Here is a 56,154-nt window from a genome sequence, read left to right on the forward strand (position 1 = left end):
GGAGCGTGCCGGACCGTTGACGACCATGAAGCTGCTGGACCTGATCCTCACCGGCCTGGCCCATCGTCCTCCGTGACCGTCCGTCGTCGCCTACTTCGGACTGGCCTACGACACCGGGCTGTTCACCGTGCTGCCGGAGTCGATCACCGGGTTCTTCCTGCGCAACGACGCCCTCCGGTGGGTGGCGGTGGTCGTGCTCGTCGCGGGGCTGGTGGGCAAGCTCCTGGTCGGGCGCATCCTGAAGCGCCGCCGCCTGGAGCCGACGCGGGCGTGACGGACATCAGCACGGGGAGCCCCATGACCGACACGAGCCCGCCGAGTCCGAGACCGGGACCGGGACCGGCCCGACGGTGTCGACCCGGCCGCGACCGTCCGGGGGGTCGGCGCCGTACGGACGCGGGTACCGCGGCCGCCCGGGTGCGGCGGGCCGCGATGTTCACCGCGCTCGCCGCGATCGCTCCGCTGTGCGTCGTCGGTGTCGCGCTCACGGCCAGCACCCGGTTGGAAGGTCTCATCGTCGCCGTCGGGCTGGTCCTGGCCCTCGGCGTGCTCCGGGAGTGGAGCCTCGACGGCTACACACGCACCGCCGTGTTCACCCTGGCCTTCACGGGTGTGAACTGGCTCGTCGCCGCCCTGACCGCCGCCAGCCCGATCACCTTCGTACCCTTCGCCCTCATCGGGTCACTGCTGGCGTCCGGCCGCCGGCGACACCGGAAGCTGTGGGTCGGGGCGCTCGCCGTGGTCGTCGCGGCATCGGGTGCTACGGCGCTCCTTCCCCGGCCGCCCACGGTGCTCCTCGTCGGCCAGTACGTGCTCCTGCCCCTGCTCGGCACGCTGTTCGTCGCCGGTGTCATCGTGGTCTGCGAGTACGGGTGGACCGTCGTACGACGTCTGGCGCGGGCCCGGGAGACCGAGCGCGAGCTGGCGATCGCCCACGAGCGGATGCGCTTCGCAGGCGACCTGCACGACATCCACGGGCACTCGCTGCACGTCATCAAGCTCAAGGCCGCGTACGCGCAGACCCTCGTCCGCAGCGGTGACACCGCGGCGGCCGAGGCCGAGCTCGCCGAGATCCGCGGACTCGCCGCCGACGCCATCACGAGCACCCGCGAGCTCGCCCACGCACGCCACCAGCTCAACCTGCCCGCCGAGCTGGAGAACACCCGCCGCCTCGGCGAGGCCGCCGGCATCGCGGTCGAGATCCGGTACGACCCCGACGCCGACCGGGCCCACCCGCTGCTGGCGCAGGTGCTGCGCGAGGCCACGACCAACCTGCTCCGCCACGCCCACCCGCGCACCGTCGGCATCACCGCATCCAGCGCCCGGATCGAGATCACCAACGACGGCCTCACCGCGGACGCGGACCCCGAGCCCGAGCTGAGCGGGCTCGCCCGTCTGCGGGACCGCCTCGTCGCCGCCGGCGGCGACCTGCACGTGAGCACCACGCGGACGACGTTCACCGTCGCCGCCCACCTCGACCGGTCCGCCGTCGGTGACCACCGCGACACGGGCCCGGGGACGGAGTCCCGATGACCGACCCGGCGATCGCCCGCATCGTTCTGGCCGACGACGAGAAGCTGCTGCGCAGCGCGATGGCGGCGCTGCTGCCCCTGGACGGGACGATCACGGTCGTCGCGCAGGCGGAGGACGGCGAGCAGGCGGTGCGCGAGACACTGGACCACCGTCCCGACGTTCTCGTCATCGATCTCGAGATGCCCGGTACCAACGGCCTCGACGCCGTCGCCCGCATCCGGGAGCACCACCCCGACCAACCCGTCCTGATGCTCACCCGCCACGCCCGCCCGGGAGTCCTGCGCCGCGCGCTCAAGCTCGGGGTGCAGGGGTTCATGAGCAAGAGCGCCGACCCCGAGGACATCGTCCGGGTGATCCACGAGCTCCGCGCCGGACGGCGCTGGATCGCCCACGAGGTCCTCGAGGCCTCCGTCATCGACGACTGCCCCCTCACCGACCGCGAGATCGAGGCACTGACCGAGACACGCGAGGGCTACTCCGTCGCGCACATCGCCCGCCGCCTCCACCTCGCCCAGGGCACCGTGCGCAACTATCTGTCCAGCGCGATGCAGAAGACCGGCACCTACACCCGCCACGACGCCGCCCGCCACGCCCATGAACACGGCTGGCTGTGACGGCCGAGGCCCTCGGCCCCGCTGTCGGGGCCGCGCCGGGCAGACAGACGGTCTGCCGCTGACGGCTCGGTCAGCGAGTGCTCCTACGACCGTCGATCACGCCCCTCGCGGCTCGCGGAGCTCACGCTTGAGGATCTTGCCGGTGGGGTTGCGGGGGAGTGCGTCGATCAGCTCGACGATGGTGGGGCACTTGTAGTGCGCCAGCCTGTCGCGGCAGTAGGCGATGAGCTCGGCGGGATCCGGGGTGCTCCCCGGCTGCGCCACCACCACGGCCTTCACCGTCTCACCCCACTTCTCGTGCGGTGCGCCGATCACGGCGACCTCGGCCACCTGCGGGTGTGTGGCCAGCACCCGCTCGACCTCGGCGGGGTACACGTTCTCCCCGCCGGAGATGATCATGTCCTTGACGCGGTCCTCCAGGAACAGGTACCCGCTCTCGTCGACCCGCCCGGCATCGCCGGTCCGCAGCCAGCCGTCGACGAAGGTGTCCGCGGTGGCGTCGGGCTTGTTCCAGTAGCCGGCCATCGCCTGGTCCGACCGGACCCAGAACTCTCCGACCTGTCCGTCGTCGAGGTCCTCGCCCGTCGCCGGGTCGACCACCCGGACGACGCTGCCCGGCAGCGGCCTGCCGGCGGAGGCGAGCAGGTGGGTGCGCTCGGGGTCGCGGTGCTCATCCGGCCCGAGCACGCAGAACACCCCGGACAGCTCGGTCATCCCGTAGACCGAGTACAGGGGAGTGTCGAGCGTGGCGAGGGTCTTCTGCATGAGGGACGCCGGCATCGGCGACCCGCCGTAACCGAGGACCCTCAGCGAGGCCAGGGCGGTCCGTGCCCGGTCCGGTTCGGCGAGGAGCATCCCGACCACCGCCGGGACGAAGAAGGCGTGGGTCGCGCGGCGCCGTTCGACGAGGTCGAGGATGGCGTCGGGGATCATCTCGCGTACGACGATCGTGCGGCTGCCCGTGTACATGCTGCCGAGCGCCCAGCTGGTGCCGCCGACGTGGAACAGCGGCATGGCGACGATGTTCACCGTGGACTCGTCCATGTCGTAGGCACGACCGACGGCCACGGTGTGGGCGGTCATGCTGCGCTGGGTGAGCAGGGCGCCCTTCGGCCAGCCGGTCGTCCCCGAGGTGTAGAGCTGCAGGAAGCAGTCGTCGTCGGTCGCGGGATGGCGGTCGGCGTCGGCGAGTGGTGTGGCCGCGGCGAGCCACTGCTCGTACTCGTCGGACTCGCCGCCGAGCACCACGACCGTGCCCAGCCTCGGCAGCGTGTCGCGCAGGGCGGCCACCGTGTCGGCGAACTCGGCGCCGACGACGGCGAGCACCGCACGCGAGTCGTCCACCACGTAGGCCAGCTCCTCGGGTGCGAGCCGGAAGTTGACGACCGCGTTCGCGGCACCGATCAGGGACGCCGCCAGGGTCAGCTCGAGGCAGGCCGGGTGGTTCTTGTCGACCACGGCGATCCGGTCTCCGGGGGCGACCCCGGCCGAGCGCAGCGCGCCCGCCGCCCGGCGGACACGCTCGTCGAGCTCCGACCACGTCCAGGAGCGGTCACCGAAGGCGAGTGCCTCCGTGTCCGGGGCCTTGGCGAGCCAGCGCTCGACGATGCCGTAGATGTGCGGCAGCTCCGCGGTCATGGGGCCTCCTCGGTGAGGTCAATCGGACGGACCGTACGTTCGGTCGATCTAGCGGTGGGGCAGTGCCACACGACGCCGGGAGCCGGGTCGGCGGCGGAAGGCGGGCACCGGCACGCTCGTCGCCTGCCCGGATCGGGGCTCGCCGCCGGTCAGGCGGCCGGCCCGAGCGTCACGGGCAGCTCGCGGTAGCCGTTGATGAAGTGGGAGCGGAACCGGGCGGGCTCACCGGCCACGCGCAGCTCCGGGAAGCGGGCGAACAGACGCCCGAGCAGCACCCGCGCCTCCATCCGCGCGAGGCTGCTGCCCAGGCAGAAGTGGGCGCCCACCCCGAAGGCCAGGTGCTGGGTGGGGTTGCGGTCGATGTCGAAGCGCTCGGGGTTCGGGAAGACGGCCTCGTCCCGGTTGGCGGAGGCGTAGAAGATCACGACCTTGTCCCCGGCCGTGATCTCCTGCCCACCGAGCCGAGCATCGGCCACCGCCGTGCGCCGGAACTGGATCACCGGCGGGTGGAAGCGCAGGATCTCCTCGATCGCCGGCTTGAGCAGGTCGGGCTCCGCGCGTAGCCGGGCCCCCTGGTCGGGGTGCGCGTCGAGGGTGAGGACGGCCCCGGTGAGCAGGTTCCGGGTGGTCTCGTTGCCGGCGATCATCAGGAGCTGGAAGAAGCGCTGCAGCTCGTCGAGGGTGAGCCGCTCGCCGTCGACCTCGGCGTTGACGATCAGGCTCCACACGTCGTCGCCCGGGTGCGCTCGCCGGATCTCCGTCTGCCTCTCGGCGTAGGCGAACATCTCCATGAACGCGGCGAGGAAGGCCGGCCGCCCGCCGTAGGTCGGGTCGTCCAGGCCGACCATCCGGTTGGTCCAGCTGTGGAGCAGGTGACGATCCTCGGCCGGCACGCCCAGCAGCTCGGCCAGGACGAACAGCGGCAACTCCGACGACACCTGCTCGACGAGGTCGATCTCGGTGTCGGGCTCCAGTCCGTCGACGATCTGCGCGGCGTAGCGGTCCACGGACTCGAACATCCCGTTGACCATTCTCGGGGTGAAGACCTTGCTGACGATCTTGCGCAGCTTCGAGTGGTTCGGCGGATCGATGTTGAGCATCATCTGCTGCAGTGCAGCGAGATCGCGCGGCCGCTGATCGCGCAGGAACGTGGCGCCGGCGTGCGAGGAGTAGATCTCCGGGTGCCGGGAGACCTCGACGACGTCGGCATGTCGGGTCACCGCCCAGAAGCCGGGACCGCCGTCGAAGCCCTCGTAGGCGGGCTCCTCGACCCACGCGACCGGGGCCTCGCGCCGGAGCCGGGCGAACTCCGGGTAGGGCAGCCCGGCGGCGTAGGTGTCGGGATGGCCGAGGTCGACATCCGCGGTCGGCACCGCTGTCTTCGTTGACGTCACGAGGCACTCCCCAGAACTTGACCGTCCGTACGGTCACAACATCGTGCGGCATCGGCGATCGGAAGGCAAGCTGTAGCTGACCGGATGTACGGTCAGATTCTGAGATCGGGCGCCGAGGCTCGCGCCCACGAAGGAGTGGAGCGCATGGACAGCACGATGCAGGAGACCGAGCTGCTGGTGGCGGACCTGCTGCGTCACGGTGCTCGGGTCCACGGTCAGGCGCAGGTGGTGCACTACCGGGGCGGCCCCAGCACGAGTACGTCCTTCGCCGAGGTCGCCGAGCGTGCGGCCCGGCTGGCGGGGGCCTTGGCCGGGCTGGGAGTGCGACGCGACGACGTGGTCGGGACCCTGTGCTGGAACACCCCGGCACACCTCGCGGCGTACTTCGCGGTGCCGGCGATGGGCGCGGTGCTCCACACCCTGAACCTGCGCCTGTCGGACGAGCAGCTGATCTACATCGTCGGTCACGCCGGTGACCGGGTGGTGGTGGTCGATGCCGATCTGACCCCGCAGCTCGCCCGCATCCTGCCGTCCTGCCCGAGCGTGTCCGACGTGATCGTCGTGGGCGAGCCCGAGGCCGAGCTGCCCGGCGTCACGGTGCACGACCTCGACGCGCTGCTGGCCGAGGCGGAACCGGTGTCCGACTGGCCGCAGCTGCCCGAGCGCAGCGCGGCCGTGCTCTGCTACACCACCGGTACCACCGGGGACCCGAAGGGCGTGGCCTACAGCCACCGCTCCATCCACCTGCACACCCTCGGGATCTCCACCGGCAGCGCGTTCGGGTTCTCCGACGCCGACCGCGTGCTGCCCATCGTCCCGATGTTCCACGCCAACGCCTGGGGCTGGCCCTACGCCGCGTGGATCGCGGGTGCCGACCTGATCATGACCGACCGCCACCTGCAGGCCGAGCACCTCGCCCGGATCATCGTCGAGCACCGGCCCACAGCGGCCGCGGCGGTGCCGACGCTGTGGAGCGCGCTGGACGCCTTCGGGGTCGAGCACGGCACGGACTTCTCCAGCCTGCGTCTGGGCGTGGTGGGCGGCTCGCCCCTCTCGGCGGCCCTGGTGGAGAGCTTCGCCGGCCACCATGAGCTGCGGCTCACCCAGGGCTGGGGGATGACCGAGACCAGCCCGCTGCTCACCTTCTCGCGCCCGCCCGCCGGGACGCCGGAGGGTGCGGACGTGGCCTACCGGGCCCGCACCGGGCGGCTGGTCCCCGGCGTGCAGGCGCGCGTCGTCGACGAGCAGGGCCAGGAGCTGTCCTGGGACGGAGTGAGCGCGGGAGAGATCGAGCTGCGCGGGGCCACCATCGCCGGCGGCTACTTCCGCGCCGCCCCCGCCGCCGTGGCCGACTCGTTCCGCGACGGCTGGCTGCGGACGGGCGACCTCGGCGTGATCCACCCGTCGGGCTGGGTCGAGCTGAAGGACCGCCTCAAGGACGGGATCAAGAGCGGCGGTGAGTGGATCTCCAGCGTCGAGCTGGAGAACCTGCTGTCGGCACATCCCGCCGTGGCCGAGGTCGTCGTGATCGGGGTGCCGGATCCGCGCTGGGAGGAGCGCCCGCTCGTCTGCGTGCGGCTGCGCGAGGGCGCCACGGCCGATCCGGCCGCACTGCGGGAGTTCCTGGTCGGCAAGGTGGCGCGCTGGTGGCTGCCCGAGCGCTGGGCCTTCGTCGACGAGATCCCGAGGACCAGCGTGGGCAAACTGGACAAGAAGACCGTGCGGGCCGAGCACGGTGCCGGGCGGTTCGAGGTCGTCGATCTGGGTGCGGCGACGAGCCGCTCCTGAGGCCGGCCCGTGCGGCCCGGGCCCCGGAGCGGGACCCGGGCCGCACCGTCAGCGGCCTCGTGTGTAGATCGACTTGTAGGACACGTAGGCGGCGAGACCCTCCGGGCCGAGCTCGCGCCCCAGCCCGCTGGCCTTCACCCCGCCGAACGGGGACCCGATGTCGAGGTCGAAGACGTTCACACCCACCGAGCCGGTCTCGACGCGGCGTGCCACGTCGAGGCCACGCTCCTCGTCGGTGGTCCAGACCGTGCCGCCGAGCCCGTAGTCGGAGTCGTTGGCCAGCCGCACCGCGTCGTCGCTTGAACATGGTCAGGGACTGCGGGAAGTTCCACGGGACGATCGCCGCGACGACCCCGATCGGCTCCCGGCGCACCACGGTGACCCTGCGCCCGCTCACCGCCGTGCGCCGCTCCTCCACCGGGGTGGTGCGGCACAGCTCGGCGTAGTAGCGCAGGGTGGCCGCGGGCCCCTGGCCTTCTGCCGCTCGGGCCAGGGTGATCGGCATGCCGTTCTCGCCGGTGACCACGCTCGCCGTCGCGTCGCCCCGCTCGGCGAGGGCGTCCGCGAAGCGCAGCATCAGCGCGGCCCGGTCGGCAGGCGTCGCGCCCGCCCAGGCGGGCGCCACGAGGGCGGACCGGGCGGCGGCGACGGCGGCGTCCACGTCCGGTCTGCCGCCCGCCGCGGCCCGGCCGAAGTCCTCCTCGGTGGCCGGGTCGACCACGGTGATGGCGGGCCCCGAGCCGGGGCGCCACTCGCCGTCGATGTACAGGTGCTCGCGCAGGTGTGTCATGTCCTCAGCCCTTCCCCGGCACGAGCACCGGCTTGATCGCGGCCCCGGTGGCCGCGTCGTGCTCGGCGCGCTCGATCTCGGACAGCGGATAGGTGGTGACGAGCCGGTCGAACGGGAAGCGGCCCTGCTGCCACAGCTCGATGAGCCGGGGTAGGAAGACCTGGGGCACGGCGTCGCCCTCGAGGATGCCCATCACGTTCTTGCCCGCCGAGAGCGCCGACGGCGCCAGCACGATCTCCCGCGCGCCGGCCCCGACCAGCCCGATCGTGCCCGTCGGGCGTAGCGCGTCGATGCCGGCGGCGATCACCTGCGGCACGGCGGTGGTGTCCAGGGCGTAGTGCGCCCCGCCGCGGGTGATGCTGACGAGTTCCTTCACCAACCTGTCCGAGTCCCCGCGCACGACGTGGGTGGCGCCGAGTTCGAGTGCGGTCTCCAGCCGGCCGTCGTGCAGGTCGACGGCGGCGATCGTGGTGGCTCCGGCGATCGTGGCCGCCATGATCGCGGCCAGCCCGACCGCGCCGACCCCGTACACCACGACCGTGGAGCCCGCCTGCACGCCGAGGGCGAGCAGGATGGACCCCGCGCCGGTCTGGATCCCGCATCCCAGCGGGCCGAGCAGCTCCAGTGGCAGGTCCGCGGCGACCGGGACGACGTTGCGCGGGCCGGCGAGTGCGTGGGTGGCGAACGAGGACTGCCCGAACCAGCGGGCGGAGATCGCCGTGCCGTCACCGCCCCGCGCCGTCGGCGCGCCCGTGGCGCCGCGGCCGGTGAGGTTCAACCGGAAGAACTGAGCGCAGTAGGCCGGGTGTCCCGACAGGCACTGCTCGCAGTGCCCGCACGAGTCGAACGAGAGCACGACCGGGGTCCCGACGGCGACCGGGGCTCCCGGCCCGGCCGCCGTCACCACGCCTGCACCCTCGTGACCACCGATCAGCGGTGGCGGGGCCATGAAGCCCGGGACGCGGGGCAGGACGTCGGTGTGGCAGAACCCGGTTCCGGCGATGGCGACCAGCACCTGGCCGGGGCCGGGGTCGGGCAGATCCACCTGTTCGACCGCATAGGGGCGGGCGGGGCTGCGCAGCACTGCGGCCTCGATCTGCATCACGCGCTCCTTTGTTGACCGTGCGTACGGTCAACTCTAGCCTCGGTGATGTCCCGGTCGGGGTCGAGCCGGTCAGGGCGACGGGCGCAGCATCGAGTTCGACCTGTTCGCCGAGCCGGGCCGGGGAGCTGTGGGCGGGCCTCAGGAGGCCTGTGCGGAATCCTCCGGCGCGACCGCGTCCCGGACCGCCTCGCGCATGGATCGCGCGGCCGTTCCCTCGGCGGAGGCCAGGTCGGACAGGGCGCTGCGGTCGACGAGCAGGCCCCCGAGCACCAGGTCCACCAGGGCCGTCCCGATCTCCTCCACCGACTTGCTGCCCTCCGGGGTGAACCAGGTCCAGGCCCACTGTGCGGACCCGAACATCAGCAGGGCGTCGACTCCGGCGTCCACCGGGCGGAACACCTGGGAGTCGACGCCCGCCTGGATCACCCCGCGCACCCGGGCGAGGTAGCGCTCTCGCAGCTCCCGGCCCTTCGCCATCGCCGGCTCGTCCGCGAGACGGGCGATCTCCCGCTGGAATGCGACCGTCGCTGTCCGGTCCTCCACCTGGTAGTAGACGAAGGCGTGCAGGATCGCCGCGAGTTGGGTCTCCGGCTGGTTCAGGCGCTTCAGGATGAGCTCGAGCTCGGCGGTCCTGCGCTCCATGTAGGACTCGTGCAGGGCGGCGAGAATGCGTTCCTTGGTGCGGAAGTGGTGCACGATCGTGCCCTTCGACACCCCGATCTCGGCGGCCACGGTGCCGAAGTTCGTGCCGTCGTACCCGACCTCCGCGATGTGCCGCGTGAAGGCGTCGAGGATCTCCGCGTAGCGGCCTGCGCCTCGAGGCATGTGTCGCGTCTCCCGCCGTCGTGTGTCGCCGCGCGCAGGGCGCGCTCGGGTCTCTCGAGCTTAACCGTACGAGCGGTCGGGTCGGGTTCGCCGACGTGTCCCGACGTCGCGGGCTCGCTGCTCGTCGTGCCGCGTGGTCGGTGCGCTCCGTGCGCCCGTGCAGGGGCGCACGGCGGGCGTCACGCGACGTCGCCGGACCGGGCGTCGATGCCGGTGAGCAGGGTGACGAGTTGCCCGATGGCGGTGTCGCGGTCCAGCGGGTGCCGCAGCGGCACGTCCGGGTGCAGTCGGTACCGGTTGCCCCGTCCCTGGCGCGTGCGCTCCAGGTAACCCGCCTCGACCAGGTCGGCCACGATGCGCTGCGCCGCCCGCTCGGTGATGCCCACCATGTCGGCCACGTCGCGCAGTCGCGCCTCCGGATCCCGCACTACGCACAGCAGTACGTGGGCGTGGTTTGTCAGAAACGTCCACCCCTGCATGGCGTCCACTGTACCGACCCCGAGGTAACGCTTGTCACGCTTCCCAATACGCGTCATTTGTGTCGTACTAACCATGTCGCGTATTAGAACACGTGTAAACGACAGCGTGCTTGGGAGGTGGGTGTCATGGGCGACGACGAGATGGCGCACCTGTGCGGGACCGTGCCGGGGGCGTCCGGTCGGGTGGCTGACGCCGAGACGGCGCGCACGGATCGGGAAGGTGCGCGGGGATGACGGGGATGATGCTGCTCGCCGTCGTGGCCGTACCCGCCGTCGCGGCCGTGGCCGGGTCGTTCCGGTGGCTGCGGGGTCGGGCACCCGTGCCCGGGCGCCGCAGCGGCGCTGGTGGCCACCGCATTGGCGGGAGTGCTGGCCGTGACGGTGATGGTCGGCGGGCCGGTCGACATGGTGCTGGCCGACCCCGAGGGGCAGGCACGGGCCGGGCTGGTCGTCGACCACGTCGGCGCGGTCGTGCTGTTGCTGGTGTGCACGGTCAGCGCCGTGGTCCAGGCCTTCGCCCGCCGCTACCTGCACGGTGACCCGGCTGCGGCCCGCTTCGCCGTCGCGGCTGGGGCGCTGACCGCCGCGACCGCGGCGATGGTGACCGCGGCGACCCTGGTCACCCTCGCGGTGGCGTGGACGCTGAGCGGGGTGATCCTGTGCCGGCTGGTGGGCATGTACCGCCCGGCGCCCTCGGCCGTCGAGGCCACCCGCCGCACCGCACGCGCGTTCCTCGTGGGGGACGTCGTGCTGTGGGTCGGGGTCGGTCTCGCGGTCGCGTCGTGGGGGGATCTCGACCTGCGCCACCAGGACGATGCCGCCGTCGGCGGCGTGGTGGGCACGGTGGTGGCCTGTTCGCTGGTGATCGCCGCGGCCGTGCGGTGCGCGCAGATGCCCTGGCACCGCTGGCTGCCCGCGACCCTGGCGGCGCCGACCCCGGTGTCGGCGATGCTGCACGCCGGTGTGGTCAACGCCGGCGGGGTGCTGCTGGTGAAGCTGTCGCCGATCGTCGGCGCGTCGCCGGTCGCGACGCACCTGGCGTTCGCCTTCGGAGCCGTCAGCGTCGTGGCCGCCACCACGATCATGCTCGCCCGCCCCGACATCAAGGGTGCGCTGGTGCACTCCACGATCGGCCAGATGGGGTTCATGCTCGTCACCTGCGGGCTCGGCCTCTACGCCGCGACGGTGGTGCATCTGGTGGCCCACGGGCTGTTCAAGGCGGCACTGTTCCTCGGCTCGGGGACCGCGGTGCAGCGCCATGTGACCCACACCCTGGCTCCACCCGCGCCTCGGCTGACTCGTGCGCGGACGGTGCAGGTCGCAGTGGTCGCCGGGGCCGTCGCCGTCGCGGCGGTGGGGGTCGCGGCCTGGTTGCTCCCGCTGCATGCCGGCAGCGCGGCGTTGCTGGTCTTCGCCGCGGTCACCGCCGCGCGGCTGGCGTGGGGCTGGCTGCGTCGTCACCCGACCCCCGTGCTCTGGTCACGGCCATGATCGTGGTGCCGGGTGCTGCCGTGGCATACCTGGCCGTGGTGGACGTGGTCACCGTGATCCTCGCGCCGAGCCTGCCCGCGATGGAGCCCGCCGCGGTGTCGGCCTGGGCCCTGGTGGCCGTGCTCGCCGTGCTGGTGACGGCGGCGCTGCTGTTCCACCTGGCGCCCGCGATCGGTCTCGGCGCCTGGCGCGACCGCCTGTACGTGGCGGCACTGTCCGCGGGCCAGCAGCGCACGCCGACCACCGCCCCGACGCACCTGCCGCGGCCGGTACCGGTCCCACGACCGGCGCCTCGACCGGAAGGGGCGCGGGCATGACCCGCCGTTCACCGGCCGCCGGGCGCAGACGGCGCCTCCGGTTCCCCACGCCCGCACAGATCGCCGACGGTCCCGTCGTGCTCGCTCAGAAGGGTTCGCAGCCATGACCACCAGCCCCGCCACCGACCTGGACCTCGATGCGGTGCCCGACGTCGTCACGCGGGCGGAAGCAGTGCGTGCCGAGATCGCCGACGCGGCCGCGTTCCTGGCCTCGACCTGGCCATTGGCCGACTTCATCGCCGTCAACCCGTTGTTCGGCCTGCTGGACCGTCCGTTCAGCGAGGCGGCCGCCCACGCCGGGGATCTGCTGGGCGCGCGAGCCACCCCGGACGAGACCTGGCTGCGGGCCGCGTGGCAGCGCGGCCGGATCACCGACGACGACCTGCGCGCTGCGCTGACCCGCCGCCACCCCGCGGTGCTGCGGCGGAGCCCGCTCACCCTCGGAGACCGTGTCCACGACCCGGTCGACCTGCTGCTGGCCGACCTGCAGCGGGGCATCGCCTGCCCCGCGCCGCACCGTCGGGCACGCACCGCCGCAGAGGCACTGGCCCCCGACCTCGCCGGTCTGCTCGACACCCACACGATCCAGTGGTGCTCGGCCTTCCTGGACGAGGGCCAGGCCACCTGGCGGATGCCGGGCCGGGACCTCGGCTTCTACCCCGCGTGGCGAGCACTGGCCGCCCACGACACGACCCTGCCCCGGCCGGTGCGGGAGCGGCTGCGGCACCTGCCCGAGCGCGCCGAGGACGCGATCCTGGAGGCACTGGCCGCGCTCGGTGTCCCGGACGACCGCAGGACCCACTACCTGCAGGCCCACCTGACCCGTCTCCCCGGCTTCGCCGCCCACGTCCGGTGGCGCGGCGAGCAGGCGGACGAGAGCATCGACCTCGTCGACTACCTCGCGCTGCGGTTGAGCGCCGAAGCCGCGGTGCTCGCCGGCACCCATTCCCACGGCACCGCCTGGGCCCTGGCCCGCACCGACCGGTCCGAGGTCGGGCAGGCCACCGTCGATCCGCTCGGCCGGGCCCAGCACCTGCTGTCGGCGCTGGAGATCACGAACACCGACGCCGCCCAGCGCACCGCGCTGGCGGAGCTCCTCGACGAGCTGCCGGTGCACCAGCGGGCACTCGTCTGGCTGGACGCCTACGAGGAGCACTACCGCAGCCGGCTGCTGCGCCTCCTCGACCGCCCCCTGCCCGAGCAGCCCGACGCCCGGCCGCAGGCGCAGGTGGTGTGCTGCATCGACCCTCGTTCCGAAGGGCTGCGCCGGCACCTGGAGACCCTCGGGAACTACCGGACCCTGGGCTTCGCCGGGTTCTTCGCCGTCGCCATGCGGTACCGCGACCTCGCCGGGGCACCGCGCGGGCCCAGTGCCCCGGCCCGATCGCTCCCCGGCACACCGTCACCGAGCTTCCCTCTCCCGGCCGGCAGCGGGCGGCCGAGCGGTCGCTGGCCGAGCGGCGGGTCCTCGCCGCGGCCGAGAACTCCCTGCACGCCGCCAAGGACGACCTGGTGGCACCGTTCGTGCTCGCCGAAGCAGCCGGGTGGCTGGCCGGGCCACTGGCCGCGGCCAAGACCTTCGCCCCCGGTGCCGCCGGTGCCGCCCGCTCGTGGTGGGCCCGCCGCATCGCTCCCGCCCCGCAGACCGAGATCTCGGTCGCCGACGACCTCACCGTCGCCGAACGGGCCGCGACCGCCGAGACGATGCTGACGTTGATGGGCCTGACCGGCGGCTTCGCGCGGCTGGTGGTGCTCTGTGGGCACGGTGCGCACACCGACAACAACCCGTACCAGGCGGCACTGGACTGCGGCGCCTGCGGCGGCCACCCCGGAGGCCCCAACGCCCGCACCGCCGCGGCCCTGCTGAACGATCCGCAGGTCCGCCTGCACCTGGCCGACCACGGCATCTCCGTCCCCGGTGACACCTGGTTCGTCGCGGCCGAGCACGACACCACCACCGACACCGTCCGCCTGCTCGACACCCACCTCCTGCCCGACACCCACCGCCCCGACGTCGACGCGCTCACCGCCGACCTCCGCACGGCCGGTGCCCGGCTGGCCGCGGAACGGTGTGCCGTCCTGCCGGGAGCCCCGGTGCGCGCCCAGCCCCGGCGCGCGGCACGCCACACCCGTGCCAGGGCCCGGGACTGGGCCCAGGTCTTCCCGGAGTGGGGGCTCGCCGACAACGCCGCCTTCCTGATCGCGCCCCGGGCCCGCACCCGCGGCGTCGATCTGCGGAGCCGGGTGTTCCTCCACGACTACGACGCCGACCTCGACCCGACCGGCACCGTCCTGGAGACCATCCTCACCGCGCCGCTGGTCGTCGCGCGCTGGATCAACAGCCAGTACTACTTCGCCGCCGTCGACCAGGACGCCTTCGGCGCGGGCAGCAAGGCCCTGCACAACGTCGTCGGCGGTGGCCTGGGGGTGATGTCCGGTCCCACCAGCGACCTCCGCGCCGGCTTGCCCTGGCAGTCCCTCACCGACGGACACCACGTCCGGCACGAACCACAACGTCTGCTCGCCCTCGTGCAGGCGCCGTTGTCCAGGCTGGACACCCTCATCGCCCGCCACACGGTGCTGCGCCACATGTTCGGCAACGACTGGGTCGCCCTCGCGGCACAGGAGCGTCCCGACGGGCCGTGGCACCGCTACACCCCCACCGGGTGGCAGCCCTGGCATCCCGGTACCGACGCCCCGGCCGCGACGCCCCACCCGTAGCCGCCGCGCCGGGCTCCCTCGGGCCGCGCCGTCCGCGATGCCCGGCGCGGCCCGGCCCCGGGGCTCGCGTGGCAGAACGACATGAAGGAAGAGAGGGTCCGATGACCGCGCTTCTCCTGATCCCGAGCGTGGACCATGCGGAGACCGCCGTCGAGCAGGCGAGTGAGTACTGGGTCCACCAGCGGCGCTACCGTGGTGACCCGGCCCGCAACGACGCCCTGCTCGGCATCTGGGTCCGCCGCGAGCTCGACGCCGACCTGCCGGCGCTGTGCCCCGGCGACCACTGCGGGACCGACACCGTCGAGGGCTCCTCGGCAGGGGATCCGTCCGTGGTGCCGGTGGGAATCCGCACGTCCTCCGCGGTGTCGGGGCTGTGGTCGATGTGCTGGCTGGCCGGCCCCGCCCTGCGCGATGCGCACGACCCCCATCAGCGACGGTGCCGGATCCTCGATCTCCTGGTGCAGCCGGCCGCAGCCGTGCGCAGCACGCCGGGAGAGTTCTTCCCGGTCTTCGCGCGGACCGACTCCCCGGAGTCCATCGACGCCCATCTCACCGAACTCGGCAGCCGCTATCCGTACCTGATCGCGTCGCACTGGTACGTCGACGACCCGGAGCAGGGCATCAGTGCCCGATGATCCAGTGTGATGCGCTGCCACGACGAGCAGTCATCGGGCCGGCGGCCGGCCAGGAGGTGGTCAGGAGGGGTCTCGCCGATCGGCGAACGCCGTTTCGATCGTCTTCTTCATGAGTGCCACGGTGGTACGCATGGTGCTGGTGGCGTAGTCGACGACCGACGCGGGCGCGAACTCGGTCGTCCAGACGAGATGGACTCCCTCCTCGTCCTCCCGCACGGTCTGCGACCCCAGGTGGTGTGTCAGCGGCCCGCCCTCGGTAGCTCGGTAGGTGAGCCTTCGTGCGCCATCGTCGACCTCGACGATGCGCTCGGTGATCTTCATGTCATCGGCGAACGTCACCGTCCTGCTGTCCGGTTCCCTTTCCACGTGCAGAGCGAATCCCGGGAGGAGCCGGGTGTCCACTGCATAGACATCGCGCACGGCATCCCACGCGAACTCCGCGCTGGCATCGATGACGACATCGACCGTCACCGAGCTCACGCCGGCTTCTTCGTAACGAACCTCCATGAGCAAGGTCATGGTGTTCCTCCTTCTCTCGTCTGGTCGTCTGCTGCGGTGCGGGCCGTCACCGGCCCGGGTCGGTGTGGCTGGTGCTCCCCGGGGAACGTCAGGGCACCATCACGACCCGGCCGATCCGGCCGCGCTGCTCGGCGTAGCGGTGCGCGGCCGCAGCATCGGTCAAGGGGAAGACGCGGTCGATCACGGCTTCCAGCTCGCCGTTCGCGATGCGGCGGACGAGGTCCGCCATGTACGCGTGGACCCGGGGCTCATGGAGAAGGGAGGCGAGCCCTACTCCGTGGAGCGTCGTGTTGCTGCGGATCAGGTTCACGACGTCGACCGTGCTCTCTTCGCGGGAAGCCGTGCCCAGCGGGACGATGTGCCCGCCGTGACGGGTGGCCTCGATCAGCTGCTGGAGCAGCGATCCCCCCACACAGTCGACGGCCAGGTCGACACCGCGACCGCCGGTCAGGGCCAGAACACGGTCACGGACGTTCTCGCCTCGGTAGTCGATTCCCTCGTCGAGGCCGTAACGACGCAGCTCCTCGAACCGCGCCGGGGTCGACGCGCTCCCGATCACGCGGGCCCCCGCCGTCTTGGCGAGCTGCATCGCTGCCAGCCCGACCCCGCTGGCCGCCCCCTGCACCAGCACGGTGTCGCCGCTCGTGAGACGGCCGCGCTCGAACAGCGCTTCGTAGGCGGTCGAGAAGGTGACCGGCACCACGGCCGCCGCCTTCGGATCGACACCGTCCGGCAGCACCCAGCAGTGCTCGGGGCGTACGACGCGCAGTTCGGCATGGGAACCGGCCGGCAGTCCATGGGCCTGCCCGAAAGCGCAGACCTTCTGGCCGACCTCCAAGCCCGTGACCGCGGAGCCCACCGCCACGACCTCGCCGGCACTGCTGTAACCGAGGACGAACCCGCCCGTCGGAGGGGGGACGAGGAGACGACACATCAGGTCGCCGCCCTCGATGCTGATGGCCTCCGTCCTGACCAGAACCTCGTCGGTGCCGGGGACGGGGTCCGGCACGTCCTCGCAACTGAGCACTTCGGGGCCGCCGTTGCGGCGGTAGACAGCTGCCTTCACTCTTCAGGGCCTCTCTGGGGGTTGGGACGGCCGGCGGCAACGCCCTGCGGCGAATGCCGTGTCGGTCGACTACGGGTGGCCGTGGGCGCGCTCGGAGACGGGGCCCATGCGTCCCAGGTGGACAGGCGCGCGGCGTAGTGGCTGCGGACCTTGGGCAGGGCCGACTTGCCCAGAATCAGCCGGAGCGGGGGCTCGGCGGCGTCGACCGCTGCCAGTACGGCCGGCGGCGTGGCGGCGGGGTCGCCGACGGCCGCGGGGTCGAAGTCCGCGTACAGGGCCTGGCGGGCCTCGTCGTAGGCGGGGTTCTCGGGTGACGCCTTGAGGGAGGTGGGGGACGAGAACTCGGTGGCATAGGGCCCGGGTTCGATGATGGTGACCTTGATGCCGAGGTGGGCGACTTCCTTCGACAGGGCCTCCATCATCCCTTCCAGCGCCCACTTGGAGGCGTTGTACAGACCGAGGGTCGCCTCACCCATCAGCCCGCCCTGGCTGGACACCGCCAGGACGTGGCCGCCTCCCTGCGCGCGCAGGAAGGGAAGCGCCGCCTGCGTCACCCAGAGCGTCCCGAGCAGGTTGGTGTCGAGCAGCTCCCGGACATCGGCCTCCTGGACCTCCTCGAGGGCACCGCGGAGGCCCTGACCGGCGTTGTTGACGATCACGTCGAGCCGTCCGAAGTGGTCGTGGGCGGCGGCCACGGCGTCGAACACGGCGCCGCGCCGGGTGACGTCCAGCGGCAGGACCAGCAAGGAGCTGGGGTACGCCGCGGCCAGCGCCTCGAGCCTGCTCTCGTCGCGCGCGGTCGCGGCGACCTTGTCGCCCCGCTGCAGCGCGGCCTCTGCCCACAGCCGGCCGAAGCCGCGTGAGCAGCCGGTGATGAACCAGACCTTCTCGGTCATGTGTGTCTCCTGTTCTTGTAGCGGGGTCCCGTCGGTGCCGGCCGCGTGGAACCCCTCCGGACCGGTGTTTGGCACTCATGCCGCCGCTCCTCCCAGGACGGACGGGGGGTTCGAGAGGGGCGAGGGCGTGGCCGTTCCTCTCCACCGTCGACTAACAGTGTTAGTCGTTCTGCTCGTTAGACTAACACTGTTAACCGAAAGATGTGGAGGGACATCCTCCCGGCGCTGCGGCGCCGGGCTGTACGGCAGGAGCCCGGGCGGGCACATACGGTGCACACGGCGAGGAGGTGGCCATGGAGCAACAGGTCAGACGGGTGCCCAATGTGCGGGGCGAGGGGGAACGGCTACGGCAGGAGATCCTCGACGCGGCGACCCGCATCCTGGAGGAGACGGGACGCGAGGACGCGCTCTCCCTGCGAGGAGTGGCCCGTGAGGTCGGCATCTCCGCGCCCAGCGTCTATCTGCACTTCAAGGACAAGACCGAACTGGTCGCCACCGTGCTCGCCGCCGCCTACTGGGCGCTGGCTGCAGCGATGGGCGAGGCGGGGGAAGCGGCCGCCGCGGCCGGCGCCGCCCCGTGGGAGCGGATAGGCGCCATCGCCGCCGCCTACCGCAGATTCGCCATCGACAAGCCCCGTCGGTACCGGCTGATGTTCAGCCTGGAATACGAACCCGAGCGTCAGTCCTCCGCCGACACCCCTCTCGGCACCGTGCTCCAGGCGTGGACCCACGCCGTGGACACCTATCTCGCGGCGATCGCGCCCGGCCGGCGATCGGAGGCGGAGACCATCGGCATCCATCTCTGGACCGCCTCGCACGGCCAACTGGTCCTCTGGCACACCCTGCCAGGTCACCACACCAGCAGCGAGGACATCCTGATCGAACTGGAACAGTCGTTGCTGCACCGGCTGCTGCCCATACCGGCCCCTCAGCCATCGACCCCGACGCTCGACGCCGCACACAGCCGGCAAGGCAGTTGAGAACGTCGCACCGGACTGCGATGCGGTCCTCGTCACCCAGCACTCCGGCGTCAGGTGTGATGGGGGAGGGGTACGAGCACGCCTTTCGCCAGCTGGGCGGTCCTCGCAGCGGTCGGAGGATCCCGGGGATGCCGCATCTCGGCGGCCCGGAGTCGGCTTCCGTGCGCAGCCATCAGGCTCGAACGGCAGCCCCGGGTGCTTCGGGTATGGCTACCGGCGCGCGGACGCATGCCGCATCGGAAACGGGGCTACGCGTCGTTGCTCGGCTCCGGGGGGACGTGGCGGTGCAGGAACTCCACCTGGTCTGCGACGACGGTGCTGAACAGGGGTTCGACGTAGGGGTCGAAATGGCCCCCGTCGTAGATGCGAACGGTCGAGTTCGGGATCCTCGCCGCTGCGCTCTCGGCGACTCGTCGGGGGGTGATCGCGTCCTGCGCGACGATCTGGACCAGGACCGGGCACTCGATGCTCCCGGCCCAGCGCCGGGGCGAGTAGAAGCCGATCTTCAGCGCGATGCGGGCTGCGACGGTGGCCGGGTAGTCGTCCTCGGTCAGCCCCGACTCGCGCAGGAGCGTGAGCATGCCGGGGCGGGCGTCGGGGGATGTCATCATCGCCGCGTGGCCAGGAGGGCCGACACTGTCGACGAGGACGGGGTTACGACCCAGTCGAGCGGCAACCGCGTCACGGACGCCCGCCGCCGCTGCCCGGAGGGCGGCTCGGGGCTCTGCTGATCTCACCGCTGCCGGGCCGCTGACGTGCGGTACCTGGGCGATCACGGCAGCGAGCGGTTCTCCCTGGCCGGCGATGGTGATGACGTGGCCACCGGCGAACGAGGTCCCCCATGCCACGACGCGGTCGCGGTCGACTCCGTCGAGAGAGCGGGCGAAGCGGAGAGCGGCGCGCCAGTCCTCGTGCTGCATGCCGATGTCGAGGAGCTGGCGTGGCTCGCCCCCGCTCTCGCCGAAGCCCCGGTAGTCGAAGACCACGACGACGTATCCGGCGGCGGCGAAGCGTTCGGCGTAGGCGTAGAGGCGCAGCGCGCGTGGTGAACCGAATCCGTGCGCCATGACGACGACGGGCGGTTCGTGGTCGGCGGCGGTCGGCCGGTAGACGCGGGCCGCGCACCGTGTGCCACCGGAGTCGAACCACTCGTCCGACGTTGCGAACGTGGCGCCGAACGGCTCAGTCACGGTGTTCCCCTCGACCGGTCGACAGCCTCCCTGGCCAGTGATCAAGAACGTAGCCAGCTCGGGAACGCCGTGCAAGATCAGACGAGGACGTGGTCAGCCCGGGGCGGCGGACAACGCCGTGAGTGCGGCGTGAACGGCTGGGCGCTGATCGCCGCCCGTCCGCCAGACGGCCTGGACGTGTCGCTCGACCGCCGGCCGGAACGGCAGGAACCGCACCGATGCAGGAACCTCACCGCGGCCGAGTCGGGGTACGACGCCGACCCCCAGGCCGGCTGCGACGAGGGCGAGCTGAGTGGGGTGCTCGGCGGCCTCGTGGGCGATGAGGGGGTCGATCCCGTGACTGCGCAGGACTCCGCGCAGCCAGTGGTGGCAGCTCGATCCTTGCGGCCAGCTGATCCAACGCTCGTCGTGGAGGTCGTCCACGGTGACGGAGCCCCGACCTGCGAGGCGATGGTCGGAGGGCACCGCCAGGTCGACGGTGTCGACCAGGACGGTCCTTCCGGAGAGTCCGTCCGGGAGGACGAAGGGTTTCGAGGGCCAGTACTGGTTGACGACGAGATCGACCGCGCCCCGCAGGAGCTCGGGCAGTGCTCGATCGGGGTCGTACTCGACGACTCGGACGTTCAGGGCGGGATACCGGGCGCTGAGCTGGGCCACCGCGTCCGGGATCAGCCCACGTACCGCAGTGGCGAACGCAGCGATCGTGAGAGCCCCGTGCACCGTTCCACGGTGCCGCTCGACCTCCGCGCGTGCGCGTTCGACCGACGCCAGGATCTCCTCTGCGTGGCGTGCGAGCAGCCGGCCGGCGTCGGTCAGCCGCACCCCGCGTCCGTCGCGTTCGAGCAGGCGGTTGCCCATCTCGCGTTCCAGTTTGGACAGTTGCTGGGAGGCGGCGGAGGACGTGATGCACAACGCCTGCGCCGCGGTGGAGATCGAGCCGTGGGTCGCCACGGCGTGCAGCGCACGGAGCCGCTCCAGGTTCACGTAAGAAACCCTAACGCCCAGGGGCTGGAAGGTTTTGATTTTCTTCGTGATTGCGTGCCGGTACAGATGGATGCATGGCACACCCGCTCCGTCACCAGATGACCGAGAACGGCTGATGGAAGGGGCGGATGCACGGTCCCCCGAGGTGGTCGACGAGGTCGCCGATGAGGCGTCCCCGCTCAGGCGTCACCTGACACTGGGTCCCGCCCTGGCGCTCGCGGTGACCACCGTGATCGGCGGTGGTGCGCTGGCACTGCCAGGGGTGGCGCTCGACGGAGCAGGCAACGACGCGTTGCTCGGCTGGGCCCTGGCCGGAGTGATCACCATCCCGCTGCTGGTCGTGTTCTCCCGTCTCGGAGCCCGCCATCCGACCCGAGTTGCACAGGTAGTCAGGGGTCGTGAGCCGTCGGTGCTGGTCAGCTGGCTGCTTGATCGGGATCTGGGGCACTAATCGGTAGTCTCGGGTAGTGCCGTTCGTTCGGAAGGTGAAGACGGCCTCCGGGGCGACAGCGGTGCAGGTCGTGGAGAAGCGCCACGGCGTCCGCCGGATCGTCGCCCACGTCGGCTCCGCGCACGATGACGCCGAGCTCGCAGTCCTGATCGCCTCAGCACGAGACCGCATCCATGCAAGCCAACAGGCGCTGGACCTGGACACCCCGGCCGCTGGGGGTGCAGGTGGGGCGATCGTGACCGAGTCGTCGAGCGAGGTCCTGTGGAACGTCCTGATCGAGGCCTACCGTCGCCTCGGCTTCGACCAGCTCGCAGACGAGGCGTTCCGGGCACTCGTGCTCGCGCGAATCGTCGAGCCCACCAGCAAGTCCGCCGCAGTAGGGGTCCTCGACGAGCTCGGCGTGGCCGCGCCGCACCGCAACACCTTCACCGCGGCGTTGCGCCGCTGCGTGGACAAGGACTACCGAGCCGCCCTCGCCGCCGCCTGTGCTGCGGCCTCGCGCCGGTCGGGTCCGGTGTCGCTGGTGCTCTACGACGTGACCACGCTGCACTTCGAGGTCGAGAACGAGGACAAGCTGCGCAAGGTCGGGATGAGCAAGGAACGCCGGGTCGACCCGCAGATCCAGGTCGGGCTGCTCGTGGACCCGTCCGGGTTTCCACTCGAGGTCCGCTGCTTCGAAGGGAACAAGGCCGAGACCACCACCCTGCTCCCGGTGCTCGACGAGTTCCGTAAGCGGCACCAGGTCAGGGACATGGTCGTCGTCGCGGACGCCGGGATGTTGTCCGCGAGCAACCTAAACGCGTTGGAGGACAACGAGTTCTCGTTCATCGTTGGGTCGAGGATCAGCAAGGCGCCCTACGACCTGGCCATGCACTTCGAACGCCACGGCAACGCCTTCGACGATGGCCAGATCCTCGAGTCACGCCGCGACATAGGGACGGGTAAGGCGAAACGCTCGCGCCGGACCGTCTACCAGTACCGGTTCGCCCGGCACAAACACGACGACCGGGCGATCAACGCCATGGTCGACCGCGCCGAGAAGGTCGCCGCCGGCACCCGGCCGTTGAAGAAGGACCGCTTCGTGCGCATCGCCAACAGCGGAACCGAGGTCGACTGGGCCCTGGTCGAACGCGCCCGCCAGCTCGCGGGTTTGAAGGGCTACGTCACCAACCTGCCAGAGGCCACCATGGGTGGACTCGCGATCGTGGCCGCCTACCACGACCTGTGGCAGGTCGAGGCCAGCTTCCGCATGACCAAATCCGACCTACGCGCCCGGCCGGTCTTCCACCGCGAACGCGACACCATCGAAGCCCACCTCACCGTCGTCTTCGCCGCCCTCGCGGTCTCGCGGCACCTGCAGGACGCCACCGGAGTGACCATCAAGACACTGATCAGGACCCTGCGTCCGCTACGCACCATCCGCGTCGACGTCGGCGGTCACCCGATCACTGCAGCGCCGCAGATCACCGACCAGGCCCGCGCCATCCTCAACCGGCTACCCGCCATCAACGCCCCGGGGCACTAAACCTGTGCAACTCGGGCCTGACCGCGGACGGGGTGCCGGTCACCGCGCCGCGCTTCTCACCCGACGGCGGGTCGATCGCCTTCGCGTCCCGGCGAGACGGTGCGCCCGAGGTGTACCGGGTCGACGCCGAGGGCGGCACGCCCACCCGGCTCACCTGGTGGGGCGAGGCGACGACCCGCGCGGCGGGCTGGACCCCCGACGGGGCGGTGGTCGCGTTGTCGGCGCACGGGGACGCGACCTCCCGGCTGTGGGCGTACGCGGTCCCGGCGACCGGCGGCACACCGGAGCTGCTGCCGCACGGCACGCTCTCCGCGCTCGCCCACCAGCCCGGCGGCCCCGCCGTGCTCACCCAGGTCGAGGGCGGGCGACCCGCGGCCCACTGGAAGCGCTACCGCGGCGGGCGCGCGGGCCGGCTCTGGCTCGACGCCACCGGAACCGGGGAGTTCACCCGGGTCCTCGCCGGTCTGGCCGGGCAGCTGGAGTGCCCCATGATCGTCGACGACGGGTCGGGCCCGCGGCTGGCGTTCGTCTCCGACCACGAGGGCTGGGGGAACGTCTACTCCGTCCCGCTCGCCGACCCCGGCACCGACCTGCGCCGGCACACCGACCACGGCTCCGGGGGCGGCACCGACTTCTACGTCCGGCACGCGAGCACCGACGGGCGCCGGGTGGTCTACGAGTCGGCAGGGGAGATCTTCCTGCTCGACGACCTGTCCGCCGCCTCGCAGCCGCGCCGGATCGACGTCCGGCCCGGCGGGCCGCGGCGCGCCCGCGAGCCCTACCGCGCGTCGCTGCCCGCCGACCTGGGCCCGGTCCGGCCGGACCGCACCGGACGGGCGAGCATCGTGTCGGTGCTCGGCACCGTGCACCGGCTCACCCACCGCGACGGCCCCGCCCGCGCACTGCTCGCCGAGCCCGGCGTGCGCGCCCGGCTCGCGCACCCGCTCGGCACGGACCGCGCCGTATGGGTGGACGACGCGACCGGCGAGGACGCCGTGGTCGTGGCCCCGCTCGACGCGCACGCCCCGGCAGCCCCGGAGCGGGCGCGGTACGCCGCGGGCAGGCTCGGCCGGGTGCTGGAGCTGGCCCCTGCGCCGGACGGTTCCGCCGTCGCGCTCACCACGCACGACGGCAGGCTGCTGGTGCTGCACACCGGCGCCGACCCCGTGCCGGACCCGGTGTCCGGTCCCGACGAGCGACCCGACGACGGCGTGGTCGACGAGGCCGTCCCGGCCCGGCCGGCGGGGGAGCTGCGCGAGCTGCACCGCGGCACCGCGGGCGAGCCGTCGGACGTGTCCTGGTCCCCGGACTCCGCCTGGCTGGCGTGGTGCGACCCGACGCCCGAGGGGCTCTCGCGGATCGTGCTCACCCGGGTCGCCGACGGCGAGCACGCCGAGGTCACCCCGGCCCGCTTCCACGACAGCGACCCGGTCTTCACCGCCGACGGCAGGCACCTGGCGTTCCTGTCCCGGCGGGTGTTCGACCCCAGCTACGACGAGCACTCCTTCGACCTGACCTTCGGCACCGGATGGAAGCCGTTCCTGGTGCCGCTGGCCGCGCGGACGCCGTCGCCGTTCGGGGCAGGGCCGGACGGCCGCCCGGTGGACCCGGCCGACGAGGGCCCGGACGACCAGCCCGCCACCCCGCCGACGCCCCCGGCCCCGCCGGAGCCCGGCGACGAGCCCGACCCGCCCGGCGATGCCGCGGTCGACGGGGCGGTCGAGGGGGCGGTCGACGGGGCCTCCGACGGCGCGCGCCGCGCGGTGGCCGCGGCGACCGGGGCCGGGGCGCCGGCCCGGGGCGGTGCGCGCGGCGGCCGCCGCGGGTCCGGGCGGGACGCCGACGAGGGGCCGCCGGAGGTCGTGGTCGACGTCGACGGGCTGGCCGACCGGGTCGTCGGTGTGCCGGTCGAGGCCGCCCGCTACACCCGGCTCGCCGCGGTCCGGGGCGGCCTGGTGTGGCTGCGGCTGCCCAGCGGCACCGGCGTGCTCGGTGACAGCCTCCCCGACGACGACGCCGAGCCCGACCGCGCCGTGCTGGAGCGGTTCGACCTGGCCCGGCGCACGGTCACCGTCGTCGCCGACCCGGCGTCGTCGTTCGCGGTGAGCGGTGACGGCACCCGGCTCGTCGTCCGGGACCGGGGCACGGTCCGGCTGCTGCGCGCCGACCGTGGCGGGTCCGCCGCCCCGGAGGACGACGCCGGCGGCGACGAGTTCACGATCGACACCCGTCGGCTCGTGGTCACCGTCGACCCGGTCGCCCAGTGGCGGCAGATGTTCGACGAGACCGCCCGCCTGATGCGCGATCACTTCTGGGTCGAGGACATGGCCGGGGTCGACTGGGCTGCCGAGACCGCCCGGTACCGGCCGCTGGTCGACCGGGTCGGCAGCCACGACGACCTGCTCGACGTGCTGTGGGAGCTACAGGGCGAGCTCGGCACCTCGCACGCCTACGTCATCGGCGGCCGCGCAGGCGGCGACCCGACCGGGCGGCCCGGGCTGCTCGGCGCCGACCTCGAGCCGGAACCCGACGGCGGCCCGGGATGGCGGATCCGGCGCGTCCTGCCGCCGGAGACCTCCGCGCCCGCCGCACGCAGCCCGCTGTCCGGGCCCGGCGTCGACGTGCGGGCCGGTGACGTGCTGCTGGAGGTGAACGGGCGCCCGCTCGACCCGCACTGGGGGCCCGCGCCGCTGCTCGTCGCGACGGCCGGGAGCACGGTGGAGCTCACCGTGCGCTCCGGACCCGACCGGCCCGACGCGGGCACCGTCCGCCGCGTGGCGGTGCGCCCGCTGCACTCCGAGGACGAGCTGCGCTACCAGGACCGGGTGGCCCGGCTGCGCGCCGAGGTCGCCGAGCGGTCCGCTGGGCGGCTGGGCTACCTGCACGTGCCGGACATGATGGGTTACGGCTGGGCCCAGCTGCACCGCGACCTCGCCCGCGAGACCGCGAAGGACGGCCTGCTGCTCGACGTGCGCGGCAACCGTGGCGGACACACCTCGCAGCTGGTGGTGGAGAAGCTCGCCCGCCGCGTCATCGGGTGGGACCTGCCCCGGCACGGCGCACCCGCGACCTACCCCGAGCAGGCGCCGCGCGGCCCGGTGGTGACCCTGGCCGACGAGCGCTCCGGCTCCGACGGCGACATCGTCACCGCCGCGATCAAGCGGCTCGGGGTCGGCCCGGTCGTCGGGACCCGCACCTGGGGCGGGGTGATCGGCATCGACAGCCGCTACCGGCTCGTCGACGGCACCCTGGTCACCCAGCCCCGCTACGCCACCTGGTTCGACGACGCGTCGGCTGGACGATGGAGAACCACGGAGTGGACCCCGACGTGGAGGTGGTCGTGACCCCGCAGGACCGGGCGGCCGGACGGGACCCGCAGCTGGACCGGGCGATCGAGATCGCCATGGCCCGGCTCGACGAGCACCGCCCGCCCGCACGGCCGCCGGACCTCGCCGGGCGGCCGTCGGTGGCCCGGCCCGCGCTGCCGGGTCGGCCGGGTGGGGAGATCGGCACCACATCGCGTGAGAGGCTGACCGCCGTGCGCACTCGCAGGATCACCGCCGCCCTGCTGATCGTCGGGGCCGTCGCCGTCACCGGGGCCGGCTGCGGGCGGGGAACCGAGCCGGGTCGACTCCGCCGCGATCGTCGGCGACGAGGGTCGATCCCGCTTGCCACCGTGCAGCCCGCGATCACCTCCGTGCTCACCACGGCCCGGGCTGGTTCGACGGTCTGAAGGCCCAGGTGGGCGGCTCCCAGGCCGACATCGGTCGGGCCGTGGTGTCCCAGCTGGTGATCCGCACGATGATCGGCCTGACCGCCCCGGAGCAGGGTGTCACCGTGACCGACCAGCAGGTCACCGCGGCGATCGCCCGGCAGGGCGGCGAGCAGGCGGTGCAGGAGTCGTCGCTGGCGGTCGGCGGTGTGCAGGCCGCGACCGGGGACGAGCTGACCCTGACCGAGCTCGCCCGGCGCGAGCTGCCGCGGCGGCTGTCGGTGACCGCGGACGTCGCGTCGCCCAGGACCGGGCCCAGGCCACGACGCTGGCCCGCGAGGTCGCCGCCGGCGGGCAGGGGCCGAGGCGGCGCTGGCCGGTGCCGCACACCCAGCGCGGGCTCGCGATCCCGGGCCGAGACCCCGCAGGCCGCGCGCTGACCCGCCTGATCGGCATCCCGGCCGGCTGGGGTCGCGGCGTTCCCGCTGGGCAGCGGCCAGGGCTGGGTCGTGGTCCGGGTGACCGAGCGCGACCTCGGCGCCCCCGCCCCGGGCAACGCCGTCGGCCAGTTGGACCAGCGGTCGCTGTCCGAGAGGCCGGGATCCGGATGCTCACCCCCACCCGCGCTGGCGCACCGGGGTGCAGCTCAACCCCCGCTACGGCGTGTGGGACCCGATCCAGATGCTCGCCGTGCCGACCGCCGAGGACGCCTCCGTGGTGTTCCCGGTCGCCGCCGGCAACCCGACCCCGCCCGCCCCCTGATGGCCGCGACGATCGTCGTCTGTCCCCGTCGCGGGGCCGCACTCCCGGCCGCGGCGCTGCCGGCGCTGCGCTCCGCGACCGAGGGTGCTCGCCGTGCCCGGTCTCGACGCCGGTGCCGCCGCCGGCCGGGCCGTCGACTGGACCGGCACCGACCCCGCCGAGCTCGCCGACGGCACGGTGCTGCTCGTGCCGGCGGGCCACCCCGCCGCCGCGCACCCGGCGCGGTACCGCCTCCCACCGGACATGCGGTGCTGGACGCCGTCGCGGTGATGGACCGGCTCCGCTCACCCGGCGGCTGCCCGTGGGACGCCGAGCAGACCCACACGTCGCTGCTGCGCTACCTCATCGAGGAGTGCTACGAGCTGTACCAGTCCATTGAGACGGTGACCGCACCGAGCTGCGCGAGGAGCTCGGCGACGTCCTGCTGCAGGTGCTGTTCCACGCCCGCGTCGCCACCGAGCACCCCGACGCCCCGTTCGGGATCGACGAGGTCGCGACCGGGCTGGTCGACAAGCTCGTCGGTCGCCACCCGCACGTGTTCGCCGCGGGGGAGCAGGTCGCCACGGCCGCCGACCAGGACCGCCGCTGGGACGAGCTCAAGCGCGCCGAGAAGCAGCGCGAGTCCAGTGTCGACGGCGTCGCGACGGTCCAGCCGGCCGTCGCGCTCGCCGCGAAGCTGACCTCCCGCACGGCGAAGGCGCGGGCTGCTCGTGGACCTGCTGCCCGCCGGCGACGACGCCCGGTGCGGCACTGTTCCGGCTGGCCGCGGCCGCGCAGCTCGGCGGCGGCGGCGACCCGGAGGCCGCGCTGCGCACGGCCGCCCGCGAGTTCGAGGCACGGGTGCGGTCGGCGGAGAAGGCCGCCGCCGCGGACGGGCTCGATCCGCACGCGCTGACCGCGCAGGACTGGCGTCGTTACTGGGCAGGCCCCTGACCCAATCCCCGATCGGGTGATACCCGTCGGTAACGTGTGAGCGTGCGCACTCAGTCGCTCCTCGTGGCCATCGGCGGCATCGTGGCCCTGATCGTGGTCGTCTCGCTGGCGACCGGCCCGGACTTCGGGCCGTCGCTGCCCCGGACCCCGGTCGACCGGCAGTCCGCCCCGCCGCGTCCGCGCCGCTGCCCGCGGGCACCGACGTCGTCGCATGGGCCAGGCCACCGCGGCCGAGGCGGACATTCCCGAACGGACCCTGCAGGCCTACGCGAACGCCGAGCTGCGCCAGCGCGAGCGCACCCCGGCCTGCCGGTTGAGCTGGGCGACGCTGGCCGGGGTCGGCCGGATCGAGTCCGGGCACGCCACCTTCCGCGGCGCCGAGCCCGGCCCGGACGGCCGCGTCGACCCGCCGATCATCGGCATCCCGCTCGACGGCACCAATGGCACCCGCCGGGTCGCCGACACCGACGGCGGCCGCCTCGACGGCGACCCGGTGCTGGACCGCGCGGTCGGGCCGATGCAGTTCCTGCCCGGGACCTGGGCGCGCTACGGCGCGGACGGCAACGACGACGGCGTCGCCGACCCCCAGCAGGTCGACGACGCCGCGCTCGCCGCGGCCGGCTACCTGTGCGCGAACGGGCGCGACGTCGCCGAGGCGGGGGACTGGTGGCGCGGGGTGCTCGCCTACAACGCCTCCCGCGAGTACGCCGGCGACGTGTGGGCCGCCGCCGCGGACTACGCGCAGCGCACCGCCGCCCCCGCACCGCCCGCCCCCTGACGGGGCCGGCCCCGGCGTCGCAGGGTCAGGCGAGCAGCGCGCGGCCCCAGTGGTCGTCGCCCTCGGCGAGGCCGGGCGGGACCGCGAACAGCGCCGAGCCGCTGTGCTCCAGGTACTCGCTGAGCGCGTCGGAGCGGGCCAGCCTGCGCTGCATCGGCACGTACTGGCGCTGCGGGTCGCGCACGAACGCGATGAAGAACAGGCCGGCGTCGAGGTGCCCGTGCCCGTCGGAGCCGTCGACGAAGTTGTAGCCGCGCCGCAGGATCCGCGCCCCGCCGTTCGCCTGCTCGGAGGCGAGCCGGATGTGCGCGTCGTCCGGGATGACCGGCCCGAAGGCGTCGGTCGCGGCGAGGTCGGCGGTGTCGAACTCGGCCGTCCCGGTCAGCGGCGCGCCCTCGCCCTTGTCCCGTCCGATGGTGCGCTGCTGGTCGTCGAGGTTGGAGCGGTCCCACACCTCGATGTGCATCCGGATCCGGCGCGCCACCAGGTAGGAGCCGCCGCGCAGCCACTCCGGGCCCTCGTCGCCGACCCACACGTGACGGTCCAGCAGGTCCGGTTCCTCGGCCTTGAGGTTGTTGGTGCCGTCCTTGAAGCCGAACAGGTTGCGCGGCGTGGCCTGCCCGGTCGACGTCGACGACGTCCGTCCGAACCCCAGCTGCGACCAGCGCACCTCGGTCACGCCGAAGCCCTCGCGGACCAGGTTGCGCACCGCGTGCACGGCGACCTGCGGGTCGTCGGCGCAGGCCTGGATGCACAGGTCCCCGCCGGAGCGGGCCGGGTCGAGCTGGTCGCGCTGGAACCGCGGCAGCGCGGCGAGCCCGGTCGTCCGCCGGTCGGTGATGCCGAGCTTGTCGAAGAACCCGGAGCCGACGCCGAAGGTCAGCGTCAGCGACGACGGCGGCAGCCCGAGCGCCTCGCCGGTGTCGGCCGGGGCGGTTGTAGCGGTTGCCGGGCAGCGCGCCGCCCTCGGCGGTCTCCCGTCCGGCCGTCATCCGCTCGGCCGACGACGTCCACCGGGCAGCAGGTCGCGCACCGCGTCCCGGTCGGTGGTGGTGAGGTCCAGGGCCACGAAGTGCAGCCGGTCCTGGGCGGGGGTCACGATCCCGGCCTGGTGGGCGCCGCGGAAGGCGACGGTCCCGTCGCCCGCGCGCGGCGCCGTTCCCGGACAGGCCGTACCCGGCGGCGACGCCCGCCCCGGCCAGGGCCACACCGGCGCCGGTCAGGCCGAACAGTCCCCGCCGGGAGACGTGCAGCGGGCTCATGCGGTGACGGTGCCCGCGACCTTGCTGACCGGCTCGGCCAGCGCGTCGACGGCCGCGGCCATCTTCTTCGTGTCCTCGGGCGTCAGCTGGGTGTAGAGCTTGTAGCCGTCGCCGACGCGGTAGCCCTGCAGCAGCGTGTCGACGGCCTCGAAGCGCTGGTCGAGCGGCGGGCCCAGCGCCGGGTCCTTCTGGTCGATCACCGGGCGCAGCGCGGCGACGGCGGCCTGCGAGCCCTCCACGTTGGCCTGGAAGTCCCACAGGTCGGTGTGGGAGTAGCGGTCCTCCTCACCGGTGATCTTGCCGGTGGCGACCTCGTCGAGCAGGCTCTTGGCGCCGTTGGCGAGCTCGGCCGGGGTGAGCTCCAGGCCGGGGATGCGGCCCTGCAGGTCCTTGGTGTCGGTGACCAGGGTCGCGGCGATCTGCGGGGAGTCGGCCTTCAGGCCGTCGACCCAGAGGTCCTTCTCGAGCCGGTGGAACCCGGTCCAGGCGACGCCGGGGTCGCGCTCGTCGTCCTCACGGCCGTCCAGCTTCGGGTCGAGGTCGCCGAAGGACTCGGCGATCGGCTCGATCCGCTCGTAGTAGGTGCGGGCGACCGGGAACAAGGTCTTGGCCTTCGCGACGTCGCGGGCCGACACGGCGGCGGCGAACTCGGAGGTCCTGGTGACCAGCGCGTCGGACTGGGAGGACACGTAGCGCAGGTAGCCGGCGGTGGCGGCGGCGAGCTCGGCGTTGGTGTCGGTGGCGCGCTGTGCGGACCCGGTGACGGTGAACGGGGCGCGGATGCCGTCGCCGGACATGCCGGGCTTGCACGCGGTGGTGTAGGTGCCGCCGTCGGGGACCTCGACGATCAGGTCGCGGGACAGGCCGGGGCCGATGTTCTCGACCTCGCCCATGATCCGGTCGCCGGTGGCGTAGAGGTAGAACTCGGTGACCTTGCTGCCGGCGTTGGTGATCCGGAAGGTGACGTTGCCGGCCGGGGCCTGCGTGGTCGACACCTGGCAGGCGGTGTCGGTGGCGTTCACGGTGATCGGGCCGTCGTCGCCGGGTCCCTGCGCCGCCGGGGCGGTCGAGGTGCAGCCGGCCAGCAGGTCGGCGGCGACGGTGAGCGACGCCAGGCCGGCGGCCGTGCGCGTGACGGGGGACATCGTGCGTACTCCTAGAGGGACGGACACCGTGGACGGTGCAGGGTTCAGGCGCCGGTGGCGGCGGGGGTGCGCCGGCGGGCCGGGCGCAGGAACAGCGCCAGGACCAGCACGACGTAGAGCGACCAGACGACGGCCTGCAGCACGGTCGTCTGCGGGGAGAAGTTGAAGATCCCCTTGAGGAGCGTGCCGTACCAGGAGTCGGCGGGGACGACGTCGCTGACGTCGAAGGCCAGGGTGTTCAGGCCGGGCAGGATCCCGGCCTCCTGCAGGTCGTGGACGCCGTAGGCGAGGATCCCGGCGGCGACGAAGATCAGCAGGAAGCCGGTGACGGTGAAGAACCGCCCCAGGTCGATCTTCAGTGCGCCGCGGTAGATCGCGTACGCCAGCGCGACGGCGACCGCGATGCCGATCAGGAACCCGACCAGCGGTCCGGCGGTCTCGCCCGCGGCCTGCGCGGCGGCGAAGAAGAAGATCGCGGTCTCCAGTCCCTCGCGGCCGACGGCGAGCGCCGCCATCACGACGACGGCCCACGGCCCCATCGACACGGCCCGGTCCAGTGCACCCTCGAGCTCGCGGGACAGGGTCCGGCCGTGCGAGCGCATCCAGAAGATCATCCAGGTGACGAAGCCGACCGCGATGATCGAGAGGGAACCGCCGAGCGCCTCCTGCGCCTGGAACGTCAGCGCCTGCTGGGTCAGGGTCAGCCCGAGCGTGACACCGACGCTGACGGCGACGGCGAGCGCGACGCCGGCCCACACCCGGGGCAGCTCGGACCGACGCCCGGTGCGGACCAGGAAGGCCACCAGGATCGCCACGACGAGCGCGGCCTCGAGTCCTTCGCGCAGCCCGATGAGCGCGTTTCCCAGCATGCGACCTCCTGCGGCACGGACACCACGAGCAGTCGCCAGGTGAGGGTGAGCTGCCGGGCGGGAAGGCTAACCTCACCCGATCGAGGAGGGAAGTGTCGCGAGGCATTCGCCCCGGAAGATCCGTTTTCGCAGTTCAGGGGCGGTCGGGCGCGAGTGCGATGCGGGCCCGCACCTCACCCAGCGCCTCCTGGTACTCCGGGCGCGGGTCCATCGCCGAGGCGATCTTCAGCTGGGTCTCGGCCTCGCCGAGCCTGCCCTGCCGTTGCAGTGTCTTGCCGAGCGCGAACCGCGCGTAGTGGTCGGCCGGGTCCATCTCGACGACCCGCACGAACGCGGCCTCGGCCTTCCGCAGCTGCGCCGAGTCCAGGTAGGCGCGGCCGGCGAGCAGGTGCACCGAGGCGTCGCCGGGTTCGTCCGGACCGTGCGCGTCGAGGACGGGACGGAGCGCGTCGAGGGCCTCGAGCGGGCGGTGCCGGGAGAGCAGCCGGTCGGCACGGCGGAACGCGGCGACCGGGTCCTGGTGGTTCGCACGGGGACTGCTCATGGTCACCCCCACGTTAGGTGCGATCCGGGCGGGATGCGAGGCCTTGACAGACCACCGGTGCGGAGCAGGGTGACGCAAGCGTCCCCCGCCGGGGGCCGACCGGTGACTACGCTGACGCACCGGACGACACCCGCGATCAGAACAGGAGTCACGGTGGCGGTCATCGAGCAGGTCGGGGCACGCGAGATCCTCGATTCCCGGGGCAATCCCACGGTGGAGGTCGAGGTCGCGCTGGACGACGGCACGCTGGCGCGTGCCGCGGTCCCGTCGGGCGCCTCGACCGGTGAGCACGAGGCCGTCGAGCTCCGGGACGGCGACAAGAACCGCTACGGCGGCAAGGGCGTCGAGAAGGCCGTCGCGGCCGTCCTCGACGAGATCGGGCCGGAGCTCGTCGGCGTCGAGGCGGTGGACCAGCGACTGGTCGACCAGCGCCTCGTCGACCTCGACGGCACCCCGGACAAGTCGAAGTTCGGCGCGAACGCCCTGCTGGGCGTGTCGCTGGCCGTCGCGAAGGCCGGGGCGGAGTCCTCGGGCCTGGAGCTGTTCCGCTACGTCGGCGGCTCCAACGCGCACGTCCTGCCGGTGCCGATGATGAACATCCTGAACGGTGGTGCGCACGCCGACACCTCCGTCGACGTGCAGGAGTTCATGGTCGCGCCGATCGGTGCGGAGACCTTCCGCGAGGCGCTGCGCTGGGGCGCGGAGGTCTACCACGCGCTCAAGTCGGAGCTGAAGGACAAGGGCCTGTCGACCGGCCTCGGCGACGAGGGCGGCTTCGCCCCCGACGTCAAGGGCGGCACCCGCGGCGCGCTCGACCTGATCGCCGCCGCCGTGCAGCGCGCCGGCTACACGCTGGGCACCGACGTCGTGCTGGCGCTCGACGTCGCCGCGACCGAGTTCCACGAGGGCGGCAAGTACTCCTTCGAGGGCAAGAAGATCACCGCGGACAAGCTGTCCGAGGTGTGGGCCGAGCTGGTGGCCGCCTACCCGCTGGTCTCGATCGAGGACCCGTTGGACGAGAACGACTGGGACGGCTGGGTCGCGCTCACCGAGTCCATCGGGGACAAGGTGCAGCTGGTCGGCGACGACCTGTTCGTCACCAACCCGGAGCGGCTCGAGGACGGCATCGCCCGCGGCGCTGCGAACGCGCTGCTGGTGAAGGTCAACCAGATCGGCACCCTGTCCGAGACCCTCGATGCGGTCACGATGGCGCACAACGCGGGCTACCGCTGCATGATGAGCCACCGTTCCGGGGAGACCGAGGACGTCACCATCGCGGACCTCGCCGTCGCGACCGGCTGCGGCCAGATCAAGACCGGCGCCCCGGCCCGGTCCGAGCGGGTGGCGAAGTACAACCAGCTGCTGCGCATCGAGGAGCTGCTCGGTGACGCCGCCCGCTACAACGGCGAGCTGGCGTTCCCGCGCTACCAGGTGCCCGGCCAGGGCTGACGCTCCGGTCGTTCCCCCGTCGGTGACGGCGGTGCCGCCCGGATCGTCTGCGGACGGTTCGGCGCGGCACCGTCACCGGTGCCCGATCGGGCGGCATGCTGGACGGGCCGCCACGCAGCGGCACCGAGCAGCACTGGCGGGTGAGGGAACCCGGTACGGACGGGAGGGTGCATGGCGGACCGTCGGGGACGTGGACGGGACGCCCGCGCCCGCACGACCGGCACGGGGCGTGGCCGGGCCGCGGCGAAGCCACGGAGCACGACCGGGCGCTCGGCGCGGGCCCCCGCGTCGACGGGCGGCTCCGGTGCGCGGTCGCGTCCGGCCGGCCCCCAGGGCGCCCGGCCGCGTCTCACCCGTGCCCGGTCCGGCGCCGGCGAGGTCGTCGCCCGCACGACCGGCCTGCTGGGCCTGTCGTCGACGAAGCGGGCCGCCATCCTGGCGATCGTGGTCTGCGCACTCGCGCTGACCGTCGCGGTGCCGCTGCACAACTTCGTCGCCCAGCGCCAGGAGCTGTCCGACGTCTCGGACCGGCAGCAGGCGCTGGAGGCCGACGTCGCGCGGCTGGCCGCCGACCGTGCCCGGCTCTCGGACCCGGCCGAGGTCGAGGCCCAGGCCCGGGCCCGGCTCGGGATGGTCGAGCCGGGGGAGACGCCCTACGTGCCGCAGTTCCCGGCCCCGCCGGCGCCGGTCGTCGAGGACGGTCAGGCCGAGCCCGGCGTGCCCTGGTTCCACACCCTGTGGAACGACGTCGTGGGCGACCCGCGACGATGAGGGCGTGAGCAGCACTCGTTCCCGTCCGCCCGGTCTGGAGCCGGGCCCGGTCGCCCAGGCCGACCTCGACGCCGTCGCCGACCAGCTCGGTCGCGCCCCGCGCGGGGTCCTCGCGGTCGCCTACCGCTGCCCCTCCGGGCACCCCGCGGTCGTGCAGACCGCCCCGCGGCTGCCCGACGGCACCCCGTTCCCGACGCTGTACTACCTGACGTGTGCCCGGCTCGCCTCGCGGATCGGGACGCTCGAGGCCGAGGGCCGGATGAAGGAGATGGAGGAACGGCTCGCCGTCGACGACGAGCTGGCCGCCGCCTACCGCCGCGCCCACGAGACCTACCTCGCCGAGCGCGACGCGATCGAACCGCTGTCCACGCACCCCGACGTCACCGCCGGGGGCATGCCGGACCGGGTGAAGTGCCTGCACGTGCACGTCGCGCACGCCCTGGCGGCCGGGTCCGGGGTGAACCCGTTCGGCGACGAGGCGCTCGAGGAGATCGGCGAGTGGTGGCGGTCCGGGCCGCCCTGCCTTTAGTTTCCCGTCTCTAGTTCCCCGGCGTCGCCCGGTCCAGCAGCACCCCGACGCTGTCCTTGCCCGGCCGGGTCCCCGCGGTGCGCAGCGGCCCGTCGGCGTCGAGCCGGGTCGCGAGGAAGACGTCCGCGACGGCCGTCGGGGCGTGGCGGACCAGCAGTGACCCCTGCAGCGCCAGCGCGGCCAGCTCCGCGAGACGGCGGGCCCGCCGTTCCTCCGGCGCGGCCAGCTCGGCGCGCAGCGCGGTGACCGTCGCGTCCAGCCGAGGATCGGACCCCGCGGCGAGGTCGATCTCGGCGAGCAGCGCCTCGACGGCGTGCGGCTCGCGGGCGATGGCACGCAGGGCGTCGAGCGCGGTGACGTTGCCCGAGCCCTCCCAGATCGAGTTCAGCGGCGCCTCGCGGTAGAGCCGGGGCAGGTCGGACTCCTCGACGTAGCCGTTGCCGCCCAGGCACTCCAGCGCCTCGACGACGACGGTCGAGGCCCGCTTGCACACCAGGTACTTCGACACGGGCAGGGCCAGGCGCAGCAGCGCCGTCTCACCCCGGTCGACGGCACCGGCCAGGCGCAGCGCCAGGACCGTCGCGGCCTCGGTCTCGGCGGCGAGTTCGGCGAGGACCTCGCGCATCAGCGGCTGGTCGGCCAGCCGGGCGCCGAAGGCAGACCGGTGCGCGACGTGGTGCGCGGCCTCGGTGACCGCGGCCCGCGCGGTCGCCGCGGAGCCGAGCACGCAGTCGAGCCGGGTCATCGAGACCATCTCGATGATCGTGCGGACGCCCCGGCCCTCGTCGCCGACCCGCCACCCGACGGCGCCGGTGTACTCGATCTCCGACGAGGCGTTGGACCGGTTGCCCAGCTTGTCCTTGAGCCGCTGGAGCCGGATCGCGTTGCGGGTGCCGTCGGGCAGGACCCGGGGCAGGACCAGGCAGGTCAGCCCGCCGGGTGCCTGGGCGAGAGTGAGGAACAGGTCGTTCATCGGGGCGCTGGTGAACCACTTGTGCCCGGTCAGGCGGTAGCTGCCGTCGGGCTGCGGGGTGGCGACCGTGGTGCCCGCGCGGACGTCGGAGCCGCCCTGCTTCTCGGTCATCGACATCCCCGCGAGCAGCCCGTCCTTGTCCGTGGGGACGGCGAGCCCGGGTGCGTAGGTCCGCGCGGTCAGGCCGGGCTCGTAGGCGGCGGCGAGCTCCGGGGCGTGGCGCAGTGCCGGCACCGACGCGTAGGTCATCGAGATCGGGCACAGGTGGCCCTGCTCCACCTGCGAGGTCAGGTAGAAGCCCGCGGCCCGGGTGACGTGCGCGCCGGTGCCGGGTGCCGCGGCCCAGGGGGTGGCGGCGAGACCGTGCTCGACGCTCGTGCGCATCAACGCGTGCCAGGACGGGTGGAAGGCGACCTCGTCGACGCGGTGCCCGGTGCGGTCGTGCGTGCGCAGCTCCGGCTCGTGGGCGTTCGCGGCGCGGGCGTGCTCGCGGTGCTCCGCGGTCCCGACGGCCGCGGCCACCGCCTCCAGCGCCGCCGCGTCCCCGCCTTCGCGCGCGAGCGCCTCGGCGACGGCCGGGTCCGCGGAGAGCAGATCGCCGTCCGAACGCGGCGGGACCTGGTTGAGGACCACGTGGGTGCCGAGGTCCGACACCGGGGCGGGGGTGTGCGTCGTCGCCATTACCGGAGGGTAACCCGGACCGGCGGCTCCACCGAGCGATCGCGACTACGGTGAGGACCGACGGTCGCCGAGAACAGGGAGTGCCGATGTCGCGGGTCGCCGCCATCGACTGCGGAACCAATTCGATCCGGCTGCTGGTCGCCGACGTCACGGAGGCGTTCGACGGCCAGAAGGAGCTGCGCGACCTGCACCGCGAGATGCGGATCGTGCGGCTCGGCAAGGGCGTCGACGCGACCGGCCGGCTCGACCCGGAGGCGCTGGAGCGGACCCGGGTGGCACTCGTCGACTACGCGGTCGCCGCCCGCCGCAAGGGCGCCGAGCGGGTCCGGATGGTCGCGACGTCGGCGACCCGGGACGCGTCGAACCGCGAGGACTTCTTCGCGATGGTCCGCGACACCCTCGGCGTCGAGGCGGAGATCATCTCCGGCGACGAGGAGGCGCGCCTGTCGTTCGTCGGAGCCGTCGGCGACCTCGACCCCGACGACGGCCCGTTCGTCGTCACCGACGTCGGCGGCGGGTCCACCGAGGTCGTCGTGGGCGAGCTGCGCGACGGGGTCGCGGTGGTGACCGCGGCGAAGTCGGTCGACATGGGGTCGGTGCGGCTGACCGAGCGCTGCCTGCCCTCCGACCCGCCGTCGGAGGCCGAGATCGACTCCGCGCGTACGGTCGCCGGTGAGGTGCTGGCCGAGGCGTTCGCGTCGGTGCCGGTCGAGACCGCGAAGACCTGGGTCGGGGTGGCCGGGACGATCACCTCGCTCTCCGGGATCGCCCAGGAGCTGCCCGCCTACGACCGCGAGCAGGTGCACGGCTCGACGCTGACCCGCGAGGACCTGCACCGGGTCGCGGACCTGCTGATCCGGTCGTCGCGGTCGGAGCGGGAGAAGCACGGTTCGCTGCACCCGGGCCGCGTCGACGTCATCGGTGCCGGATCGCTGGTCGTGCAGGCCCTCGCCGACGAGCTGCACGCGCGCGCCGGGATCGACCGGGTCGTCGTGTCCGAGCACGACATCCTCGACGGGATCGCGCGATCGATCGCATGAACCTGGCGGTCCTGGACCAGCGGATCACCGAGTGCCGGGCCTGCCCGCGGCTGGTCGAGTGGCGCGAGCAGGTGGCCCGGGAGAAGCGGGCCGCGTTCCGCGACGAGACCTACTGGGGTCGGCCGGTACCCGGCTTCGGCCCGCCCGACGCGCGGATGCTGATCGTCGGCCTGGCTCCGGCCGCGCACGGAGCGAACCGGACCGGGCGCATGTTCACCGGCGACCGCAGCGGCGACGTGCTCTACGCCGCGCTGCACGCCGTCGGGCTGGCCTCGCAGCCGACCGCCTCGCACATCGGCGACGGCCTGGAGCTGTACGGGGTCCGGATCACCGCGCCCGTGCACTGCGCGCCGCCGGCGAACAAGCCGACCCCCGCCGAACGGGACACCTGCCGCGGCTGGCTGGAGCAGGAGCTCGACCTGCTCGCCCCGACGGTCCGCTCGATCATGGTGCTCGGCGGCTTCGGGTGGCAGGCGCTGCTGCCGGTGCTCGCCGGGGCGGGGTGGACGGTCCCGCGGCCGGCCCCGAAGTTCGGGCACGGGGCGTCGGTGACGCTGGCCCCCGCCCGCCCCGACCGGGAGCCGCTTGAGCTGTTCGGCTGCTACCACGTGAGCCAGCAGAACACCTTCACCGGACGACTCACCCCGGCCATGGTGGAGCAGGTCCTGGCCGACACCGCATCTGCCGGCGGATTGACGCCGATCCGACGATAAGTCTCGTCGTCGCTGGTCAGGGGTGAGATCCGGGATGGCTCTGCTCTGCTCACCGCTACGCAGCACCCTCCCCACCGCGCCGCTGCCGTCGTCGAGATGCAGCTCAGCGGGGTTCCGGCGCGCGGCGCCACCCGCTGAGCTGCATCTCGGCGGGTGTCCCGGTACCGGGGCTCAGTCGGTGGTGAAGCGGTGCAGCCGCATCGCGTCCTGCATGGCGGGGACGTGCCCGGCCGCCGACAGCAGCGGACGCAGCCACACCCGCGGCTCGCGCAGGGACACCTCGTCGTAGATCGAGACGTCGTCGCGCTCGGTCAACGACGGGTGCCGGTGCGCGAACTCGGCGGGGTTCCACGACCACCGGAACTCGGTGCCGACCGCGCGGAACGTCGGGGTCCAGCGCGAGGCGCGCACCGTCCACGGGGCGACGGCGTCGAACGCCAGCGTGGCCGCCGGGGTGCCGGCCACGACCCGGTCGACGGTGGCGTGCACGGCCTCGGCCGGGAGGTACATGAACAGCCCCTCGGCGACGACGAGCGTCGGCAGCGCCGGGTCGACGGCGGACCACCAGTCGTCGTCGACGACGGAGCCGGAGACCTGCTCGACGTTGTCGGGGAAGTCGTAGAGCCGACGACGGACGTCCATGACCTCCGGCTGGTCGACGTCGATCCAGCGGCACGTCGACGGCACCCCGACCCGCAACGGCCTGCTGTCCAGCCCGCAGCCCAGGTGCAGGACCTGTCCGGCGGGCTCGGCGGCGAGGAACTCCCGCGTCCAGCCGTCGAGGATCGCGGCGCGACACACGATGGTCGAGACGTCGCCGGTGAACTGCCAGAGGCCGTGGACGTCGTGCTCGACGCGGTCCCAGACGGGCTCCGCCCACTGGTCGCCGAGGATCGGGCGGCGGGACCGAGCGTCCAGGCGTCGCATGTAGAGGGTCATCAGCAGGGTCGCCGCGGCGCCCCGGAGGTCGACCTTCTCGGTGCTCGGCATGAGTTCTTCCCGCCCTGGCTACGCTGTCGCGGCGCCCCCGTAGCCCAACGGCAGAGGCAGGCCCCTTAAAAGGGTCCCAGTGTCGGTTCGAGTCCGACCGGGGGCACCCCGCTTCCACGTCGAGACTACCCCTCTGACCAGCCGTTACGCTCGCCACGGCCACGATGATGTTGTCCTGCGGGAACTGGTGCCGACCGGGGTTCACCGGGTGCCTGCGCTGAAAGGGCGCTGAAAGCTCAGGCACCGGAGTCGTCCCCGAGCGCCTCTGCGATCCGCTCCCGTTCCTCGTCCTCCTCGCCTTGATCCGAGAGGATCCGGTCATGGCGGACGCAGACGCCCGACGGCTCTGGGAACAGGAGCGACCGCAGAACCTCGTCGTCGACGGCGAGCGGTTCACCGTCCGGCCACGCTCGGCCGAGCCAGGCACCTACGACTTCGCCTGGGAGACCGGACCGAACCCGGGCTATGGCTTCTCCCAATTCGGATGGCAAGGCAGACCCGCGACGACCGAGGAACTCCACGTCTGCATCCGCGACTTCCTCGGCATGGTCGACCCCGACACCGGCTACATCGAGGACTGATCTCCAACAGCGCGTCCGGCGGCCGGCTCCGCCCGAACCCGACACCGCTCGGAGATCGGGGAGTCGTGGTGGGCGGTGCTCTCGTCACAGTGCCCGAACCGGCAACCAGGGGTGAACCCACGCCGCGAGGGATCACCTCAGCGGGCGGCAGGAGGGGACAGCCGGCGAACGATCAAGAACGATGACCTCATGACCGACGGGTGGTTCGGGCCGTTGACCTACAACGACGGCGAGGCCGAAGGATCGCCGTTCCTGGAAGCAGTGCGCAGACTCGCGCCAGACAGACTCACCGGCTTGATCGAGCCCGACGCAACGGTCGTCAGCTCCTACCCTGTTGCACCGTTCGTGCTGCTCTGCCTGGACGTCGCCCTCACCGAGGACCCGGGCGAGATCACGCTCAAGGTTCTCTTCGATGGTCGTGGAGGCCTCTCGGGCACCTGGGGCGGCGATGACATCTGGGACGGCTTCGACCGGAAGCACCCCGACAACCTGCTCGTTCACGCTCGATCCTTCTCGGATGAACGGCACGCAGTGATCGCGCTCGATTGGGTCGCCGCCCAACTCAACCGACCTCTTGTCGAGAAGCAATGGGTACGGCGGGGAAAGATTGTTGCGAGAGTCTGGGCTACAGGGAGGCTTATTCAGGATGATCATGAAGCAAGGCGCTTCCCCAGGCCAGCGTCTCAACGCAGCAGTCTGTTGAGCGTCCCTGAATAAGCCTCAGGGGACACCGGGAGGCTTATTCAGGCTCCGTCAGGTAAGTGCGTAGAAGATGAGTCCGATGACTGCCGAGATCGTCGTTTTAAATGTGGCGTAGGGTCGGCGGTAGTCTGTGTGGAACTTTCCACGACTTGATATGGGCGATGACTCGCTCGATGGTGGCGCGTGTGCGGTTGAGGCTCTTGTTGAATGTTTTCTGCCAGTCGAGAAGTTCCCGGCCGGGTTGTTTTTTGAACGGGGTGAGCATGCCGCGCCCGATGTAGCCTTTATCGCCGATCGGTGGGTATGTGGCGAGGTGGTCGAGGGCGCCGGATTGGTCGAGGCAATGTAGGTCGTGTCGGGAGCCTGGGGTCGGGTCGGAGATCCACGACAGCTGCCCTTCCAGGGTGGCTGCGACCTGGACGACGACGCCGGTGGTGCGATGCTTGCCCGACCACAGACCTGGTACGGCGGTCCATGACCAGCAGGGCAGCAGGGTTCCGTCGATGATGTACTGCCGATCGGCACGAAGCTCCTCCGCAGTCGGAACTACACTCCGCAGCGCCTGCGCCAGCAACGGTGTCACCCCCGCGATCGCTCGACTGACCGTCGACTGCGACACCCCGTAGGTTTCCGCCAACTCCCACTGCACACGATTCCCGCGCAGATACGCCAACGTGATCACCACCGACCAGAACAATCCCAGAATCGGCGGCCAAGGCCGTCGCAGGCCAGTCGCGTTCCGCTGATCCTGCTCATGCACCAGAGCGGCAAGATCCTGAATCTCATCACGCCGAAAGCCAGTGGTATAGTACATACTGCGACAGCCCATTCATCTCGGATTGATTCGACAAACCAATCTTCGCGATGGACGGGCTGTCGCCCAACCCGACACGCCGGGCTAGATCGTTATTTCACGGGCCCTGAATAAGCCTCCGGGGACGTTCTCGAGGTGTCGGGTCGGCGGCGGTTCCGTGGTGAGGCGGACATCGTAAGAATCGTCCGGACAGGCGCCTCTCGCTGAGCCGGGACCGCCCTCGGTGCGGCTGCCGACCGGACGAGCGCGCTGAATACGCGCCGAAGCTCGGCTGGCGAGACGCCGAGTGCGGGCATCCAAGCAGCTCAGAGGCCATGATCGGCGGGCAAAACGGCTCCCCCCAAATGAGGAGGGGCGTCTGACTCCAGAGGGGGATCGTCAGCGATCGCGAGCCTCGCCAGGACACGTCGACGCAGCAAGAGGTACTCGTCGACGCATCGACGGAGCTCGCTGGTTGGCGGTCGTTTGAGAGCCTCTCCGCCCACAACGACCTCATGGGCGGTGAACTGTTCGCGAGTCAGGTCGACGTCCACGAGGCCAAAGCGGTTCCACCAGTGGTAGTCGACGTGCGTGCCGTCTTTGTGTACTTCGCCGACGACCAGGAGGCTTATTCATAAGCCGCAAAGAAGTAGAGGCCTACGATTGCCGCAACTGTGCTTTCGTATTTGCTGATGGGGTAGCGGTATCGGCCACCTTCTTCGCTGAGCATGCGCCATGTTTTGAGGTGCGCGATGGCGTGTTCGACGGCTGCGCGGATTCTGCCGAGGGCGGTGTTGAACTCGACTTGGCTGGGGTCGAGGTCGATACCGGGGGATCGCTTGTGCGGGACCGTGTTGATGCCCTCGACGCCGATGTAGCCGAGGTCGGCGACGGACGGGAGATCGCGCAGACGCTCCGCCAGCCCGGATGCGGCGTAGGCATGTGCGTCGTGGCGGGCGCCGTGAATCGGGACTTCGCCGACCGCGACGAGGACTCCGTCGAGGGTGGCGGCGATCTGCAGGTTCATGCCCGAGTAGCCGGCCTTGACCGAGAACAGGTCGGACACTGCGTTCCAGTCCCACGTCGGGCACACGGTGCCATCGACCAGCACTGTTCCGCCTCCGAGGACCTCCCGCGGGTCGGGCACGACGTCGGCGAGGACCTCGCCGATCACCGGGCGCAGCAGGTCCCAGCGGCGACTGACCGTGGACTGGCTGACCCCGAAGATCGCGCCCGCGAAGTCCTGGGTCACGTTCTTGCGCATCAGCGTCACCACCATGGCCACTGACCGGAACAAGCCCAACGCAACAGGCCTACCTGCAGAAACGAACTTGCCGCCGCATCGGGCGTGTACTCTCACCACCAGATCGGTGAGTTGTCTATCGTCCAACCCTGTCATAGCTTTGAATCGCAACAGCTCTTCGCCGATCCTCGTTCGATGCCTGGGAACACCGAACAAACCGGCAAGGGCTGTTGCACTTCAAGCGCGACACACCGCCGTGCCGGTATCGAGACAAAATCGCCGGTGACGGCTTCCGCAGATCAACAGAATTACTCCCTTGTGAATAAGCCCCCAGGTCTCCGCCGAGCAGATCGTTGACCACCAAGGCAGTGACGCCGCACTGATCGCGAGAGGGATTGCTGGGGTCCCATTCAGCCTCAGGGCCCCGGCAAAGTCGTGATGGGTGGGTCCTGAGCTGCGGTGATGTGGGGGGTGGGGGTGGGTGCGGACACAGGCTTGGCGTGATCATGAGGGTGTCGAATCCTTGCTCACGTCAGGAAGCCTGTGTCCGCAGTGTCAGTGTCTCCGATCGTTGCTGCTCTGGAAGGCCTGGAGGTCGGTCCTGACGCGGGGAGAGCCGCGCCGGTCGGTGAGGCGGCGGGGTTGTCGCTGGTGGAGGCCCTGTCGCGAGTGCCGGACCCGCGGAAACCACGCGGTGTCCGCCACGGTGTCCTCGCGGTGTTGCTACTGGGGGCGTGCGCGGTGTTGGCGGGGGCCCGGTCGTTCACCGCGATCGCCGAGTACGCCCATGACGTCGGCCGCGCCGTGCTGGACGTGCTCGGGGTGGGCGCGGTCGCTCCGCACGAGTCGACCATCCGCCGGGTCCTGCAACGGGTCGACGCCTCGGCGCTGGAGGCGGCGTTGCAGTCCTGGGTGTTGCCCCAGCTCAGCGCCCAGCCGGCGGCGGAGGGCACACCCCGGCGAGAACAGCGCCGCGTGCTGGCCTTGGACGGCAAGACCCTGCGCGGCGCCCGCGTCCGTGCCGCCGACGGCAGGGTCTGGCTCCCGCATCTGGTGTCGGTGCTCGACCAGACCAGCGGTGGCGTGCTCGGCCAGGTTCAGGTCGCAGAGAAAGGCAGCGAGATCACCGCGTTCACCGCGCTGCTCGACCCCCTCGACCTCGACGATGTACTGGTCACCGCGGACGCTCTGCACACCCAGCGAGCCCACGCCGACTACCTACACCGCCGCGGCGGGCACTACCTGATGACGATCAAAGCGAACCAGCCCACGCTGCTGGCACGGGTACGGGCGCTGCCCTGGACCCAGATCGGCGTCGCTGATCGTCAACGCGGGCGTGGGCACGGCCGCGTCGAGACCCGCACGATCAGCGTGGTCAGCCTGCACCCCTGTCCCGACCTGGGCGCAGAGTTCTTCCCCCACGCATCCCAGGCGATCAAGCTGGTGCGCCGGCGTCGCCCACTGCGGCCTGGCGGGAAGTGGAGAACCGAGACCGCCTACGCGATCACCAGCCTGACCAGCACCGACGCCGATCCAGGACTGCTCGCCCGCTGGATCCGTGGGCACTGGTCGATCGAGAATCGCCTGCACTGGGTCCGTGATGTCTGCTTCGACGAAGACCGCGCCACCGCCCACACCGGTCACGCCCCGCAGGTCATGTCGGCGTTGCGGAACCTCGCGATCACCGCGCTACGCCTGCACGGCGTCAGCAACATCGCCGCAGCACTCCGCCACCACGCCCGCGACCCCCATCGACCACTGACCACCTACAAGATCATCTAGCGACTTTGCCGGGGCCCTGCATTCAGCCTGACACTCGGGAGGCCGCGTCTCGTCGCACCAGCTCTCACGTACCGCGCGCTCGACGTCGGCAAGGGTGTAGGTGGGCATGAGGCGAACGTGCCACGAAGCACCGACAACTTGGCCGACAAGCCCCGGACTCCGCCAGACCCGGTACCGCTCGATGACCGGGGGAGAGTGCGGTGGAGCTGGTGAACTCCTCGCGGCGCGCCGAGACGGCAGCCGGTCTGGCAGGGACGAGCCCACGTCGCGAGAAGATCCCAGCGGGACCGGACGTGGAGAAAGCGGTCAGGACGGCAGCAGGACGAGACCGTCGTGTCCGGCGACGTCGGCGAAGTCTCTGGTGTTCAGCGTCGCGAGCGGGACGTCGTTCGCGATGCAGGTGGCGGCGATCCATGAGTCGTCGCCGGGCGTGCGCGTCCGCGGAGCCGCGCGGCAGCGTTGATCCGCTCCCGGACCGGGAGACCGTCTCGTGGGAGTCCAAGACGACGACGTGGGCGAGCCAGTCGTCGAGCTGGTCGTGGGTCCGGCTACCCCAGCGTCGGATCTCGGCCCGCTGCCACAGCTTGGCGCCGGTCACGAAGGTGACGCACCACGTGGCCCCGATCAGCTTGGTGTCCACTGGTCCGGCGAGCCGGTTCTTGATGGCTCGGGAGGCGACGTCGGTGCCCAGAACGACGGGCCGCATCGGTTACCCGAGCCCCGTTTGTCGGTCGGTGTGGACGAAGGTGAGGAACTCGTCGAGGTCGTCGTCGGAGGCGAACACGTCGCGGGCCATGTCATCGAGGGACTCAACGGGGTGCACGCCTTGCGTCGGGCCAGCTCCTCGATCGAGACGCCGGGGATGGACGGGGCGCCGGCGTGTCTTCGTCTGCGCTGTCGGGCGACATGATCGCCTCCTCTTGCGCTCGGGACCGAGTCCCGCATCCTTCTCGGTCGAGCAGGTGTTGCGACCCGATGCGGACGATACTCGGACGTGGATGGCACACGGACAACGAAATCGCAGTTCAGGGGGATTTTCGTCAGCGGACTGTGAATCCGTCGGCCCGGTAACGGAATACTCGTCCGATGGATGACATCGACGCGTTGGTGCGACGTCGACTGCGCGACGCTGAGATTGCGTGGCTGACGACTGTGCGCTCCGATCGGACCCCTCATGTCACCCCGGTCTGGTTCATCTTCGACGGCGGAGTCTGGTGGATCGGTTGCCGCGCAGGGTCGGCCAAAGCCCGGAACTGCCGGGTGCACTCGGCCGTCGCGGTGGCCCTCGACGGCGGTCGCGCTCCTGTCGTGGCTGAGGGCGACGCATCCGTCGTGGCCGCGGAGTTCCCTCCTGAGGTCGTCGCGATGTTCGGTGAGAAGTACCGATGGGATGTAGAGGCGGATGACGGCTCAGGTCCTCGCGCTCTCATCAAGGTGACGACCACTCGGTGGCTTTTATGGGGGACGGCTCAGTAGGGCTGCACCGAATACGCGTCGAAGCCTCGATCGACTAATGCCCAGGTACCAGCGGGCGCGCGGTTCCCCTTAGAAGGGTCCCGGAAGGAAAGCGTGAACGAGGAGGCTTATTCAGGCTCCGTCAGGTAAGTGCGTAGAAGATGAGTCCGATGACTGCCGAGATCGTCGTTTTAAATGTGGCGTAGGGTCGGCGGTAGTCTGTGTGGAGAACTTTCCACGACTTGATATGGGCGATGACTCGCTCGATGGTGGCGCGTGTGCGGTTGAGGCTCTTGTTGAATGTTTTCTGCCAGTCGAGAAGTTCCCGGCCGGGTTGTTTTTTGAACGGGGTGAGCATGCCGCGCCCGATGTAGCCTTTATCGCCGATCGGTGGGTATGTGGCGAGGTGGTCGAGGGCGCCGGATTGGTCGAGGCAATGTAGGTCGTGTCGGGAGCCTGGGGTCGGGTCGGAGATCCACGACAGCTGCCCTTCCAGGGTGGCTGCGACCTGGACGACGACGCCGGTGGTGCGATGCTTGCCCGACCACAGACCTGGTACGGCGGTCCATGACCAGCAGGGCAGCAGGGTTCCGTCGATGATGTACTGCCGATCGGCACGAAGCTCCTCCGCAGTCGGAACTACACTCCGCAGCGCCTGCGCCAGCAACGGTGTCACCCCCGCGATCGCTCGACTGACCGTCGACTGCGACACCCCGTAGGTTTCCGCCAACTCCCACTGCACACGATTCCCGCGCAGATACGCCAACGTGATCACCACCGACCAGAACAATCCCAGAATCGGCGGCCAAGGCCGTCGCAGGCCAGTCGCGTTCCGCTGATCCTGCTCATGCACCAGAGCGGCAAGATCCTGAATCTCATCACGCCGAAAGCCAGTGGTATAGTACATACTGCGACAGCCCATTCATCTCGGATTGATTCGACAAACCAATCTTCGCGATGGACGGGCTGTCGCCCAACCCGACACGCCGGGCTAGATCGTTATTTCACGGGCCCTGAATAAGCCTCGAGAGGCTTCAGATTCCTACAGCGCGCCCGTTGCTGCGATGACGTCCGCAGCCGGTGTCACCAGGCATTCCGACGCCGCTCGACCGGTCTGCGCGAGATAGGCGTCCACGAGCTTGTTCCCAGCTGCGTAGCCTGCACCCGTCGGAAGCCCGACCGGCTCACCGCCGAATCTCTTTGCGTGCGCATCCCCGAGCACCCAGGCAGTGAAGTTCTGCATCCCGGTGACATCGAGCCCGGTGAGAACTCGACCGATCGCCTCATCGTCGTCAAGCGCGGCCACCCCGATCCGGGTCCGGCCGTGTTCCTCGCCGTAGAGCTCGCGTGCGAAGGCGTCCGCCAGGCCCTCGGAGACCACGTACTCGCCGACGGTGACCGTGGCCGGGTCCCACACGACGTTGCCGGGTGCGTACCGGACATTGTGGTGCAACTCGTGCACGGCGGTGGCCTCCAGGCGGGCCAGGTTCTCCAGTGACGGCCAGACGTTGAGGTAGATGTAGCCGGGTACCGAACCGTTCGCGTTCATCCCCAAGCTGGTGGTCTGGAAGAACTCGTTAGTCGGGTCGCCCACGACCAGGAGCACCGTCGCGTCGGGAACCTGGACCCCGGGGTTGGCCCGCTCCAGAACCTTGGTCGCCTCTCGCAGGGCCTCGCCGATCCGCTCCCAGGCCCGTGCTTCCTCCAGCCGTCGAAGCCCTTCCAGGGAAAGGTCGATATCGCGGTCAAGGGGGAAGCCGGAGCCCATCGTGTGCATGTGAACCAGATCGGGCTTCCCGGGGAAATAGCTGTACATCCCGGCCGCCGGTTCCAGCGCCCTACGCAGCAGCTCGGCTCTGTCCGGCTCGGCCGCCTGCAGGATCTCCCGCATCGCCGGCCCGGTGTTCAGCACAGTGAAAGTCATGGGCCCGACCCTGCTGTCTCCAGTGGGTGGAGGTGCAAATGAGATCACCAGCAGACCGGACGTATGGGGGAGGAACCTCTTTTCGGCACAGCTCACGGGCGATACGCGGCCGCGGGTGGGGTACTGGCTGCCTCGCAGGTCAGAGCCGGTCTGGCAGCTCTCTGTAGAACCGCCACCCGCTTGCGCGCGTGGCACGTACGCGACTCGGTCGCCTACCGTTGACCTGTGGAAGAGGTGGCTGCCCGTCTCGGTGTTCGTGAGGTCGACCTGACGGACTGGCGGTGGCTGCTGGGAGCGCTGCACGCCCGCTTCGACACTCGTTCGTTCGGCGCCGGGGCAGCGTTCATCGATGCGGTTGCGCAGGCCGCCGGTGCGGACGATGACCATCTCAATGTGGACCTGCGTGTCGGACACGTCCGAATCGCGCTGCGCACGACCGACGTGGGTGGGGTCACCCAGCAGGACGTCCTCCTGGCCGAGTCGATCAGTCTCCTCGCTCGTGACCGGTGTCTGGTAGCGCGCCCACAGCGTGTGCAGGTGGTGGAGTTGGCTTTGGACACTCCCGTCGCCGACTCGGTGCGACCGTTCTGGGCCGCGGTTCTTTCCAGGCGCGACGGGGGAGGTGACGTTGTCGATCCCGCCCAGGAGTTCCCGTCGTTGTGGTTCCAGGCAACGGACTCGCCTGCCCGCGATCGGCAGCGCTTCCATCTCGACGTCACCGTCCCTCCGGAGGTCGCCGAGGAGCGGATCGCTGCGGCGATGGCGGCGGGTGGACGCATTGTCGACGACGGTCGTTCTCCGGCCTTCGTCGTGCTCGCAGATCCCGACGACAACGCTGTCTGCATCTGTACCGAAATGGGCCGAGAGTGAGCCTTCCCGATGGAGCTCCCGTCGCCGACGTTCATTGCCCATCGAGCTCGGCGAGCTGAGCGGCAGCGCCCTCGACAGCCCATGGACGCTCGTTCTCGTCGACCAGGCGCAGCGTCGGGGTCGGGTCATCGAAGATCTCCAGGATCGAGCTGAGTACCTCGTCGACGATCAACTCGGGGTGCCGTGGTCTCGGTCGAGAACGTGCCGAGGGGACCCTCGATGACCGCGATCCAGCGAGTCGGTTCGATCGGGAAGACCTCGATGTCGTACGCGGTTACGAGATAAGAGCTTGCCTGGCCACGGTCGCGATGAACAAGCACGGCTCCGCCCGGACTCGACACCGCTTGGAAACCCGAGGTGCACCGCTTCCAGTGACGACGCCCGTCTCGGGCACCGGCGCCGTCGTCGAGCGCTCCGGCAGCCAAGGGCCGGTCGTGAGGGGGCATGTTCTCCTGCTGTCCGGCAGGCTGGCGCCGTGATCGACCTCAGCCCGTGGCCCGGTCTCAGCGTGACTGCACCACTCGGTGGTGGCCATCGGAACGATGTCTACGAGGTGCGCGGTCGGGACCGCCTGGTCGCGCGGCGCACCAGGCGAACAGCGCCGGCCCTGGACTGGGAACTCGATCTACTGGAGTTCCTGGAACACCACGGGTTCGTCGTGCCGCACACCGTCCCCACAGCGGACGGCCGACGCTCGGCGGGCGGCGTGATAGTGCAAACCTGGCTGCACGGGCGGGAGCCCCTGGACGGTGACTGGGCCCTTGTCGCTTCCGAGCTGGAGCGGCTGCACCGACTGACTGCGGGGTGGGCGAACCAGCGCCCCGGCTTCCGGTCGACCCGGGAACTCCAGCTAGAGTCACGCGGAGGAGACGTCGACCTTGAGGCCATGCCCGATCACGCCGTCCACCTCTGCCGGCAGGCCTGGGTAGCACTCTCGGCCGGCCCGGACTGCGTCATCCACGGGGACCCCGGCCCCGGCAACGTCCGGATGACTGGCGGCCGTGTCGGCTTCCTCGACTGGGACGAATCGCGGGTCGATCACCCCGACCTCGACCTGGCCGAGATCCCCGGAGGGCCACTGCGAGGTCACCGTGCCGCCATCGCGAGCAACGCGATCGACGCGTGGGAGGCTGCCTGCGGATGGGCCAGTGAACCCGCCTACGCCCGCCGACGCCTCGATCGACTTCGTCAGAAGCTCAGCTAGACCTCCTGGATCCGTCGCGATCCGACGAATCCGGGACAGAAGCGACGCGACGAGGGCCGGAATCGATCGTCAGCGACCCCGATCACGCTGACGGACATTCCCAGCCCGAACCGGGCTCGACGTTCTGTTGCCATCACCTCGCTGCGATCCGCGGGTTTGGCGGGGGTTGCCAACTTCTCGAGGCTGGACGGCGACCACTACCGCGAAGCCTGCCGCGCCGCCGACTCGATCCGGCTGACGTACTGCTCCCACCACACACGGTCCCCGGGAGGCAGCGACGACGAACCTTCCTGATGCCCGGTCGCGCCGTCGAAGCCCTCACGGATGACGTCCGCCTGGCCCGCATGACGGTTGGTCTCCGCGATCATCCGGATGAGGATGTGGTGGAGCGTCACGGTTGCCAGGTCCTCGGGCCAGTGAAGGACACGCCCCGTGTCGTCCAGCGACAGCTCGGTGACGACGTCGTTCGAGTGCGCACAGACGCGGCGGTAGCGCTCGACCAGGTCTGCCCGGTCCTCGTCCGCCCGGGCCCACATGTCCTCGTTCTCCCACGGGGCGAAGGTGTCGAGGTAGGCGAGGTCCCTGGTCGGGCGGTCGAAGGTCTGGGCGAAGTAGGTCAGCTCGCAGCTGGTCAGGTGCTTCACCAGACCGAGAAGATTGGTGCCGGTGTCGGTCGCCGGCCGGCGAGCGGTGTACTCGTCGAGCCCGTCGACCTTCCACACGACGGCATTGCGCGCCTCGTCGAGGTAGCGGACCAGATCGTCCTTCGGGCTGCTCATGCTCGGGATGCTGACAGGGGCCACCGACAGCTTGGCCCGCTGTGCCTCGACCCGGCCGGTTCCGGCCACAGGGTCTCTACCCTCGGACCGTGACCGACGGATTCCGCATCATCTGCGAGATCGAGCCGCCGACCAGGCCCGACCTGACGCACGCCCGCCACCAGATCGGCGTCCTGACTCCGGTGTCGGATGCGTTCCTGATCCCCGACAACCACATCGGACGGGCACGGTGTCCAGCATCGCGGTGGCCAACGAGGTCCGGGCGATGGGCGGGGCCAGCATCGCCTGCGTGAACTCCCGTGACCGCAACCTGTTGGGCTTCCGCCGGGATCTCCTGACCGCCGCCGCCTACGGCGTGGACCAGTTCCTGTTCGTCCAGGGGGACAAGCCGTCGGTCGGAGATCGCACCGGCGAGCTGACCGTGCGGACCATGATCGAGGAAGCGCGTGCGGCGACCGGTCAGGATGCGTTCGCGGGGGTCGCGCCCTTCCGCCTCGGCGTGACGGCCGGCCACCGTCGTCGGATGGCGGCCTGGAAGCAGACGGCCGACTTCGTGTTCGTCCAGGTCGGCTACTCGGTGGAGGCGTTCCTGCGGTGGCGCGAGGCCAACCCGACGGACCTGCCCGTCTACGCCGGTGTGATGGTCCTCGCGAGCGCCGGAATGGCGACCAGGCTGCGGGCGTCGATCCCGGACATCGACATTCCCGACGAGCTCGTCCACCGGGTCTCGGACGAGCAGGCCGCGGGGGTCGACGCGGCGTGTGAGCAGATCCGGGCCCTGCGCGACACGGGAGCCTTCGCCGGGGTGCATCTCGTCCCGGTCAGCCGGTTCCGTGAGGTGGCCGCCCGCCTGGAGCGCGAGCGACGGTGACCGGCCGAGCGTGACGAAGCCCCGTGAGTCGGGCTGTTCCTCGCGCACGGTCTGGCCGTCCAGGAACGGCTGCTGGCCGAGCGTGCTGCCGACCGGGCCGGACCAGTTCCCCGGCTGGACCGCGGACACCCGAAGCGGCGGGTCGTGTAGATCCGCACACCACACGGGGTGCTGCTCGGGGATCGTCAGGCTGAATCCGTCGTTGGTCAGGTGGTAGATCGCCGCGGCGGCCGCCCGGCCTGCGGCGTCGCCACGCGGTGGCTGCGCCACGCCGGCCCCGGTCACCACGACGAGCGTGTCCCGAGCGCCCCGGCCGCGATCCACGCCGGGGGACCGGTCGGTGCCTGCTGTCGCGATACTCCGGGGATGGACGAGCTGGATGCGACGGCCCGACGTCCCCGACGCGCGGTTTCCCGGCCGGCGTCGTCGCGTTGTTCGACCGGAGGTACGAGTGGGACGTCGAGGTCGACGACGGCACAGGACCTCGTGCCCTCTTCGAGGTGACCATCACCCGGTGGCTGTACCGGGGACCGCCCGGTAGCAGTACGTCGCAGCGTCGCTCGGATGTGAGCTCCGGAGCGGCCCGGCTTGTACGTGACCGCGTCGGCGATGTCCTGCTCCGGTCGGCGACGCCGGCCCAGGACGGACAGGTCGGTGTCACCCCGGCGGTCCGGTAGGCCGGTCGGGCTCGGGCGCCGGGACACAGAAGCGTCGGCAGGGCCCGGCTGCCCGCTCAGCGGGACGAGACGACGAGCCGGTAGCCCACGTCGAGGTGCTCCAGCCCGTCGAGGTCGGTGTGGCGTTCCTGCCACCGTCCCGTGTCGAGGTTGTCGGCGAGTCGGGCCATCGCGGGCCCGACGACGTCGAGGGGGAGGCCGGCAAGTCCCGAGGCCGCTGCGCGGACTGCAGGGTCGAGGTACGCGCGCGGACGCTTCCAGTGCGCGGCGAGCAGACCGTCGACGCAGTCGGCGGGCACCGGGACGGGAACGATCTCGATCGTGGTGCCGTGCCGCCGGAGAAGCCGGGTGACCGTGTCCAGGCAGGCCAGGTGCCGTTCCCGGTGACCGATCTCGGGGAGGTACTCCGCCACCAGCCAGAAGGTGCGTGCGAACAGCACCGGGTCCCAGGTCAGGACGACCTGCCGCCGCGCGATGCGGACGAGCTCGGCGACGCCTGCCGCCGGGTCCCGCCAGTGGTGGGTGGTGAGTACCGCCAGCGCCGCGTCGGCCGCGTCGTCCCGGAGGGGCAGGGCCTCGGCCGCCGCGAGCACCGCGGTCGCGGCGCCGGCGGGTCGCTGGGCGAGCATCGTGGCGGACGGGTCGATCGCCAGCACGGTGCCGGGTTGCTCGTAGGAACCGGCGCCCGACGTCGACGACACGACCGCACCCACGCAACGCCTCCCGGATACGGCGGTCGATGTGCGGGTCGGTGCGACGCTGCAGGGAGTAGCCGGTCCCGAGATTGGCGTAGGGGTCCGTGCTCATCGCCGACCGCCTCCCGTGTGATCGGGTCCAGCATCGCGCTGACGGCGTCGACGGGGAAGGGGCGCGTCATCCGGTCGCCGCCGTGCATGGTCGTGCCCAGGACGTTCGCGATGTCGCCAGTGTGGATCCGGCACTCGGCGGTCCGCGTCGTCGCGAGGGTTCGGGAGGGCGACGCCGGCAGGCAGCCGGACCCGCGTCGCCCGATGAGTTCCGCCGCCCCCGCCGGTCGACCATCTGAGCCACGTCCACCGAGGAGCCCCCATGTCCCGCACCCGGGTGCACAACCTGTTCGTCTCCCTCGACGGCTACGCCGCCGGCCACCACGTGAGCCTCGACGCCCCGATCGGCGACGCCGGGGCGCTCTTCGCCGGCTTCGACGGGCGGTTCATCCACGGGATCGGCGGTGTGGACGCCCCCGTCACCCTGGACCGCGCCCTGACCAGCACGTGGGCCCAGGGGATCGGCGCCGAGATCATGGGGCGGCGCAAGTTCGGCCCGCAGACCGGCCCCTGGACCGACGACGGCTGGCAGGGCTGGTGGGACGACGAGCCCCCGTTCCACACCCCGGTGTTCGTGATGACCCACCATCCGCGGCCGTCGATCGAGTTCGTGAACGGCACGAGCTTCCACTTCGTCGACGGGTCTGCGCAGGAGGTGCTGACGGTCGCGCGTGCGGCCGCGGGCGAGCTGGACGTCCGGCTCGGCGGGGGACCCTCGACGATCCGGCAGTTCCTCGACGCCGACCTGGTCGACGTCATGCACGTGGTGATCCTGCCGATCGTCCTCGGCCGTGGGGTGTCCCCGTGGGAGGGGCTGATCGGTGTCGAGGACCGGTTCACCGTCGAGTCGGTCGCCTCGCCGAGCGGGCGCATCCACCAGTTCTGGAACCGGAAGGGCTGACACCCATGGGCCTGGTCACCTACTCCATGAGCATGTCCCTCGACGGCTTCGTCGAGGACCCCATGGGCAGCATCGCCTTCGGCGACCCCGACGAGGAGGTGCACCGCCTGTCCAACGACCAGACCCGCGCGACGTCGGTGTTCCTGTTCGGCCGTGGGCTCTACGAGATCATGGAGGACTTCTGGACCGCCCCCGAGCGGGCCGACGGGCATCCGGTGGAGGCGGAGTTCGCCCAGCTCTACACCGCCATCCCGCGGGTCGTGTTCTCCGACTCGCTGACCTCGGTCGCGCCCGGGTGCCGCCTCGTCCGCCGAGCCGGCGCGCTGGACGAGGTGTCCCGGCTGAAGGCGGAGAGCGACGGCGAGCTGGCCGTCGGCGGGCCGGGGCTGGCGGCGTCGTTGCTGGACCTGATCGACGAGTTCCGCCCGCGGGTGGTGCCGGTCGTCCTCGGCGGCGGGAAGCCGTTCCTCCCGCCCGGTGCGGACCTGCGGCTGCGGCTGGTCGAGCAACGCGTGTTCGACGGCGGGACCGTGCACCTGCGCTACGAGCGCGTCCGCTGACCCCGGTCGGCGCGCGACCCCGGGCGTGGTCGCCGGGCGGCCGGACGCCGTCGCGCGGATCCGGCTCGTGGCGATCGCCGACCGGATGCCCTGATCCGGACGCCGGAGATCCGCACTCGGACCTGTCGTCGACAGATACGCGACGCCACGTCGGTTGTCTGTAGTGTTTCCGCGGCGGATGGACGACGGAGGGCGCGACGATGCGGATCCCGGTGCACGGCACGACCCTGGCCTGCGACGAGTACGGCAGCGGCGCGCCACTCGTGCTCGTGCACGGGACAGGGGCGCAGGCGTCGTCCTGGGGCGGGACGGTGCACGACCTCGCCGCGGGCGGCCACCGGGTCCTCGCCTACGACCGTCGCGGTTACGGCCGCTCGACCCACCCGCCGGTGCGCGACTACCGCGTCCACGTCGCCGACCTGGCCGCGGTGATCGAGCACGTCGGCGCGCCCGTGCACGTGCTCGGCTGGAGCTCCGGTGGCAACACCGCGCTCGCCTGTGCCGTGGAGCGGCCCGAGCTGTTCCGGTCGCTGGTGGTCGCCGAGGCGCCATGGCACGGGCTGCGCGGGGCGACGCCGTCGCTGCTCGCGGCGCTCGCCCGCGCGAAGGTCGACCAGGCCCGCGGACGTCGACCGGAGGCGGCGGCGGCCTTCTTCCGCTGGGCGGCGGGCTGGGCCGACGGCGGCAACGGCTTCGACCCGCTCCCGCCCGAGGCGAAGGGGGAGCTGTACGCGAACGCGCCGAGCGTCCTCGCCGAGCTGGGCGTCCACCCCTACGGGCTGATGATGGAGCACGTCCCGACCGCACGGCTCGCCCGGATCCCGGTCCCGGTGACCTGGTTGCTCGGCGGGCGGAGCATCGGGTGGTACGCCGCCCTGCACCGGCGCGTCGCCGCGGTCGTCCCCGGACTGCAG

At 71.7% G+C, this 56,154-nt stretch carries 55 protein-coding genes, 1 tRNA gene and 3 pseudogenes (1 of these 59 only partly in view); 34 read left to right on the top strand and 25 right to left on the bottom strand.

Features of this window, described 5'->3' with window-relative positions; genetic code table 11:
• The first annotated feature begins 127 nt into the window (after positions 1-127).
• The 3 genes from KPL57_RS17360 to KPL57_RS17370 all read left to right on the top strand — a co-directional run bounded on the left by KPL57_RS17360 (position 128) and on the right by KPL57_RS17370 (position 2,147).
• A complete protein-coding gene (locus KPL57_RS17360) occupies positions 128-274 on the top strand; it encodes a hypothetical protein (protein WP_226352411.1) in 147 nt (48 codons plus the stop codon).
• Between the two features lie 143 nt (positions 275-417).
• A complete protein-coding gene (locus KPL57_RS69810; protein ID WP_226352412.1) occupies positions 418-1,533 on the top strand; it encodes a histidine kinase in 1,116 nt (371 codons plus the stop codon).
• An 11-nt stretch (positions 1,534-1,544) separates the two neighbouring features.
• Positions 1,545-2,147 carry a response regulator transcription factor gene (locus KPL57_RS17370; protein ID WP_226352459.1) on the top strand — a complete coding sequence of 201 codons (603 nt, stop codon included), beginning with the start codon at positions 1,545-1,547 and terminating at the stop codon, positions 2,145-2,147.
• Positions 2,148-2,243: 96 nt separating this feature from the next.
• On the opposite strand, the gene KPL57_RS17375 is transcribed toward KPL57_RS17370, so the two are convergent.
• Both KPL57_RS17375 and KPL57_RS17380 read right to left on the bottom strand, forming a co-directional pair.
• Positions 2,244-3,785 (bottom strand): long-chain-fatty-acid--CoA ligase, encoded by a 1,542-nt coding sequence (locus KPL57_RS17375; RefSeq protein ID WP_226352413.1) that lies wholly within the window; start codon positions 3,783-3,785, stop codon positions 2,244-2,246.
• Positions 3,786-3,934: 149 nt separating this feature from the next.
• Positions 3,935-5,158, bottom strand: a complete 1,224-nt coding sequence (locus KPL57_RS17380; protein ID WP_226352414.1) for a cytochrome P450 — start codon at positions 5,156-5,158, stop codon at positions 3,935-3,937.
• Positions 5,159-5,323: 165 nt separating this feature from the next.
• Between KPL57_RS17380 and KPL57_RS17385 the strand changes: the two genes are divergently transcribed.
• Positions 5,324-6,967: a fatty acid--CoA ligase gene (locus tag KPL57_RS17385; RefSeq protein ID WP_226352415.1), complete on the top strand. Its 1,644-nt coding sequence runs from the start codon at positions 5,324-5,326 to the stop codon at positions 6,965-6,967.
• Positions 6,968-7,015: 48 nt separating this feature from the next.
• On the opposite strand, the gene KPL57_RS69815 is transcribed toward KPL57_RS17385, so the two are convergent.
• The 5 genes and pseudogenes from KPL57_RS69815 to KPL57_RS17405 all read right to left on the bottom strand — a co-directional run bounded on the left by KPL57_RS69815 (position 7,016) and on the right by KPL57_RS17405 (position 10,166).
• Positions 7,016-7,255, bottom strand: coding sequence for an aldehyde dehydrogenase family protein (locus KPL57_RS69815; protein ID WP_308187886.1), 240 nt, complete (start codon positions 7,253-7,255; stop codon positions 7,016-7,018).
• Between the two features lie 70 nt (positions 7,256-7,325).
• Positions 7,326-7,757 (bottom strand): annotated as a pseudogene (locus KPL57_RS69820) (aldehyde dehydrogenase family protein); the annotation flags it as partial.
• Positions 7,758-7,761: 4 nt separating this feature from the next.
• On the bottom strand, positions 7,762-8,859 hold the full coding sequence (locus KPL57_RS17395; protein ID WP_226352416.1) for an NAD(P)-dependent alcohol dehydrogenase: 1,098 nt from the start codon (positions 8,857-8,859) through the stop codon (positions 7,762-7,764).
• 141 nt (positions 8,860-9,000) lie between these two features.
• Positions 9,001-9,687, bottom strand: coding sequence for a TetR/AcrR family transcriptional regulator (locus KPL57_RS17400; RefSeq protein WP_226352417.1), 687 nt, complete (start codon positions 9,685-9,687; stop codon positions 9,001-9,003).
• A 179-nt stretch (positions 9,688-9,866) separates the two neighbouring features.
• The gene (locus KPL57_RS17405; protein ID WP_226352418.1) at positions 9,867-10,166 is read right to left on the bottom strand and encodes a winged helix-turn-helix domain-containing protein; all 300 of its coding nucleotides are present in this window, start codon (positions 10,164-10,166) and stop codon (positions 9,867-9,869) included.
• A gap of 345 nt (positions 10,167-10,511) precedes the next feature.
• On the opposite strand from KPL57_RS17405, the gene KPL57_RS17410 reads away from it, so the two are divergent.
• The 4 genes and pseudogenes from KPL57_RS17410 to KPL57_RS17425 all read left to right on the top strand — a co-directional run bounded on the left by KPL57_RS17410 (position 10,512) and on the right by KPL57_RS17425 (position 15,330).
• Positions 10,512-11,657 (top strand): proton-conducting transporter membrane subunit, encoded by a 1,146-nt coding sequence (locus tag KPL57_RS17410; protein WP_226352419.1) that lies wholly within the window; start codon positions 10,512-10,514, stop codon positions 11,655-11,657.
• Positions 11,654-11,974, top strand: coding sequence for a hypothetical protein (locus KPL57_RS17415; protein ID WP_226352420.1), 321 nt, complete (start codon positions 11,654-11,656; stop codon positions 11,972-11,974). The genes KPL57_RS17410 and KPL57_RS17415 overlap by 4 nt, the downstream gene beginning before the upstream one ends.
• A 103-nt stretch (positions 11,975-12,077) precedes the next feature.
• Positions 12,078-14,695: pseudogene (locus KPL57_RS17420) on the top strand (DUF2309 domain-containing protein).
• A gap of 101 nt (positions 14,696-14,796) precedes the next feature.
• A complete protein-coding gene (locus KPL57_RS17425; RefSeq protein ID WP_226352421.1) occupies positions 14,797-15,330 on the top strand; it encodes a hypothetical protein in 534 nt (177 codons plus the stop codon).
• A gap of 60 nt (positions 15,331-15,390) precedes the next feature.
• Here KPL57_RS17425 and KPL57_RS17430 read toward each other — a convergent pair whose 3' ends face one another.
• From KPL57_RS17430 to KPL57_RS17440, 3 genes are all read right to left on the bottom strand, one after another.
• Positions 15,391-15,849, bottom strand: coding sequence for an SRPBCC family protein (locus KPL57_RS17430; protein WP_226352422.1), 459 nt, complete (start codon positions 15,847-15,849; stop codon positions 15,391-15,393).
• A gap of 88 nt (positions 15,850-15,937) precedes the next feature.
• Complete coding sequence (locus KPL57_RS17435; protein WP_226352423.1) at positions 15,938-16,915, bottom strand: zinc-binding dehydrogenase; 978 nt, start codon at positions 16,913-16,915, stop codon at positions 15,938-15,940.
• Positions 16,912-17,811, bottom strand: coding sequence for an SDR family NAD(P)-dependent oxidoreductase (locus KPL57_RS17440; protein ID WP_226352424.1), 900 nt, complete (start codon positions 17,809-17,811; stop codon positions 16,912-16,914). The genes KPL57_RS17435 and KPL57_RS17440 overlap by 4 nt, the downstream gene beginning before the upstream one ends.
• Positions 17,812-18,104: 293 nt before the next feature.
• Here KPL57_RS17440 and KPL57_RS17445 point away from each other — a divergent pair, with 293 nt between their 5' ends.
• Positions 18,105-18,791 (top strand): TetR/AcrR family transcriptional regulator, encoded by a 687-nt coding sequence (locus KPL57_RS17445; RefSeq protein WP_226352425.1) that lies wholly within the window; start codon positions 18,105-18,107, stop codon positions 18,789-18,791.
• 248 nt (positions 18,792-19,039) lie between these two features.
• On the opposite strand, the gene KPL57_RS17450 is transcribed toward KPL57_RS17445, so the two are convergent.
• A complete protein-coding gene (locus tag KPL57_RS17450) occupies positions 19,040-20,056 on the bottom strand; it encodes an alpha/beta hydrolase (RefSeq protein WP_226352426.1) in 1,017 nt (338 codons plus the stop codon).
• Positions 20,057-20,074: 18 nt separating this feature from the next.
• The gene (locus tag KPL57_RS17455; RefSeq protein WP_226352427.1) at positions 20,075-20,965 is read right to left on the bottom strand and encodes a LysR family transcriptional regulator; all 891 of its coding nucleotides are present in this window, start codon (positions 20,963-20,965) and stop codon (positions 20,075-20,077) included.
• A gap of 145 nt (positions 20,966-21,110) precedes the next feature.
• Between KPL57_RS17455 and KPL57_RS17460 the strand changes: the two genes are divergently transcribed.
• The 9 genes from KPL57_RS17460 to KPL57_RS17490 all read left to right on the top strand — a co-directional run bounded on the left by KPL57_RS17460 (position 21,111) and on the right by KPL57_RS17490 (position 29,126).
• Entirely contained in the window at positions 21,111-21,416 is a 306-nt protein-coding gene (locus KPL57_RS17460) for a hypothetical protein (protein ID WP_226352428.1), read from the top strand.
• A gap of 16 nt (positions 21,417-21,432) precedes the next feature.
• Positions 21,433-22,941: an IS1634 family transposase gene (locus KPL57_RS17465; RefSeq protein WP_226352429.1), complete on the top strand. Its 1,509-nt coding sequence runs from the start codon at positions 21,433-21,435 to the stop codon at positions 22,939-22,941.
• Positions 22,942-22,973: 32 nt separating this feature from the next.
• On the top strand, positions 22,974-26,285 hold the full coding sequence (locus KPL57_RS69825; protein ID WP_226352430.1) for a S41 family peptidase: 3,312 nt from the start codon (positions 22,974-22,976) through the stop codon (positions 26,283-26,285).
• The gene (locus KPL57_RS17475) at positions 26,270-26,674 is read left to right on the top strand and encodes a hypothetical protein (RefSeq protein WP_226352431.1); all 405 of its coding nucleotides are present in this window, start codon (positions 26,270-26,272) and stop codon (positions 26,672-26,674) included. The genes KPL57_RS69825 and KPL57_RS17475 overlap by 16 nt, the downstream gene beginning before the upstream one ends.
• An 8-nt stretch (positions 26,675-26,682) precedes the next feature.
• Positions 26,683-27,093, top strand: a complete 411-nt coding sequence (locus KPL57_RS17480; protein WP_226352432.1) for a hypothetical protein — start codon at positions 26,683-26,685, stop codon at positions 27,091-27,093.
• A 199-nt stretch (positions 27,094-27,292) separates the two neighbouring features.
• Complete coding sequence (locus KPL57_RS66685; RefSeq protein WP_264198237.1) at positions 27,293-27,415, top strand: hypothetical protein; 123 nt, start codon at positions 27,293-27,295, stop codon at positions 27,413-27,415.
• Between the two features lie 93 nt (positions 27,416-27,508).
• On the top strand, positions 27,509-27,685 hold the full coding sequence (locus tag KPL57_RS69830) for a hypothetical protein (RefSeq protein ID WP_308252909.1): 177 nt from the start codon (positions 27,509-27,511) through the stop codon (positions 27,683-27,685).
• Between the two features lie 160 nt (positions 27,686-27,845).
• Positions 27,846-28,310 carry a MazG nucleotide pyrophosphohydrolase domain-containing protein gene (locus KPL57_RS69835; RefSeq protein ID WP_308252910.1) on the top strand — a complete coding sequence of 155 codons (465 nt, stop codon included), beginning with the start codon at positions 27,846-27,848 and terminating at the stop codon, positions 28,308-28,310.
• Between the two features lie 249 nt (positions 28,311-28,559).
• Complete coding sequence (locus KPL57_RS17490) at positions 28,560-29,126, top strand: lytic transglycosylase domain-containing protein (RefSeq protein WP_308252911.1); 567 nt, start codon at positions 28,560-28,562, stop codon at positions 29,124-29,126.
• Between the two features lie 25 nt (positions 29,127-29,151).
• On the opposite strand, the pseudogene efeB reads toward KPL57_RS17490, so the two are convergent.
• The 4 genes and pseudogenes from efeB to KPL57_RS17510 all read right to left on the bottom strand — a co-directional run bounded on the left by efeB (position 29,152) and on the right by KPL57_RS17510 (position 32,946).
• Positions 29,152-30,336: pseudogene (efeB, locus tag KPL57_RS17495) on the bottom strand (iron uptake transporter deferrochelatase/peroxidase subunit).
• A gap of 48 nt (positions 30,337-30,384) precedes the next feature.
• Positions 30,385-31,533: an iron uptake system protein EfeO gene (gene efeO / locus KPL57_RS17500; protein WP_226352433.1), complete on the bottom strand. Its 1,149-nt coding sequence runs from the start codon at positions 31,531-31,533 to the stop codon at positions 30,385-30,387.
• Between the two features lie 44 nt (positions 31,534-31,577).
• Positions 31,578-32,402: an iron uptake transporter permease EfeU gene (gene efeU / locus KPL57_RS17505; RefSeq protein ID WP_226352434.1), complete on the bottom strand. Its 825-nt coding sequence runs from the start codon at positions 32,400-32,402 to the stop codon at positions 31,578-31,580.
• 133 nt (positions 32,403-32,535) lie between these two features.
• Complete coding sequence (locus tag KPL57_RS17510; RefSeq protein WP_043279643.1) at positions 32,536-32,946, bottom strand: tetratricopeptide repeat protein; 411 nt, start codon at positions 32,944-32,946, stop codon at positions 32,536-32,538.
• Positions 32,947-33,099: 153 nt separating this feature from the next.
• Between KPL57_RS17510 and eno the strand changes: the two genes are divergently transcribed.
• From eno to KPL57_RS17525, 3 genes are all read left to right on the top strand, one after another.
• Entirely contained in the window at positions 33,100-34,395 is a 1,296-nt protein-coding gene (eno, locus tag KPL57_RS17515) for a phosphopyruvate hydratase (protein ID WP_060713277.1), read from the top strand.
• 171 nt (positions 34,396-34,566) lie between these two features.
• On the top strand, positions 34,567-35,166 hold the full coding sequence (locus tag KPL57_RS17520; RefSeq protein ID WP_226352435.1) for a septum formation initiator family protein: 600 nt from the start codon (positions 34,567-34,569) through the stop codon (positions 35,164-35,166).
• 4 nt (positions 35,167-35,170) lie between these two features.
• Positions 35,171-35,695 carry a DUF501 domain-containing protein gene (locus tag KPL57_RS17525; protein ID WP_060713275.1) on the top strand — a complete coding sequence of 175 codons (525 nt, stop codon included), beginning with the start codon at positions 35,171-35,173 and terminating at the stop codon, positions 35,693-35,695.
• 10 nt (positions 35,696-35,705) lie between these two features.
• On the opposite strand, the gene KPL57_RS17530 is transcribed toward KPL57_RS17525, so the two are convergent.
• Positions 35,706-37,349 carry an acyl-CoA dehydrogenase family protein gene (locus tag KPL57_RS17530; RefSeq protein ID WP_226352436.1) on the bottom strand — a complete coding sequence of 548 codons (1,644 nt, stop codon included), beginning with the start codon at positions 37,347-37,349 and terminating at the stop codon, positions 35,706-35,708.
• An 86-nt stretch (positions 37,350-37,435) separates the two neighbouring features.
• Between KPL57_RS17530 and KPL57_RS17535 the strand changes: the two genes are divergently transcribed.
• Positions 37,436-38,389 (top strand): Ppx/GppA phosphatase family protein, encoded by a 954-nt coding sequence (locus tag KPL57_RS17535; protein WP_043280876.1) that lies wholly within the window; start codon positions 37,436-37,438, stop codon positions 38,387-38,389.
• Positions 38,386-39,102, top strand: coding sequence for a uracil-DNA glycosylase (locus KPL57_RS17540; protein ID WP_226352437.1), 717 nt, complete (start codon positions 38,386-38,388; stop codon positions 39,100-39,102). The genes KPL57_RS17535 and KPL57_RS17540 overlap by 4 nt, the downstream gene beginning before the upstream one ends.
• A gap of 171 nt (positions 39,103-39,273) precedes the next feature.
• Here the strand turns inward: KPL57_RS17540 and KPL57_RS17545 are convergent, their stop codons facing one another.
• Positions 39,274-40,092, bottom strand: coding sequence for a class I SAM-dependent methyltransferase (locus KPL57_RS17545; RefSeq protein ID WP_226352438.1), 819 nt, complete (start codon positions 40,090-40,092; stop codon positions 39,274-39,276).
• 33 nt (positions 40,093-40,125) lie between these two features.
• Here KPL57_RS17545 and KPL57_RS17550 point away from each other — a divergent pair.
• The 3 genes from KPL57_RS17550 to KPL57_RS17560 all read left to right on the top strand — a co-directional run bounded on the left by KPL57_RS17550 (position 40,126) and on the right by KPL57_RS17560 (position 41,390).
• Positions 40,126-40,198 (top strand) — tRNA-Leu (locus KPL57_RS17550).
• A gap of 214 nt (positions 40,199-40,412) precedes the next feature.
• A complete protein-coding gene (locus KPL57_RS17555; protein ID WP_226352439.1) occupies positions 40,413-40,673 on the top strand; it encodes a hypothetical protein in 261 nt (86 codons plus the stop codon).
• A gap of 189 nt (positions 40,674-40,862) precedes the next feature.
• Positions 40,863-41,390, top strand: coding sequence for a hypothetical protein (locus tag KPL57_RS17560; RefSeq protein ID WP_226352440.1), 528 nt, complete (start codon positions 40,863-40,865; stop codon positions 41,388-41,390).
• Positions 41,391-41,475: 85 nt separating this feature from the next.
• On the opposite strand, the gene KPL57_RS17565 is transcribed toward KPL57_RS17560, so the two are convergent.
• Both KPL57_RS17565 and KPL57_RS17570 read right to left on the bottom strand, forming a co-directional pair.
• On the bottom strand, positions 41,476-42,189 hold the full coding sequence (locus KPL57_RS17565) for a transposase (RefSeq protein WP_226352441.1): 714 nt from the start codon (positions 42,187-42,189) through the stop codon (positions 41,476-41,478).
• A 607-nt stretch (positions 42,190-42,796) separates the two neighbouring features.
• Positions 42,797-43,447 carry a transposase gene (locus tag KPL57_RS17570; RefSeq protein WP_226351147.1) on the bottom strand — a complete coding sequence of 217 codons (651 nt, stop codon included), beginning with the start codon at positions 43,445-43,447 and terminating at the stop codon, positions 42,797-42,799.
• A 522-nt stretch (positions 43,448-43,969) separates the two neighbouring features.
• Here KPL57_RS17570 and KPL57_RS17575 point away from each other — a divergent pair.
• Both KPL57_RS17575 and KPL57_RS72260 read left to right on the top strand, forming a co-directional pair.
• Positions 43,970-45,193, top strand: a complete 1,224-nt coding sequence (locus KPL57_RS17575; protein WP_226351754.1) for an ISAs1 family transposase — start codon at positions 43,970-43,972, stop codon at positions 45,191-45,193.
• 1,086 nt (positions 45,194-46,279) lie between these two features.
• Complete coding sequence (locus KPL57_RS72260; RefSeq protein WP_226352442.1) at positions 46,280-46,669, top strand: pyridoxamine 5'-phosphate oxidase family protein; 390 nt, start codon at positions 46,280-46,282, stop codon at positions 46,667-46,669.
• 121 nt (positions 46,670-46,790) lie between these two features.
• Here KPL57_RS72260 and KPL57_RS17585 read toward each other — a convergent pair whose 3' ends face one another.
• On the bottom strand, positions 46,791-47,555 hold the full coding sequence (locus KPL57_RS17585) for a transposase family protein (RefSeq protein WP_226350834.1): 765 nt from the start codon (positions 47,553-47,555) through the stop codon (positions 46,791-46,793).
• Between the two features lie 135 nt (positions 47,556-47,690).
• Positions 47,691-48,572, bottom strand: a complete 882-nt coding sequence (locus KPL57_RS17590) for a DUF2268 domain-containing protein (protein ID WP_226352443.1) — start codon at positions 48,570-48,572, stop codon at positions 47,691-47,693.
• A 225-nt stretch (positions 48,573-48,797) separates the two neighbouring features.
• On the opposite strand from KPL57_RS17590, the gene KPL57_RS17595 reads away from it, so the two are divergent.
• Complete coding sequence (locus tag KPL57_RS17595) at positions 48,798-49,442, top strand: VOC family protein (protein WP_226352444.1); 645 nt, start codon at positions 48,798-48,800, stop codon at positions 49,440-49,442.
• Positions 49,443-49,473: 31 nt separating this feature from the next.
• Here the strand turns inward: KPL57_RS17595 and KPL57_RS17600 are convergent, their stop codons facing one another.
• On the bottom strand, positions 49,474-49,614 hold the full coding sequence (locus KPL57_RS17600; protein WP_226352445.1) for a hypothetical protein: 141 nt from the start codon (positions 49,612-49,614) through the stop codon (positions 49,474-49,476).
• 303 nt (positions 49,615-49,917) lie between these two features.
• Here KPL57_RS17600 and KPL57_RS17605 point away from each other — a divergent pair, with 303 nt between their 5' ends.
• Positions 49,918-50,646 carry a phosphotransferase gene (locus KPL57_RS17605; protein ID WP_226352446.1) on the top strand — a complete coding sequence of 243 codons (729 nt, stop codon included), beginning with the start codon at positions 49,918-49,920 and terminating at the stop codon, positions 50,644-50,646.
• A 197-nt stretch (positions 50,647-50,843) separates the two neighbouring features.
• Here KPL57_RS17605 and KPL57_RS17610 read toward each other — a convergent pair whose 3' ends face one another.
• Entirely contained in the window at positions 50,844-51,494 is a 651-nt protein-coding gene (locus KPL57_RS17610) for a DinB family protein (RefSeq protein WP_308252912.1), read from the bottom strand.
• A gap of 160 nt (positions 51,495-51,654) precedes the next feature.
• Between KPL57_RS17610 and KPL57_RS17615 the strand changes: the two genes are divergently transcribed.
• A complete protein-coding gene (locus KPL57_RS17615) occupies positions 51,655-52,296 on the top strand; it encodes a methylenetetrahydrofolate reductase (RefSeq protein ID WP_226352447.1) in 642 nt (213 codons plus the stop codon).
• Between the two features lie 733 nt (positions 52,297-53,029).
• On the opposite strand, the gene KPL57_RS17620 is transcribed toward KPL57_RS17615, so the two are convergent.
• A complete protein-coding gene (locus KPL57_RS17620; protein WP_226352448.1) occupies positions 53,030-53,686 on the bottom strand; it encodes a methyltransferase domain-containing protein in 657 nt (218 codons plus the stop codon).
• 355 nt (positions 53,687-54,041) lie between these two features.
• Here KPL57_RS17620 and KPL57_RS17625 point away from each other — a divergent pair, with 355 nt between their 5' ends.
• The 3 genes from KPL57_RS17625 to KPL57_RS17635 all read left to right on the top strand — a co-directional run.
• Positions 54,042-54,680, top strand: coding sequence for a dihydrofolate reductase family protein (locus KPL57_RS17625; RefSeq protein WP_226352449.1), 639 nt, complete (start codon positions 54,042-54,044; stop codon positions 54,678-54,680).
• Between the two features lie 5 nt (positions 54,681-54,685).
• Entirely contained in the window at positions 54,686-55,240 is a 555-nt protein-coding gene (locus tag KPL57_RS17630; protein WP_226352450.1) for a dihydrofolate reductase family protein, read from the top strand.
• Positions 55,241-55,440: 200 nt separating this feature from the next.
• Positions 55,441-56,154, top strand: partial view of an alpha/beta fold hydrolase gene (locus tag KPL57_RS17635; RefSeq protein ID WP_226352451.1) — the 5' portion only. The gene runs 96 nt beyond the window's last position; the window shows 714 of its 810 coding nt (coding positions 1-714); its start codon is at positions 55,441-55,443; the stop codon falls past the right edge of the window.

It is taken from the genome of Pseudonocardia sp. ICBG601 (assembly GCF_020496245.1).

What these genes read in the sequence shown, in the direction of transcription:
- KPL57_RS17375 (WP_226352413.1), bottom strand. Translation starts at nt 3,785, where the DNA reads ATGACCGCGGAGCTGCCGCACATCTACGGCATCGTCGAGCGCTGGCTC.
- KPL57_RS17385 (WP_226352415.1), top strand. Translation starts at nt 5,324, where the DNA reads ATGGACAGCACGATGCAGGAGACCGAGCTGCTGGTGGCGGACCTGCTG.
- KPL57_RS17395 (WP_226352416.1), bottom strand. Translation starts at nt 8,859, where the DNA reads ATGCAGATCGAGGCCGCAGTGCTGCGCAGCCCCGCCCGCCCCTATGCG.
- KPL57_RS17400 (WP_226352417.1), bottom strand. Translation starts at nt 9,687, where the DNA reads ATGCCTCGAGGCGCAGGCCGCTACGCGGAGATCCTCGACGCCTTCACG.
- KPL57_RS17405 (WP_226352418.1), bottom strand. Translation starts at nt 10,166, where the DNA reads ATGCAGGGGTGGACGTTTCTGACAAACCACGCCCACGTACTGCTGTGC.
- KPL57_RS17415 (WP_226352420.1), top strand. Translation starts at nt 11,654, where the DNA reads ATGATCGTGGTGCCGGGTGCTGCCGTGGCATACCTGGCCGTGGTGGAC.
- KPL57_RS17425 (WP_226352421.1), top strand. Translation starts at nt 14,797, where the DNA reads ATGACCGCGCTTCTCCTGATCCCGAGCGTGGACCATGCGGAGACCGCC.
- KPL57_RS17430 (WP_226352422.1), bottom strand. Translation starts at nt 15,849, where the DNA reads ATGACCTTGCTCATGGAGGTTCGTTACGAAGAAGCCGGCGTGAGCTCG.
- KPL57_RS17440 (WP_226352424.1), bottom strand. Translation starts at nt 17,811, where the DNA reads ATGACCGAGAAGGTCTGGTTCATCACCGGCTGCTCACGCGGCTTCGGC.
- KPL57_RS17445 (WP_226352425.1), top strand. Translation starts at nt 18,105, where the DNA reads ATGGAGCAACAGGTCAGACGGGTGCCCAATGTGCGGGGCGAGGGGGAA.
- KPL57_RS17490 (WP_308252911.1), top strand. Translation starts at nt 28,560, where the DNA reads ATGGGCCAGGCCACCGCGGCCGAGGCGGACATTCCCGAACGGACCCTG.
- efeO (WP_226352433.1), bottom strand. Translation starts at nt 31,533, where the DNA reads ATGTCCCCCGTCACGCGCACGGCCGCCGGCCTGGCGTCGCTCACCGTC.
- efeU (WP_226352434.1), bottom strand. Translation starts at nt 32,402, where the DNA reads ATGCTGGGAAACGCGCTCATCGGGCTGCGCGAAGGACTCGAGGCCGCG.
- KPL57_RS17510 (WP_043279643.1), bottom strand. Translation starts at nt 32,946, where the DNA reads ATGAGCAGTCCCCGTGCGAACCACCAGGACCCGGTCGCCGCGTTCCGC.
- KPL57_RS17520 (WP_226352435.1), top strand. Translation starts at nt 34,567, where the DNA reads ATGGCGGACCGTCGGGGACGTGGACGGGACGCCCGCGCCCGCACGACC.
- KPL57_RS17530 (WP_226352436.1), bottom strand. Translation starts at nt 37,349, where the DNA reads ATGGCGACGACGCACACCCCCGCCCCGGTGTCGGACCTCGGCACCCAC.
- KPL57_RS17535 (WP_043280876.1), top strand. Translation starts at nt 37,436, where the DNA reads ATGTCGCGGGTCGCCGCCATCGACTGCGGAACCAATTCGATCCGGCTG.
- KPL57_RS17540 (WP_226352437.1), top strand. Translation starts at nt 38,386, where the DNA reads ATGAACCTGGCGGTCCTGGACCAGCGGATCACCGAGTGCCGGGCCTGC.
- KPL57_RS17545 (WP_226352438.1), bottom strand. Translation starts at nt 40,092, where the DNA reads ATGCCGAGCACCGAGAAGGTCGACCTCCGGGGCGCCGCGGCGACCCTG.
- KPL57_RS17555 (WP_226352439.1), top strand. Translation starts at nt 40,413, where the DNA reads ATGGCGGACGCAGACGCCCGACGGCTCTGGGAACAGGAGCGACCGCAG.
- KPL57_RS17560 (WP_226352440.1), top strand. Translation starts at nt 40,863, where the DNA reads ATGACCGACGGGTGGTTCGGGCCGTTGACCTACAACGACGGCGAGGCC.
- KPL57_RS17565 (WP_226352441.1), bottom strand. Translation starts at nt 42,189, where the DNA reads ATGTACTATACCACTGGCTTTCGGCGTGATGAGATTCAGGATCTTGCC.
- KPL57_RS17570 (WP_226351147.1), bottom strand. Translation starts at nt 43,447, where the DNA reads ATGGTGGTGACGCTGATGCGCAAGAACGTGACCCAGGACTTCGCGGGC.
- KPL57_RS72260 (WP_226352442.1), top strand. Translation starts at nt 46,280, where the DNA reads ATGGATGACATCGACGCGTTGGTGCGACGTCGACTGCGCGACGCTGAG.
- KPL57_RS17585 (WP_226350834.1), bottom strand. Translation starts at nt 47,555, where the DNA reads ATGTACTATACCACTGGCTTTCGGCGTGATGAGATTCAGGATCTTGCC.
- KPL57_RS17590 (WP_226352443.1), bottom strand. Translation starts at nt 48,572, where the DNA reads ATGACTTTCACTGTGCTGAACACCGGGCCGGCGATGCGGGAGATCCTG.
- KPL57_RS17625 (WP_226352449.1), top strand. Translation starts at nt 54,042, where the DNA reads ATGTCCCGCACCCGGGTGCACAACCTGTTCGTCTCCCTCGACGGCTAC.
- KPL57_RS17630 (WP_226352450.1), top strand. Translation starts at nt 54,686, where the DNA reads ATGGGCCTGGTCACCTACTCCATGAGCATGTCCCTCGACGGCTTCGTC.